The 56,476-nt window shown below is 43.8% G+C and carries 60 protein-coding genes and 1 tRNA gene (2 of these 61 only partly in view); 24 read left to right on the forward strand and 37 right to left on the reverse strand.

Features of this window, described 5'->3' with window-relative positions; translation table 11 throughout:
* On the forward strand, positions 1-430 hold the 3' end of the coding sequence (gene gltA / locus MKHDV_RS07130; RefSeq protein ID WP_160713709.1) for an NADPH-dependent glutamate synthase. 956 nt of this gene lie to the left of the window's left edge; the window shows 430 of its 1,386 coding nt (coding positions 957-1,386); its start codon lies beyond the left edge, outside the window; its stop codon occupies positions 428-430.
* A 237-nt stretch (positions 431-667) separates the two neighbouring features.
* Entirely contained in the window at positions 668-2,704 is a 2,037-nt protein-coding gene (locus MKHDV_RS07135) for a methyl-accepting chemotaxis protein (RefSeq protein WP_160713711.1), read from the forward strand.
* 300 nt (positions 2,705-3,004) lie between these two features.
* Here MKHDV_RS07135 and MKHDV_RS07140 read toward each other — a convergent pair whose 3' ends face one another.
* Positions 3,005-3,196 (reverse strand): hypothetical protein, encoded by a 192-nt coding sequence (locus MKHDV_RS07140; protein ID WP_160713713.1) that lies wholly within the window; start codon positions 3,194-3,196, stop codon positions 3,005-3,007.
* 74 nt (positions 3,197-3,270) lie between these two features.
* Positions 3,271-4,866 carry an SDR family oxidoreductase gene (locus MKHDV_RS07145; protein WP_160713715.1) on the reverse strand — a complete coding sequence of 532 codons (1,596 nt, stop codon included), beginning with the start codon at positions 4,864-4,866 and terminating at the stop codon, positions 3,271-3,273.
* A gap of 171 nt (positions 4,867-5,037) precedes the next feature.
* On the opposite strand from MKHDV_RS07145, the gene MKHDV_RS07150 reads away from it, so the two are divergent.
* The gene (locus MKHDV_RS07150; protein ID WP_160713717.1) at positions 5,038-6,741 is read left to right on the forward strand and encodes an FAD-dependent oxidoreductase; all 1,704 of its coding nucleotides are present in this window, start codon (positions 5,038-5,040) and stop codon (positions 6,739-6,741) included.
* 209 nt (positions 6,742-6,950) lie between these two features.
* On the opposite strand, the gene MKHDV_RS07155 is transcribed toward MKHDV_RS07150, so the two are convergent.
* Positions 6,951-7,574, reverse strand: coding sequence for a Lar family restriction alleviation protein (locus tag MKHDV_RS07155; protein ID WP_160713719.1), 624 nt, complete (start codon positions 7,572-7,574; stop codon positions 6,951-6,953).
* A gap of 196 nt (positions 7,575-7,770) precedes the next feature.
* Between MKHDV_RS07155 and mutY the strand changes: the two genes are divergently transcribed.
* The 6 genes from mutY to MKHDV_RS07185 all read left to right on the forward strand — a co-directional run bounded on the left by mutY (position 7,771) and on the right by MKHDV_RS07185 (position 13,082).
* On the forward strand, positions 7,771-8,883 hold the full coding sequence (mutY, locus tag MKHDV_RS07160; protein WP_160713721.1) for an A/G-specific adenine glycosylase: 1,113 nt from the start codon (positions 7,771-7,773) through the stop codon (positions 8,881-8,883).
* A gap of 73 nt (positions 8,884-8,956) precedes the next feature.
* Positions 8,957-9,631, forward strand: a complete 675-nt coding sequence (locus tag MKHDV_RS07165) for a site-2 protease family protein (protein WP_162859843.1) — start codon at positions 8,957-8,959, stop codon at positions 9,629-9,631.
* Positions 9,632-9,658: 27 nt separating this feature from the next.
* Positions 9,659-10,651 carry a tryptophan--tRNA ligase gene (trpS, locus tag MKHDV_RS07170; RefSeq protein ID WP_160713725.1) on the forward strand — a complete coding sequence of 331 codons (993 nt, stop codon included), beginning with the start codon at positions 9,659-9,661 and terminating at the stop codon, positions 10,649-10,651.
* Positions 10,652-10,896: 245 nt separating this feature from the next.
* Positions 10,897-11,703 (forward strand): YkgJ family cysteine cluster protein, encoded by an 807-nt coding sequence (locus MKHDV_RS07175; protein ID WP_160713727.1) that lies wholly within the window; start codon positions 10,897-10,899, stop codon positions 11,701-11,703.
* Positions 11,704-11,721: 18 nt separating this feature from the next.
* Positions 11,722-12,222: a D-glycero-beta-D-manno-heptose 1-phosphate adenylyltransferase gene (gene rfaE2, locus MKHDV_RS07180; RefSeq protein WP_160713953.1), complete on the forward strand. Its 501-nt coding sequence runs from the start codon at positions 11,722-11,724 to the stop codon at positions 12,220-12,222.
* A gap of 659 nt (positions 12,223-12,881) precedes the next feature.
* On the forward strand, positions 12,882-13,082 hold the full coding sequence (locus MKHDV_RS07185; protein WP_160713729.1) for a hypothetical protein: 201 nt from the start codon (positions 12,882-12,884) through the stop codon (positions 13,080-13,082).
* A gap of 501 nt (positions 13,083-13,583) precedes the next feature.
* On the opposite strand, the gene MKHDV_RS07190 is transcribed toward MKHDV_RS07185, so the two are convergent.
* The gene (locus MKHDV_RS07190) at positions 13,584-15,962 is read right to left on the reverse strand and encodes a multiheme c-type cytochrome (RefSeq protein WP_160713731.1); all 2,379 of its coding nucleotides are present in this window, start codon (positions 15,960-15,962) and stop codon (positions 13,584-13,586) included.
* Between the two features lie 285 nt (positions 15,963-16,247).
* Here MKHDV_RS07190 and MKHDV_RS07195 point away from each other — a divergent pair, with 285 nt between their 5' ends.
* Together MKHDV_RS07195 and MKHDV_RS07200 are read left to right on the forward strand one after the other, a co-directional pair.
* On the forward strand, positions 16,248-18,206 hold the full coding sequence (locus MKHDV_RS07195; RefSeq protein ID WP_160713733.1) for a heavy metal translocating P-type ATPase: 1,959 nt from the start codon (positions 16,248-16,250) through the stop codon (positions 18,204-18,206).
* A gap of 476 nt (positions 18,207-18,682) precedes the next feature.
* The gene (locus MKHDV_RS07200; protein WP_160713735.1) at positions 18,683-19,744 is read left to right on the forward strand and encodes a hypothetical protein; all 1,062 of its coding nucleotides are present in this window, start codon (positions 18,683-18,685) and stop codon (positions 19,742-19,744) included.
* An 85-nt stretch (positions 19,745-19,829) separates the two neighbouring features.
* Here MKHDV_RS07200 and flgM read toward each other — a convergent pair whose 3' ends face one another.
* Complete coding sequence (gene flgM, locus MKHDV_RS07205) at positions 19,830-20,147, reverse strand: flagellar biosynthesis anti-sigma factor FlgM (protein ID WP_160713737.1); 318 nt, start codon at positions 20,145-20,147, stop codon at positions 19,830-19,832.
* Between the two features lie 26 nt (positions 20,148-20,173).
* Positions 20,174-20,617 (reverse strand): DVU0524 family FlgM-associated protein, encoded by a 444-nt coding sequence (locus MKHDV_RS07210; RefSeq protein ID WP_160713739.1) that lies wholly within the window; start codon positions 20,615-20,617, stop codon positions 20,174-20,176.
* 266 nt (positions 20,618-20,883) lie between these two features.
* Between MKHDV_RS07210 and MKHDV_RS07215 the strand changes: the two genes are divergently transcribed.
* Complete coding sequence (locus tag MKHDV_RS07215; protein ID WP_160713741.1) at positions 20,884-21,498, forward strand: nucleoside triphosphate pyrophosphatase; 615 nt, start codon at positions 20,884-20,886, stop codon at positions 21,496-21,498.
* Positions 21,499-21,534: 36 nt separating this feature from the next.
* Complete coding sequence (locus MKHDV_RS07220; RefSeq protein WP_160713743.1) at positions 21,535-22,014, forward strand: phosphatidylglycerophosphatase A; 480 nt, start codon at positions 21,535-21,537, stop codon at positions 22,012-22,014.
* A 194-nt stretch (positions 22,015-22,208) separates the two neighbouring features.
* Here MKHDV_RS07220 and MKHDV_RS07225 read toward each other — a convergent pair whose 3' ends face one another.
* On the reverse strand, positions 22,209-23,216 hold the full coding sequence (locus MKHDV_RS07225; protein ID WP_216846880.1) for a universal stress protein: 1,008 nt from the start codon (positions 23,214-23,216) through the stop codon (positions 22,209-22,211).
* Positions 23,217-23,870: 654 nt separating this feature from the next.
* Here MKHDV_RS07225 and MKHDV_RS07230 point away from each other — a divergent pair.
* Positions 23,871-24,677 carry a hypothetical protein gene (locus MKHDV_RS07230; protein WP_160713747.1) on the forward strand — a complete coding sequence of 269 codons (807 nt, stop codon included), beginning with the start codon at positions 23,871-23,873 and terminating at the stop codon, positions 24,675-24,677.
* Positions 24,678-24,739: 62 nt separating this feature from the next.
* Here MKHDV_RS07230 and MKHDV_RS07235 read toward each other — a convergent pair whose 3' ends face one another.
* Positions 24,740-25,033 carry a putative quinol monooxygenase gene (locus MKHDV_RS07235; RefSeq protein WP_160713955.1) on the reverse strand — a complete coding sequence of 98 codons (294 nt, stop codon included), beginning with the start codon at positions 25,031-25,033 and terminating at the stop codon, positions 24,740-24,742.
* A gap of 45 nt (positions 25,034-25,078) precedes the next feature.
* The gene (locus MKHDV_RS07240; protein ID WP_160713749.1) at positions 25,079-25,624 is read right to left on the reverse strand and encodes a nitroreductase family protein; all 546 of its coding nucleotides are present in this window, start codon (positions 25,622-25,624) and stop codon (positions 25,079-25,081) included.
* 131 nt (positions 25,625-25,755) lie between these two features.
* Between MKHDV_RS07240 and MKHDV_RS07245 the strand changes: the two genes are divergently transcribed.
* Complete coding sequence (locus MKHDV_RS07245; protein ID WP_160713751.1) at positions 25,756-26,622, forward strand: LysR family transcriptional regulator; 867 nt, start codon at positions 25,756-25,758, stop codon at positions 26,620-26,622.
* 530 nt (positions 26,623-27,152) lie between these two features.
* On the opposite strand, the gene MKHDV_RS07250 is transcribed toward MKHDV_RS07245, so the two are convergent.
* A complete protein-coding gene (locus MKHDV_RS07250; RefSeq protein WP_160713753.1) occupies positions 27,153-27,416 on the reverse strand; it encodes an RNA-binding protein in 264 nt (87 codons plus the stop codon).
* An 815-nt stretch (positions 27,417-28,231) separates the two neighbouring features.
* Between MKHDV_RS07250 and MKHDV_RS18695 the strand changes: the two genes are divergently transcribed.
* The 3 genes from MKHDV_RS18695 to MKHDV_RS07265 all read left to right on the forward strand — a co-directional run bounded on the left by MKHDV_RS18695 (position 28,232) and on the right by MKHDV_RS07265 (position 29,667).
* Complete coding sequence (locus tag MKHDV_RS18695) at positions 28,232-28,486, forward strand: hypothetical protein (RefSeq protein WP_216846881.1); 255 nt, start codon at positions 28,232-28,234, stop codon at positions 28,484-28,486.
* 3 nt (positions 28,487-28,489) lie between these two features.
* A complete protein-coding gene (locus tag MKHDV_RS07260; RefSeq protein WP_160713757.1) occupies positions 28,490-28,990 on the forward strand; it encodes a hypothetical protein in 501 nt (166 codons plus the stop codon).
* 188 nt (positions 28,991-29,178) lie between these two features.
* Positions 29,179-29,667, forward strand: a complete 489-nt coding sequence (locus MKHDV_RS07265) for a hypothetical protein (RefSeq protein ID WP_160713759.1) — start codon at positions 29,179-29,181, stop codon at positions 29,665-29,667.
* Between the two features lie 264 nt (positions 29,668-29,931).
* Here the strand turns inward: MKHDV_RS07265 and MKHDV_RS07270 are convergent, their stop codons facing one another.
* Both MKHDV_RS07270 and MKHDV_RS07275 read right to left on the reverse strand, forming a co-directional pair.
* Positions 29,932-30,084, reverse strand: coding sequence for a hypothetical protein (locus MKHDV_RS07270; protein WP_160713761.1), 153 nt, complete (start codon positions 30,082-30,084; stop codon positions 29,932-29,934).
* A gap of 5 nt (positions 30,085-30,089) precedes the next feature.
* The gene (locus tag MKHDV_RS07275; protein WP_160713763.1) at positions 30,090-30,410 is read right to left on the reverse strand and encodes a helix-turn-helix domain-containing protein; all 321 of its coding nucleotides are present in this window, start codon (positions 30,408-30,410) and stop codon (positions 30,090-30,092) included.
* 633 nt (positions 30,411-31,043) lie between these two features.
* Here MKHDV_RS07275 and MKHDV_RS07280 point away from each other — a divergent pair.
* Positions 31,044-31,481, forward strand: a complete 438-nt coding sequence (locus MKHDV_RS07280) for a hypothetical protein (RefSeq protein WP_160713765.1) — start codon at positions 31,044-31,046, stop codon at positions 31,479-31,481.
* An 891-nt stretch (positions 31,482-32,372) separates the two neighbouring features.
* Here the strand turns inward: MKHDV_RS07280 and MKHDV_RS07285 are convergent.
* A complete protein-coding gene (locus MKHDV_RS07285) occupies positions 32,373-33,650 on the reverse strand; it encodes a serine dehydratase subunit alpha family protein (RefSeq protein ID WP_160713767.1) in 1,278 nt (425 codons plus the stop codon).
* 449 nt (positions 33,651-34,099) lie between these two features.
* On the opposite strand from MKHDV_RS07285, the gene MKHDV_RS07290 reads away from it, so the two are divergent.
* Entirely contained in the window at positions 34,100-34,555 is a 456-nt protein-coding gene (locus tag MKHDV_RS07290) for a type III secretion system chaperone (protein WP_160713769.1), read from the forward strand.
* A gap of 40 nt (positions 34,556-34,595) precedes the next feature.
* Here MKHDV_RS07290 and MKHDV_RS07295 read toward each other — a convergent pair whose 3' ends face one another.
* On the reverse strand, positions 34,596-35,195 hold the full coding sequence (locus tag MKHDV_RS07295) for a hypothetical protein (RefSeq protein ID WP_160713771.1): 600 nt from the start codon (positions 35,193-35,195) through the stop codon (positions 34,596-34,598).
* A 338-nt stretch (positions 35,196-35,533) separates the two neighbouring features.
* Between MKHDV_RS07295 and MKHDV_RS07300 the strand changes: the two genes are divergently transcribed.
* Both MKHDV_RS07300 and MKHDV_RS07305 read left to right on the forward strand, forming a co-directional pair.
* A complete protein-coding gene (locus MKHDV_RS07300; protein ID WP_160713773.1) occupies positions 35,534-35,686 on the forward strand; it encodes a hypothetical protein in 153 nt (50 codons plus the stop codon).
* 114 nt (positions 35,687-35,800) lie between these two features.
* The gene (locus MKHDV_RS07305; RefSeq protein ID WP_160713775.1) at positions 35,801-36,454 is read left to right on the forward strand and encodes a cyclase family protein; all 654 of its coding nucleotides are present in this window, start codon (positions 35,801-35,803) and stop codon (positions 36,452-36,454) included.
* A 119-nt stretch (positions 36,455-36,573) separates the two neighbouring features.
* Here MKHDV_RS07305 and MKHDV_RS07310 read toward each other — a convergent pair whose 3' ends face one another.
* Entirely contained in the window at positions 36,574-37,155 is a 582-nt protein-coding gene (locus tag MKHDV_RS07310) for a dienelactone hydrolase family protein (protein ID WP_160713777.1), read from the reverse strand.
* A gap of 233 nt (positions 37,156-37,388) precedes the next feature.
* The gene (locus MKHDV_RS07315) at positions 37,389-37,949 is read right to left on the reverse strand and encodes a helix-turn-helix domain-containing protein (RefSeq protein ID WP_160713779.1); all 561 of its coding nucleotides are present in this window, start codon (positions 37,947-37,949) and stop codon (positions 37,389-37,391) included.
* Positions 37,950-38,056: 107 nt separating this feature from the next.
* Between MKHDV_RS07315 and MKHDV_RS07320 the strand changes: the two genes are divergently transcribed.
* Positions 38,057-39,214 (forward strand): benzoate/H(+) symporter BenE family transporter, encoded by a 1,158-nt coding sequence (locus tag MKHDV_RS07320; protein WP_160713781.1) that lies wholly within the window; start codon positions 38,057-38,059, stop codon positions 39,212-39,214.
* 221 nt (positions 39,215-39,435) lie between these two features.
* On the opposite strand, the gene MKHDV_RS19175 is transcribed toward MKHDV_RS07320, so the two are convergent.
* The 21 genes from MKHDV_RS19175 to MKHDV_RS07420 all read right to left on the reverse strand — a co-directional run bounded on the left by MKHDV_RS19175 (position 39,436) and on the right by MKHDV_RS07420 (position 55,854).
* Positions 39,436-39,585 (reverse strand): PAAR domain-containing protein, encoded by a 150-nt coding sequence (locus MKHDV_RS19175; protein ID WP_371416019.1) that lies wholly within the window; start codon positions 39,583-39,585, stop codon positions 39,436-39,438.
* The gene (locus tag MKHDV_RS07325) at positions 39,518-39,721 is read right to left on the reverse strand and encodes a PAAR domain-containing protein (protein WP_216846883.1); all 204 of its coding nucleotides are present in this window, start codon (positions 39,719-39,721) and stop codon (positions 39,518-39,520) included. The genes MKHDV_RS19175 and MKHDV_RS07325 overlap by 68 nt, the downstream gene beginning before the upstream one ends.
* A 14-nt stretch (positions 39,722-39,735) precedes the next feature.
* Positions 39,736-40,677, reverse strand: a complete 942-nt coding sequence (locus MKHDV_RS07330; RefSeq protein WP_160713783.1) for a hypothetical protein — start codon at positions 40,675-40,677, stop codon at positions 39,736-39,738.
* Positions 40,678-41,048: 371 nt separating this feature from the next.
* Positions 41,049-41,333 (reverse strand): type VI secretion system PAAR protein, encoded by a 285-nt coding sequence (locus MKHDV_RS07335; protein ID WP_160713785.1) that lies wholly within the window; start codon positions 41,331-41,333, stop codon positions 41,049-41,051.
* 15 nt (positions 41,334-41,348) lie between these two features.
* Positions 41,349-41,789: a hypothetical protein gene (locus MKHDV_RS07340; RefSeq protein ID WP_160713787.1), complete on the reverse strand. Its 441-nt coding sequence runs from the start codon at positions 41,787-41,789 to the stop codon at positions 41,349-41,351.
* Positions 41,790-41,835: 46 nt separating this feature from the next.
* Positions 41,836-42,291, reverse strand: a complete 456-nt coding sequence (locus MKHDV_RS07345) for a hypothetical protein (RefSeq protein WP_160713789.1) — start codon at positions 42,289-42,291, stop codon at positions 41,836-41,838.
* Between the two features lie 69 nt (positions 42,292-42,360).
* Positions 42,361-42,528, reverse strand: a complete 168-nt coding sequence (locus MKHDV_RS07350; RefSeq protein WP_160713791.1) for a hypothetical protein — start codon at positions 42,526-42,528, stop codon at positions 42,361-42,363.
* Positions 42,529-42,664: 136 nt separating this feature from the next.
* Positions 42,665-42,949, reverse strand: coding sequence for a type VI secretion system PAAR protein (locus tag MKHDV_RS07355; protein WP_160713793.1), 285 nt, complete (start codon positions 42,947-42,949; stop codon positions 42,665-42,667).
* A gap of 14 nt (positions 42,950-42,963) precedes the next feature.
* Entirely contained in the window at positions 42,964-43,905 is a 942-nt protein-coding gene (locus tag MKHDV_RS07360) for a hypothetical protein (RefSeq protein WP_160713795.1), read from the reverse strand.
* Between the two features lie 19 nt (positions 43,906-43,924).
* On the reverse strand, positions 43,925-44,143 hold the full coding sequence (locus tag MKHDV_RS07365) for a hypothetical protein (protein WP_160713797.1): 219 nt from the start codon (positions 44,141-44,143) through the stop codon (positions 43,925-43,927).
* A 133-nt stretch (positions 44,144-44,276) separates the two neighbouring features.
* On the reverse strand, positions 44,277-44,561 hold the full coding sequence (locus MKHDV_RS07370) for a type VI secretion system PAAR protein (RefSeq protein WP_160713799.1): 285 nt from the start codon (positions 44,559-44,561) through the stop codon (positions 44,277-44,279).
* Positions 44,562-44,579: 18 nt separating this feature from the next.
* Positions 44,580-44,906 (reverse strand): hypothetical protein, encoded by a 327-nt coding sequence (locus tag MKHDV_RS07375; protein WP_160713801.1) that lies wholly within the window; start codon positions 44,904-44,906, stop codon positions 44,580-44,582.
* A complete protein-coding gene (locus MKHDV_RS07380) occupies positions 44,857-45,582 on the reverse strand; it encodes a hypothetical protein (protein WP_160713803.1) in 726 nt (241 codons plus the stop codon). The genes MKHDV_RS07375 and MKHDV_RS07380 overlap by 50 nt, the downstream gene beginning before the upstream one ends.
* 43 nt (positions 45,583-45,625) lie before the next feature.
* Positions 45,626-46,516, reverse strand: a complete 891-nt coding sequence (locus tag MKHDV_RS07385; protein ID WP_216846884.1) for a hypothetical protein — start codon at positions 46,514-46,516, stop codon at positions 45,626-45,628.
* A 13-nt stretch (positions 46,517-46,529) separates the two neighbouring features.
* Complete coding sequence (locus MKHDV_RS07390; protein WP_160713807.1) at positions 46,530-48,065, reverse strand: hypothetical protein; 1,536 nt, start codon at positions 48,063-48,065, stop codon at positions 46,530-46,532.
* 9 nt (positions 48,066-48,074) lie between these two features.
* Complete coding sequence (locus MKHDV_RS07395; protein ID WP_160713809.1) at positions 48,075-48,890, reverse strand: DUF4123 domain-containing protein; 816 nt, start codon at positions 48,888-48,890, stop codon at positions 48,075-48,077.
* Positions 48,883-50,853, reverse strand: a complete 1,971-nt coding sequence (tssI, locus tag MKHDV_RS07400; protein WP_160713811.1) for a type VI secretion system tip protein VgrG — start codon at positions 50,851-50,853, stop codon at positions 48,883-48,885. Before tssI ends, MKHDV_RS07395 begins: the two co-directional genes overlap by 8 nt.
* A gap of 120 nt (positions 50,854-50,973) precedes the next feature.
* Positions 50,974-51,489, reverse strand: coding sequence for an Hcp family type VI secretion system effector (locus MKHDV_RS07405; RefSeq protein ID WP_160713813.1), 516 nt, complete (start codon positions 51,487-51,489; stop codon positions 50,974-50,976).
* A 382-nt stretch (positions 51,490-51,871) separates the two neighbouring features.
* Positions 51,872-51,958, reverse strand: a tRNA-Leu gene (locus MKHDV_RS07410).
* 83 nt (positions 51,959-52,041) lie between these two features.
* Positions 52,042-52,407 carry a hypothetical protein gene (locus MKHDV_RS07415; protein WP_160713815.1) on the reverse strand — a complete coding sequence of 122 codons (366 nt, stop codon included), beginning with the start codon at positions 52,405-52,407 and terminating at the stop codon, positions 52,042-52,044.
* Positions 52,408-52,587: 180 nt separating this feature from the next.
* On the reverse strand, positions 52,588-55,854 hold the full coding sequence (locus tag MKHDV_RS07420; protein ID WP_160713817.1) for a methyl-accepting chemotaxis protein: 3,267 nt from the start codon (positions 55,852-55,854) through the stop codon (positions 52,588-52,590).
* Between the two features lie 302 nt (positions 55,855-56,156).
* Between MKHDV_RS07420 and MKHDV_RS07425 the strand changes: the two genes are divergently transcribed.
* Positions 56,157-56,476: the beginning of an alkaline phosphatase family protein gene (locus MKHDV_RS07425; RefSeq protein WP_160713819.1), read on the forward strand. Its footprint extends 994 nt past the window's final position; 320 of the gene's 1,314 nt are visible here — the first part of the coding sequence; its start codon is at positions 56,157-56,159; the stop codon falls past the right edge of the window.

A 56,476-nucleotide genomic window follows, 5' to 3' on the forward strand; every position in this document is an offset into this window, starting at 1 on the left:
TGAAGAACTTGAACATGCTGTAGAAGAAGGCATTATCCTTGAAGTGCTTGCGAACCCTATTGAGTTCAAAAGCGACGGAAGTGGTAACCTTGCTTCTGTAACATTGCAGAAAATGAAGATGGGTGAACCGGATGATTCCGGTCGTTGCCGTCCTCTCCCTATCGAAGGCGAAACATACGAGCTGGAAACAGACCTCGCTGTTATCGCTGTAGGTACCCGTCCTAACCCGGTTCTGCTCGAAAACGAGCCTGATCTGAAGTTAAACAAATGGGGCTACATCGAAGCTGACGAAGAGACTAACGAAACCTCCATTCCTGATGTATATGCAGGTGGTGACATCGTTACCGGTGCAGCAACAGTTATTCTTGCAATGGGTGCAGGCCGTAAGGCAGCACAGGAAATTGCTCGTCGCTTCGGCATAGAAGACTAACTACTCGTCATTTTACGATAAATAGAAGGGCAGCCTCTCAGGCTGCCCTTTTTTATTATTAGACTATCAAATTAATAGTATCAAATTACCGATTTATCAGAATTTTCACTAAAAGAAACATAACTTTTTTCCGCATCCATCCGATACTAATAGAACGGGGACACAAAAATCATAGCTAGCATTTACTTATGATTTGCAACTTGCTGCCACACAATACCATCACGCGGGAGGGATGCGATGAAGTTCAACCTAAAAGCACAGTTACTAGTACCGACATTGTTGATCATCATTGTCGGAATGGGCACAGCTTCTTTTTTATCATTCAGAGAAGCAGAGTCCGTCTTGAAAAAAACAATGATCGACCAATCAGAACAGGTCGCTCAAGGTCTGCAAACTCAGATCTCAGCATGGGTAGAAGACATCCGGCAGGATTTGACTATTGCAGCGGGTAATGGCTCCATCAAGCGTGCCCTTCTTAGCGACGGGTTGAATCAGACAGCATACATTCGTGCCACCTCCTACCTTCAGAATATGGAAAAAGAGTATTCGTATTACGAAGGTGTGGGAATCATAAATAAAGAAGGCATCGCTTCAGCCTACTCGAACATTGATATGGTTGGTAAGCTAGATATCAGTAGCCGAAAATACTTCAAAGAAGTAATGCAGGGTGCACCTGCAATTTCTGATGCCATAATGAGTAAAGTTTCAGGGCAACCAGTTTTAGTCGTTGCTACTCCGATTATAGAGAGAGGCAGCACTGTCGGTGCTGTCATCGGGGTTGTCAAATTAAGCGTGTTCTCTGAAAAATATATTAAGCCCATCAAAATGGGTAAATCCGGCTATGCCTTCCTTTTAGCAAAATCCGGTTATCTTTGTGCGCATCCAGACGATTCTACAATTTTAAAAACAAAACTTACTGACTATGACTGGGGCAAAACGATAGCTTCCCAAGATTCCGGTACCATTACCTACGAATGGCGTGGTGTAGAGAAAGTCGTTACCTACCGCAAAGAACCGGTCACAGGTTGGTCTATTGGTATTGCCACCAGCGTTGACGACATTTTTTCATCAATCGCCTCAATCCGTAGCTCCAATCTTATTACAGCAACTATTGTTGTACTTCTCACCGGTATTGTAATCTTCCTGATTGTTCATAAAATTGTCGCAGCAATCACCAAAAGCGTTAACTTTGCAGAAAATGTTGCTCAGGGCGTTTTAGATAAAGAACTCGACATCGACCGCACAGACGAAATTGGAACTCTAGCAACTGCGCTTAAAGAAATGACTCTCAACCTGCGCAAAATGATCAAAACTGCCGAACAGAAAACTGAAGAAGCAGAACAGGAATCACAGCGCGCGCATGTTGCAATGCAGGAAGCTGACGAAGCTCGAAGCGAAGCTGAAAAAGCAAAACGCCAAGGCATGCTTCAGGCTGCTGCACAGCTGGAAACGATTGTTGAACATATTACAACAACCGCAACCGAGCTTGCTGCGCAGATTGATGAATCCAGTCGCGGTGCAGAGCTTCAGCTCGAACGCACCGGCGAAACAGCAACAGCCATTGAAGAAATGAATGCTACGGTGCTCGAAGTTGCCCGTAATGCAACATCCGCAGCGTCTCATGCTGAAGATACCAAGCAGAAAGCAGAAGAAGGACAGCATGTTGTTTCCTCCGTTGTTCAGTCCATCGATGAAGTAAGCGAACGTTCCACCAACCTGACAGAAAGCCTCGGTGCACTTGGAAGCCGTGCTGAAGACATTGGTAGTGTTATGACGGTTATTACTGACATCGCAGACCAGACAAACTTGCTGGCATTGAACGCCGCTATTGAAGCAGCACGCGCAGGTGAAGCAGGACGAGGATTCGCTGTTGTTGCGGATGAAGTTCGTAAACTTGCAGAAAAAACAATGCAGGCAACCCGCGAAGTTGATGAAGCTATTCAGGCTATTCAGGTAGCCTCAAAAGAAAATATTCAGGGAATGCAGGCAACATCCAACGTAGTTGTGCATTCAACAGGGCTTGCAAGCGAAGCTGGTGACTCTCTCAAATCCATTGTTGAAGTTGCCATTGCAAACGCCGATCAGGTTCGCTCTATTGCATCCGCGAGTGAACAACAGTCAGCGACTTCAGAACAAATTGGGCGAAGCTCAGAAGAGATCAACCGAATTGCAATGGATACAGCTTCAGGCATGCGTGAGTCCGCAGTAGCTGTAAACGAACTTGCTGAAATGACTCAGAAGCTTCAGCACCTTGTTATTGAGTTGAAGTCCTAAACAATTCAGAATCGGTTGATTAAAGAGAATTCAAACGCTCTCACAACCACCCAAAAAATAGAAAAAAGGCTGCTCCGTTTTCACGGGGTAGCCTTTCTTTGTATTCGTATTTCTCCACATTTGAACGATTACATATCGTTCAAAATTATCCGATGTTAGCCGGTCGGTTACCTAAAAGCTGTAAGTCTACCTTATAGCTCGTTAGTAGGTTAAAATGAGACCTCAACGTCACCACGGATCATCTAAAGATACTATCCGCTCTCGCTATCAGTTAGCCATCTGACTATCTATGCTTTGACTCTATTCATCGTCGTCATTGTGTTTTGCTTTATGTGCTCGGGCAAGGGTTATTCCGGCAACAAAGCCAGGAACCATGCCTAGAGCAATAGCGCGCGGAAGGTTTGGCAAAAAACCAACAAGGTACCCAAGGACACCGACCGACGCCCCGATCAAAATTCCGCGAACAACAAAGTTAGGTGCTTCTTTAGACATGTTTACTCCTTACATTAGCGCCGCATGGTACGGTGTGCCATGTGTGAGTGTCAATTGACATTCTTCGTAGCGCATTACGGCTTTTCAGGCGTATGATCGCTCCGTTTCACGGCTTCCGCCATAGTGATTTTCTGCATGGTATCAAGGGAGCACCGTTGCAGGGCAATATGTTTAATTTGCCACGGTCCTTTTACTATTTCGCCATCTGCCGCTTTAGCAATAGCTTTCAGCATTCCGCCAAAAATAAACAGATGCATTGGGATTAACGAATACCAATACGCCATGCCCCACAGACCCTTAGGATGAAAATAAGCGATCATTCGTAATTCAGTAACATGCTCTGTTCCAGTGGTTACTGGCAATAACGTAAATTCTAGCAAGGCTTCACCGGGTAATTTCATTTCTGCCAGTAATAAAAGCCTTCGATTTTTTTGAATATCTAACACACGCCAAAAATCCAGCGCATCGCCGATAAACAACTCTTCAGGGTCGCGCCGTCCACGCCGTAAGCCCGGCCCACCAACCATCTTGTCGATAAATCCGCGAATGCGCCACAGGTAGTCATCTTTATACCACCCGTTCGTGCCGCCAATGCGCTTAACTACGCCCCACACGTTCTCCATTGTGTCCCGTATATGCACGGCATTTGCAGAATACAACGTCGTGCCGCCTGCATAGGTGCTGTCTCCGCAGGTTACCCATTCTGGAATTTCCGGCTCACCTGCGTCTGTCCAGCTTGTATCCACAGTATGTTGCCGCACCCTCGCCAACGCCCGTGTTACAGACTCTTTTACGGTAATTAGCTCTTGCGGAATTATCTCACGAATGGAGTTTTCTGCACACACCACATTGTTTCGCAGTCCTTCAACCAATGGACGTGCAAGGCTTGTTGGCACAGGCGTAACAAGATTAATCCACAATGAGCTCAAACGTGGAGTAAGAACAGGCACAGGGAAGATAAGCCGCTTCCGCAGCCCTGCCTCTTTTCGATAAATTTCAAACAACTCGCGATACGTAACAATATCCGGCCCGCCAATGTCGTATGTTTTACCCGCAGTTTCCGGAGCATCCAACACACCTGTCAGATACGTAAGCACGTTAGACACGGCAATTGGCTGGCACTTACTGTTTACCCAGCGCGGCGTAACCATCACCGGCAAGCGATCCACCAGATATCGAAGCAATTCAAACGAAGCACTGCCTGCACCGATTATCTGCGCAGCACGCAGCACCGTAACTGGCACTTCTGATAACGACAAGATTTGTGCGACCTCAGCTCGGGATACAAGGTGCTTACTGAGCTTTGGATCATCGGGTACTACGCCTGAAAGATATATAATCCGGTTCACTTTGTTGATACGGCACGCCTGAACCATATTGTACGCAGCCTTACGGTCCGCATCACGGAAATCTTTTTGGGATGGATTCATGGAATGAATAAGGTAATAGGCAATCCCGCAGCCACGCGCAGCATCCATGGTGCCCTTTCCTGAAACCATGTCCCCTTCAACGACTTCAAGATTTTCATCTGAAGCCCAAGGTCTGCTATCCAGCTTACGTTTGGAACGCACAAGCACACGAACCTTCTTCCCTTGCGCCAATAACAAAGGAACAAGCCTTCCGCCTATGTAGCCTGTGGCTCCGGTAACTAGAATGGGTTTATCATGCATATATTTCTCCGGTACAGTATGCCTAAATTTTCTTAAAACAAAACATATCGCACTTTGCCTTCTCCCGCGTCTATTTTTTCACCTATCCCCATATTGCAGAACTTCCCAAGCGTGGTATTCTGAACCATTCCCTAATCCTGTCATATCGAAACGATTGTTCGTGGAGGACGTATGGTACCGCCGACCAAACCCAAAGACTCTTCAACCACACACGAAACTTCAAACGCGTCATCACAAAATGATGAAGAACTCTGGATTCTGCCGGAAGAAGCGCGTGCAACACTCTCCGAAGTGTTTAAACAGCTCCAAAAAACCGTTGAGCTGCACATCGTAACGGACAATGACCCGCAGAACATGTTCAACGGTGTTACTCTGCAATTTGCGTATGACATGTCTAGACTCTCCGAACATATCACTCTTGTGAAGCACACTCTCGGTGACAAATTTTCAAAAAAGCACGAAGTGGAGTTCTCCCCATCTCTACTGTTCAATCCTGATGAATACGACATCCGCTTCACTGGCGCTCCATTAGGAGAAGAAGGAAAAGCCTTTGTGGAAACCGTCCTCCACGTTTCTTTCGGCGCAAGCTCACTCTCTGAAACATCAAAAGCTATTCTTGCAGAGCTTATAGAACCACGCCATGTCCGAATATTTTCCTCCCCCGGATGTCCATATTGTCCGGGACAGTTCATGAACGCAGTTAAAAGTGCTATTGAAAGACCAAAACTGATTCGCGCTGACTGCGTTGATTCTGACGAATTTCCCGAACTGTCAAAACAGTTCAGAGTCGGCTCAGTACCGCACACAGCGTTCAGTGAAACATATCACCGCATCGGACTGCTGCCGGAAGAACGCTTTTGTCTTGAATTACTCATGCTGCGCGATGCAGAAGCCGTACTTCGGGAACAGATGCAGGAAGCGGAACCTGAGGAAGAAGGAAAAATATACGATTTGCTCATTCTCGGTGCCGGTCCAGCCGGACTTACCGCAGCAATTTATGCAAAACGCTCCGGTCTCGATTCCATAGTGCTCGATAATTCAGTCATTGGCGGGCAGGTGATTGCAACGCCTACTGTTGAAAACTACCCGGGGTTCCAAAGTGTAGGCGGCACAGCACTTGTGGAGATACTCACCGCGCACACTCGAGAATATTCAAATATCCGCGAGAACCAGCTTATAGATGATGTCACAATAGGAGATGTTATCGAGGTGCATACCGCAGGGCGCACGTATGCCTCAAAAGCACTCATTTTTGCCACTGGTACAGAATGGCGGTCACTTGATGTGGAAGGCGAAAAGAAATATTTCGGCACTGGGGTTACCCATTGTGCTTCCTGCGATGGCTATATGTTCCGCGGTAAGCATGTCCTCATGGTCGGCGGCGGCAACAGCGCCCTCACAGACGCACTACATCTTAAAAATTTAGGCATCGACGTCACTGTTGTTCACCGGCGTGAGACCCTACGCGCGGAAAAAGCATTGCAGGACGCACTTAAACGCGAAGAAATTCCTGTCATCTACAATACCGTCATTGAAAAGATATATGGCAATGACACAGAGGTTGAAGGGGTAACTTTCAAGAATATTAAATCTGGAGAAATTTCAGAACATCACTGCAACGGCGTATTCATTGCCATTGGCATGAACCCAAATTCTGCACTTGCAGAAAAGATTGGTGCACAGTTGAATCCGGACAAAACGATTCATGTGGATACTTCCATGCGTACCAACCTCCCCCGAATTTATGCTGCAGGTGACGTTAACGGCGGTGTCCGGCAAATTGTTACCGCTGTAAGTGACGGGGCAGTTGCTGCCATGTCTGCCTTTGAAGATTTGCAGCACCCATACTGGGCTTCTGAAAAAAATAAACAGTAACAAGATATCTTGAAATTTTATAAAAAGAGCAGCATCTAAATGCTAAATGACGCTAGAGTCCTAACATAGCCTCAAATGATTCTATGGGCGCAAGCCGAGTCGGAATAATCGCGGTATTCATAGGTACAAAAAATATAAGGTCGATACATCCAACGATGTATCGACCTTACTTCTTTTTTTAATCAACCGAGCTAAATTATCTATGAGTTCTATTGTTCGCGGGCAAACTCCACCAAATGTTGAACAGATTTGAGCTGGTCAGCATTCGGGCTCCTAAAACTGCCGCCAACGCCAACAACCTGACTCGTCTGCAATAGGTGTTTAGGGATAAGCTCAATTTGTTGAATCGGGTTAGATTGAGGTGGCGCAACAGCTTCCTCATTCTCATCCGTAGGCTTAGGAACAGGATTTTTGTAATACAAATACATCCTCTGTTCTGCCAATTCTTCAGCAGAGCTTGGAATTGCGCTCAAATTTCCCCCTTTGAGCTGCAAAAAAGCACCATAATGAGAAACATTGCGCATTACGCCCGTAATCTTTTTTCCATTAGGTTGAGACAGCGTAAGCACGACAGGCAAATTGATCGGATACCGTGTGCTTATGCGCTGCGTATCACACGACATAACGCGCACAAGTTTATTGCTGTCCTGCACAATTTCATAAGTAAAAGTTGTGTTTCCACGTTCATTCCACAAAACCAAGGCTTCATCTTCGCTCAAGGCTCGCGCACCGGTCATACCGCACTGATCACAAACTACGTAATAGTAGATGGCGTCAAAATAGAGAAGCGTCCTGCTCCCATTGCAGTTTGGACAAATTTTAGGAATCAGCATCCTCAGTCCCCCCAACACGATTTACGTACTTAACTTAGTGATAGTGCTATTATTATACAATGTACGATATCTAATGTCTAAAAGAAGTTACACCTTCTCATAGGTTTTTTCTTGTAACTCTACTCTTTACTCTATGTAGAGCAAACGCTACCACAAATGCATCCCCGACACCAAGTAAGCAGATAACGAGTAAAAAATGATTTCACCAGACCAATACCCCGCATTCTCTAAAAACCTTCTATCGTGGTTTTCCAGCAACAAGCGTGCCCTGCCATGGCGCGAGGATTATGCACCATACCGCGTATGGGTGTCCGAAATCATGTTGCAGCAAACTCAAATGGAACGCGGTGTTGCCTATTTCCATCGCTGGATGCAGGCATTACCCGACGTCACAGCTGTTGCAGAAGCACATGAAGATACTCTGCTAAAATTATGGGAAGGTCTGGGCTATTATTCCCGAGTTCGCAATCTGCATAAAGCTGCAAAAATTATTGCGGCAGAACATGACGGTGTTTTTCCAGAAGCTCATGCGGACATCCGCGCTCTCCCCGGTATTGGAGATTACACAGCCGGTGCCATTGCTTCCATTGCATTTAATCAGGATGTTATCTGCGTTGATGCAAATGTTGAGCGGGTTTTCTCTCGAATTTTTGATATTGATACGCCCGTTAAACAAAAACACAACATGGCGTTCATTCGCGAAACTGTCGCAGCCATGCTCCCTTCCGGCCATGCACGAGAATTTAATCAGGCCATTATGGAATTGGGTGCATTAGTTTGCAGCAAAAAGCCCCACTGCCACCGCTGTCCGCTTCAAACGTACTGTGAAGCTTACCACCTTGGGATTCCGCAAGAACGCCCTGTTCCGACAGCAAAAAAGGGCATTCAACACATTGATGTTGCGACTGGCTTTTTGATGCATAAAGGAAAAATTTATATCCAGAAACGTCCGAATTTCGGCGTATGGGCTGGTTTCTGGGAACTCCCCGGTGGCTCCGTTGAAGAAGGTGAAGCACCGGAAGAAGCAGTTGTTCGTGAATTCATGGAAGAAACAGAATTCCCTGTAAAAATTGAAGATAAAATTATTGTAGTAAAACATGGCTACACAACCTACCGTGTGACCATGCACTGCTACTTTCTTACCTTTACGGGGGAGCATACTCCAGAGCCTGTGCTCCATGCCGCCACAGCATACCAATGGGTAAACATGGACGAGCTGGACACTGTCACCCTACCGGCAGGACACCGTAAACTTCTTGATCATCTGCAGAACGACATGCGTTTAAAACCACTTTTAGAAAACAGCTAGTTCACTAGCGTAAGACCTTCGGAACCGCGAATTTACTTGCTTCACAAAGGGGTTCGTGGTAGCCGCAAAAGTTATGCCTACTATCGATATAGCAACAAGTGTGACAAAGATCGCCATTGCGTTTATTCCCATTCTTCTTGGCATGGTATGCCACGAAGTTGCGCATGGCTGGGTAGCGTACAAACTTGGTGACCCTACTGCAAAAGCACAGGGCCGTCTTACGCTAAATCCTCTTCCGCATATTGACCCTATGGGTACAGCAATGTTTGTACTCACAGCGCTCACCGCCCCTTTTGTTATTGGCTGGGCGAAACCTGTGCCTGTAGATAGCCGCTGGTTCAAAAACCCAAGAAAGGGTATGATCCTTGTTTCAATAGCGGGACCTCTTACTAACTTTCTTCTTGCGGTTCTCTTTGGTGTCTTCCTTGTCATTGTGGCACAGAACCAACCAGTACCCGGCTCCATTTACGCATCTGTGTACGAATTCTTACGCAGTATGCTGAGCGCAGGCGTCATCATTAACCTAGCTCTCGGCTGGTTCAACCTGATGCCGTTCCCACCGCTGGATGGTAGTCATATAGTGGCAGGATTACTCCCGCCGCGTCTTGCATATAAATTTCAGGGAATTTCCCGTTATGGCTTTATTCTTATAGTTTTATTGTTGGCAACAGGCTTTCTGGGAAAAGTCATCGGCCCCCTCATCTTTGGGTCTGCTGACTTAATCATTCAAATGATTACCTTTTTTTAAGCCTGATATTATATCCGGAGGAATGAAATGACTCGTATACGTACCGTTTCCGGTATGCGTCCTACTGGCGCTCTACACCTTGGCCACTACTTTGGCGTTCTTAAGAACTGGGTTGAAATGCAGCATGAAATGGATTGCTACTTCTTCGTAGCAGACTGGCACGCGCTCACCAGTGATTTTGCAAACACAAGTGGCATAAAAACTCACGTTACGGAAATGGTTAAAGATTGGCTTGCCTCCGGTCTTGATCCTGAAAAATGTACAATCTTCCAGCAGTCCGCAGTGAAAGAACATGCAGAACTGCACCTGCTGCTGTCCATGATCACCCCACTTGGCTGGCTCGAACGTTGCCCTACATACAAAGAGCAGCGTGACCAGATCAGCAATAAGGACCTCGGCAACTACGGTTTCCTTGGCTACCCTGTGCTCATGGCTACTGATATTCTTATGTACCGCCCAACGTATGTACCTGTTGGTCAGGATCAGCTGCCGCATATCGAAATGACACGCGAAATCGCACGTCGTTTCAACCATATGTACGACTGTAACATCTTCCCTGAACCTGAAGGTAAGCTGACTCCTGAAGCAAAACTTCCGGGTCTTGATGGCCGTAAGATGTCAAAAAGCTACAACAACGGCATCTTCCTTCGCGAAGGTATGGACGACATCCAGCCTAAAGTTCGCGGTATGCTTACTGATAAAAACCGCGTGCGTCGTAAAGATCCAGGCGATCCTGATATCTGTAACCTCTTCCCGTACCATGTACTCATGACTTCTGAAGAGAAACAGGCTGAAGTCCGCAAGGGATGTACCACTGCTGCGATTGGCTGTACTGACTGTAAGAAAATTCTCCTTGAATCCATGGAAGAATTCCTTGCTCCTCTTCAGGAACGTCGCAGAGTTATTGATGCAAATCCAAAGCTCGTTCAGGAAGTACTGGCACACGGTAACGAACGCGCCACTAAAATGGCTCGCGAAACCATGGAAAAGGTTCGTAGCGCTATTAACTTTGATTTTTAGCATCTAAAACTTTTGATGACTTTATGCCTCCGGCGGGCGGGTTTTGCCTCTGCTTCTGGCAAGAAGGGCAAACTCAGCCTTCCAGAGGAATTTGATGTCGTCACGTACAGGACGAACACATATTCGTTCTATGACGACTTCGCATTGCGTAAATTACGACTAATTTGTGGGGTGTTAGAGCCTACACTAGTCGTTCAGTTTTTTAGCAACAATGTGCGGGTCTGTCACAATTCAAGGGAAGTTTTATGTTTGTAGATCCACATGATGCAGGTCCTGATGATGACTCCGCGGTGCAAGACACTTTAGAATATCTTGAATCCTTGCCGCAGTTGGCAGACAGCGACACCTTTTCTTTTGCATGTCATCCCAAAGTATCCTGCTTTAACGCCTGCTGTCGCGACTTAAGCATGCCCCTCTCCCCATACGACGTATTGCGCTTGCGTCAGGGACTTGGCTTGGACAGCACAACTTTTATTAAAGAATACGCAGTCATTGAGCAGTACCCTAACTCCGGTTTTCCCGTACTGTTTCTTAAAATGACTGATAATATCGAACAGGAATGCCCGTTTCTTTGCGAAAAAGGCTGTACTGTTTATGAAGATCGCTCCGCAGCATGCCGCGCTTATCCATTAGGCCGCGCAACACATCTTGATGAAAACGGCGAAATTGTAGAACAGTTCGTTGTTGTTCAGGAAGATCACTGTAAAGGCTTTGCCGAGTCCAAAGAATGGACAGCAAAGGAATGGCTCAAAGATCAGGGACTGGAAGAGTACAACTACTTTGCAGACCGCTACATGAGCATTATCTCCCGCTTTATCGACACAGATCTTGAACTGACGCAAAAACGTGTTCAGATGGCACTGCTCGCTTTCTACCAGCTTGATCACTTCAAAGGATTTATGGAAGACATGAATCTTATGGATAGAGTGAACGTGCCGGAAGGACGCCGCGAAAAAATTATGACTGACGAGAAGGAACGCCTTCTTTTTGCCATGGAATGGATGGAACTCATCCTTTTTGGCACCAGCACAACCCTTTCACACCCTGCGTAATAACGTACTGATATGAGCATGAACAACGGTATTCCAGCCCATCCGGCAATTTTCCGTGCAGACCAGTGGGACGACCTGCTTACCGCACTTGCAGACAAACGCGACAAGCGCATTGTTTTCACTAACGGCTGTTACGACATCCTGCACCCTGGACACGTGGATATCCTTGCCCGCTGCAAAGCAGAGGGTGATATTCTTGTGCTTGGATTAAACAGTGATGCTTCTGTACGCTCGTTAGGCAAGGGTGATGACAGACCAGTAAATACATTTGCAGTTCGTGCATATGTGCTGGCTCACCTTACAAGTGTGGATTATGTTGTAGAATTCGATGAACCTACACCATTTGAGCTTATCGACGCAGTACGTCCAAACGTGCTCATCAAGGGTGGAGACTGGGGGATTGATTCTATTGTAGGGAAAGATATTGTAGAAAACGATGGCGGCGAAGTGCTTAGCCTTCCGCTGTTGCAGGGCTTTTCTACCACTTCACTCATAGAAAAGATTCGATCAGATTGCTAAAGGCGCAAGTCCCTAGCTACTAAAAAATATAAGTCCGCCCTTGTCGTTCCTCAGACAGGGGCGGACTCCTTTTTGCGACATGCGTGTTCGGGCTAGAAACGCGGATTGTTGCGTAGCACGCCGCAAAAGAAAAGATCCCCTTAGCGCCAACAGAGGGGATCTTAGCCAAAAACTATCTTTCCGCACACCGCTTCCGGCACTGAAGCGGCTTACTCTGGACAGTCTGTCCTGCAAAAAAAAGCAGAACTCCTAAAAAACGTACATAGCATTAATCTGTTCACCAAAAACAGGTAGCAACCATGCAATAGTTCGCAAAGCGAACCTTGATGTTTAAGCATTCTATGCGGTGCGCCATATTCACGTCCGATACATGGGGGCATCAGGAACCGTGACCTAAAAAATTCTCTTTGCCTTGTCTGGAAGGCTGCAACTACTGCCCAAGAGCGGTTGCATCATAAGGAGCTCGAAGTATTTTTGGGTATGGCTAGCATTGGGAATGTCTTAAAAACAAGCAACGCAATTCATATAAGCGAAAGTATTGCCTGTGTCCTAAAAAAAGTTCTCCCGCACGTTTCGACACCAACTTATTGTCAAACACCATCTTTTCTGTAAAGCTTTCGTAATCCACTGCTTTTACAATTCAAACGTCGGAGAGCCTTATGTCATCATCAGAAATTCAAATCCCGCCGGAGATCCTTTCAGAGCTTCAAACCCTTGCTCATGAAAAAGACCCGAACACCAAAGCAACCACGCCAGAGGAGCTGCTGCACTTACTTCTGCCGCAAAATCCAAATGTACTTGTTGATACTCCTTCTGCTCTTTTGGCGATTAAGGAAGCTATTTCATATCTCGGAAAATAATTTTTTTTTATCGAGCCGCTTTTTTAATCAAAATGCTGGAGTGATAACCGGACACAGTTTCATAGAAAACTCCTACCCACATTTTGCCACTGACCCACGACACTTATTTCATAAGCCTCGAAGACTTTTTCATACCCAAAAAATACTGCGAACAAGTCATCTCCCTACACCTGCTACCTTTCGACTATTGATACTCCCGTTTGAACATCCCATGCTGGTTTCTCCGCACTCCATTACTTCGCTTTTCCCATCCTCTTGCCCAAAAATAAGGGCTACCCAACAATATTGCTGAACAGCCCTTTTTCGTTCACGAAAAGTAATGATACATAAGCCGCAACGATGCTCAAGCAACGTGCTGGCCTCGCTACTAATAATTTCGAGAGATTCCTCTGAACCCCCTGTAAATTTTAGCCAGTAACAAGTTTTCATACTCTACAGTCTGCGATAGCAGTGTGAAATACCACTGTAATCGCCATTGAAGAAACACAAAGTATTAACTCGCTAGCATTTAGGTCCTTCTTTACGCTTACACTTGCGGGTATGCATAAACGCTGCGACGATTACAAAAAAGATAATCGCCAAAATGACTGCCGAGGCTGTAATAGCATCAATTTCATATTTACCAATAACCATAATCATGCCCTCCGTAACGCTGTATTCGGTTCGCATGCGGGCAAATGGATTCTGTTTTTCCATTATATCCCGCTGTGCATCCGAAAGCGGTGAACTCAACGCCCAATGAAATCCTACCTGTTGTAATGCCTTTCCACTTCTGGTCACAACCTGTGTATACGGAACCTGCTGTGCGGAGATATTGCTATTTCTTCGCGAAGGCATACGCCTTGCCCTGTCCCGTTCCAATATCTCCGTCTGGCTCCCGCTGCGTAGCGCGGCCTGTAACCACGATTCTTTTAACGGTGCAGCTGCAACGCCAAAACCGGAATCATCACCATAGCCCAAAGCCTTCGGGTTAGCATGGCATGACTCGCATGGCCTTGCGTTCCGCGTTACCGTATGCGGTGCAAGCGGTGCCATAGTGAACGAGGCGGAGAGTAGATCATTCAATGGAACGTTTTGCGCCGCATATGCACCTGCTGAATCGTACACGGAAAGCACTGTTTCTTCTCTACTAGTATCCACACGATTGACGAGTAGGTCTTCGATAGTTTTGTGCAGAGCATTATAGATTGTTGAGGAATTCTTTTGAGCGGTATGAGCGGTGAAAATATGTCTTCGCAGGAGAATAGCATCATCCGGTGTAACGAGAGTTACGTCTTGCTGTACTAACGGGGTCAACGGACTTATGCGTCCTTCTCCATTTACACCAAGGATAGGACTACGCCATTGCAGTTGCTCTGTACGCTGCGCTGTATAGAAGGTATCCGGTGTGTTGAAGTCTACCAGTAAATGCGTGCCGTACTCTTGCGGTACCCATGCACTATGACAACTGTAGCATTCAAGGGATTCGAAATGTTTGGGGTGCTGTAGCTTTGCAGCCATTGCCCGCGCTGGATTCTTCCAAGCACGCCGTTGTGCAATTTTTTTAAGCACAGGTACCTCGTATGAAATGCCTGACGCAGAATGTACGACAACAGCCTGACCTCTCCGGACGACATTGCCGAAAGGATTCCCGCGAGCTGTCAGAAGATACCCATCCTCCGGAACATACACGGTGCCGACCTGTTGCTCGAACGGGAGAATCTCCGCAGTGCCACGTGGGTCACCTTGTGCTGGCGTTGACTCAAACTCATCCTGCCAGCCCAAAGGAAGCTCCCACGGGAAAAATTCTGTTGTGCCGTGGCAATCTGCGCATTCGACTTCAACATTTACCCGACCGGAAACAGCTATATTCCCTGTTCCATGCATTGCCCGCGTGGAATGGCAATCTTGACAAAGCAAGCCCCCCGTAGGGTTCCCGTACCGATTCATCCCGTTATGATGCACATCGTCGCGCATGGCGCGATACGTCTGTGCTCCTGCCACACGCAAAAGCCCAGCGTAGGAGGTTGCTATCTTTTTACCTTCTGAATGACACTGCGCACAGTTCTCAAAAGCAATACCACTTGTGGCTTTCCCGTTAACTACGATCTTACTTTTAGCTGTTCCCTGAAGGGAATGCGTCAGCAATTTATTATCTTTTCCGTATCGTAAATGGCAGACGGCACAGCCGGAATCTTTGCCACCGCTGTGTATGGTGCCAATATGACATGACGTACATTTTGAACGAACATATTTATATCCTGCAAGCTCTGGACGCGCTTCTATCTCACTCCATTTTTTTTCAGGAACAGCGACAACGCGTTCCGCAAAAATACCATCCTGCTTACGATTCAAACGAACCATGTATGCTTGATATTCCGGCGTCCCGACAGAAGGAAGAACACCGTCTAAATCTGTGATGGTTTTGATACCGACAGGCTGTTTCGGCTTGATACCCCATGCCTGCAAGGCAGCGGACATATGACCTGTTCCAGTAGCCATACCGGAACGCCGCAGGCTGTACACACGACCTGTATGGCATTGACCGCAGGTTTTATCGACAACCGACATGGCAGCCGGACTTGTGGTAAATTCAGTAAGCAGACTCTCTTTTGGTGCTCCATGATGCAGACGACGTTCCCATAGTGCAACAGGATCACCACCATGACAGACCACGCAGCCATTCGGATCACCCTGCGATGCGCCGAGCAAATAAATCTGCTTTGCCATGTCTGAATTATGCGAACGAATAGGCGCAATGTCGCTGTGACAGTGACCGGCAAGACATCCCGAACCTATTGCCGGATACCCTTCCGGAGACATGTCTGCCGGAACCGCACTCCAAACCGCTCCAGTCCATAGCAGAAGACTGCACCATGTAATAAAAAGTCTGCGTAACATACTTAACTCCTGTGCAATTCCATCTGGCACATGGGAATACACAACAGTACAACAAACACAAACCTCATGCGACAATTGTTTGGAATATATCACTAAGTTAACTATACATCTTATCCCTACTCCACCGCACCACACGGAATACAACGCACTGGGGCAACGTCTTAATACAACGCAGCATGATATTATCAAAGTTTAGCATCGTAACATGTCCATAGGTTTGCTACAGGTGGAGAGGTAACTCTAGTTGGATGCCCTCTTTCGCCATATTCTAAACAGGACAACGCCATGGAACCCATCACGCATCGCCACTCTACATTTGAAGACGCAGCAAACTGCGAGGTCTGCTCTGCACGCGCACGCCAACAACGCAACAGCTTGTTTCTTAATGCTGATGCAATCATGCTCTATGTCGCAATTGTGCTTTTTATATGTGAGTTGTTTTTCGAAAATCTCTTCCATGAACACAACTTGCAATCGTGGGAGTTTGCCTTTGTCCTCGTTGCGTACCTGCTTGCGGGCGGCACAGTCCTGACCAATGCGCTCAAAACGGTTCTGCGTGGTGACTTTTTTGATGAAAATGTCCTTATGGTCATTGCCACTGCGGGTGCTCTTGCTATCCATGCGTATTCTGAAGCCATCGGCATTATGATTTTCTTTAAGATAGGCGAATTGATGCAGTCGTTAGCGGTTGCCCGATCACGCCATTCAATAACAGCGCTGTTGGCATCAAAACCGGAAATGGCAAGGGTTCACACAAGCTCAGGAGTGGTTGAACGAGTACCGGAAGAGGTCGTAATTGGAGAAAAAGTAACAGTACGTCCCGGGGAAAAAATCCCTCTGGATGGTGTTGTGCTGGAAGGTAACTCACAAATAAACACAGCTGCGATCACTGGCGAATCTGTGCCGATTTCTGCGCATAAAGGTGATGAGGTGATGGCAGGGCAAATCTGCATAGACGGCGCAATTACACTTCGTGTTACCCGCCTGTTCAAAGAATCATCCATCGCCAAAATCATGGATCTGGTCGAAAACGCAACAGCGCGTAAGGCGAAAACAGAAAAGTTCATTACGACATTTGCTAAATACTATACCCCGTATGTGGTGCTGATCGCCTTGGCTGTAGCATTCATCCCGTCACTTGTTATGGGGGGAGATTTGACCAAGTGGGTCTACAGAGCCCTTGTCCTGCTGGTTATCTCTTGCCCGTGTGCGTTGGTAATCAGTATCCCGTTAGGCTATTTTGGAGGCATAGGACGCGCTTCAAGCTCAGGAATCCTAATTAAGGGATCTAACTTCATCGATGCTCTTGCAGACGTTACAGCCGTTGCATTCGACAAAACAGGGACACTCACCCACGGCATATTTGTTGTTAACCATATCGATCCGGTAAACGGATTTACAAAAGAACAACTTATTGAAAGCGCAGCGGCAGCTGAGTTCAACTCCACCCACCCCATAGCGCGCTCAATTCTCGAATACTACAAAGCGCACGATGGAAAACTGGATGAAACCGGACTGGAAGAAGCCAAAACTATTTCCGGCAGAGGTACCAGCGCTCATTATTTCGGGAAATATATTCTGGCAGGAAACGCCTCACTACTTACACAGCAGCGCATTAACTTCTCACAATCACGGCTGGAAGGAACAATCGTTTATGTTGCGGTTGATCGTGTTTTCGCCGGTGCTATCAGCATAGGTGACGCCTTGCGTGATGATTCGGTTGAAGCCATCCGTCAACTTAATGAGCAAGGTATAGAAACAACCATGCTCACGGGTGACAATGAAAAAGCTGCCAGCGCCTTTGCAGAAGAACTCAATCTGGACACATTCCACGCAGGATTGTTGCCGGAAGAAAAAGTAGCGTTCTTTGAAGAACTACAAGCAAAGCAAGATAGAAAAGGCCGCATCGCGTTTGTAGGCGACGGCATTAATGATGCGCCAGTTATCGCTCGCGCAGATGTGGGAATTGCAATGGGTGGATTAGGAAGCGATGCCGCCATTGAAACCGCGGATGTAGTGCTTATGACAGATGCACCGTCCAAAGTGCCGCAAGCCATAGCCATCGCACGGCAAACCCGAACAATCGTCTGGCAGAATATTGTTTTCGCCTTTGTCGTTAAAGGTATTTTCATAACCCTCGGCATATTCGGCATCGCAACCATGTGGGAAGCCGTTTTCGCAGATGTAGGTACATCCTTGCTCGCACTTGCAAACTCAACTCGTATTTTTACGTTCAAACGATGAACAAAACGCATCCGAACGCATGATTGCTTTGAAGGCACTCTGCCAATTGTATCGGCATGACGTATGAGTGCCTTCATCCAAACAACCTGCGCGGCAACGCAAGACAACACTGTGTCTATAAGGAGTTATGGTACAAACAGACACAGAAAAACTACCTTACAGCGTTTTTCAAGCCGCTTCTATGCATCAAAGTATGTATCATCGCACAATTACACTATAACAAACTATTACGTAATAATTTGAGAGCGTTGTTCAATATATACAAAAAAGATGCATAATATCATGAAACACTTTTTGCGATTTTAGAGCGAAACGTTGTAGAATGGTACATGCCAAAGATTTTCTAAGACGGACAAAAGAAGAACTACTTCTTTTATTTTTATCTATTCTGTAGCTGGTATAGTCCGTTATTTTGCTCAATACACAAATGACAACACTATCCATTAGTTGAATAGTTGAGACTCACGGGGGAAAGTATGCGAATAGTAAGCAAAAATGTAACTACCACCGGAATCAAGGGATTTGAGAACATCGGCCGTAGTCCGAAAAAGGTAGGTCTTACAAAAGACGGAACACTTAAAGCGGGGAACACATGGAAGGGACGCCTTGTTTCTATGCTGGAGCCGTTTGGTCTTTTCAAAGAATACTGTGAAAAAACAAAACTGGAAATGGTAGAGGAAAATCGCCTTGCTGCGTGGACGCTCTGGAGCAGTCTTGTCAAAAAATACGGAATTGATAACGCTCGGGAAGCGCTCTCTACCACTAATCCTTCCATGCACGGCATGGACGGCATAAAAGTACGGCAAGGTCTACTTGGCCGTGCGACTGTGGGGAATTCCGGCACACTTACTTGCGGCGAAATTTCTTCGCTAATGAACAAGACAAAAAATGTTTCCCGTATGCGTGAGCAGCAGATACAGCAACTGCATCATCATGTTCCAATGTCAGAACACGAAGCCTTGCTCTATGAACCAGAGCATCCACATACAGCCGAGCTGAGCAACGCAATCCAAAACCACCAGCGTGTCATCGATTTTGTCGGTAACAAAGCCAACCTGCAATTTTTATTAACTGAAATGAACGAAGACTCTGCGCGCCTTAAACGGTCACGCATTGAATACATCACTGTTCGCCTGCTTAACGAAGTCGGCTCAGCAAAGCGCGAGGGAGTATTCTCCCGCAATCAGATTGTGCGCATGGCAGAACGGGCTCTGTATGAGTCTTTGCAACACAATGCCTCATGGTGCCGGATGCAAGTCATAAAAATGGAAGCAAGCAAACGGATGGATAAGCCGAGTAAATTTGTTCTGGATTTTGCAGTGCTCAAAGATTCCGTTACAGCGAATGCCAACGCGACTCTCAACCCTGAATACGTGCAGGATGTAGGACGAGAGCTTGGCATACCAGTACGCAAACTCCGCGCACGAATGATCGCCACCAAAGTTCGCAGACAAGTGGAACGACGGGTCACAAATGAACGCATCGCGCTTAACACTGACGACTTCAAAAAAATGACGATGGAAGCTCTTCGTAGCTGATCCTGCGATCAAACCACACGTTACAACAACGCATAAAAGCCGCTCTCACATGAGAGCGGCTTATTACTTGTAACTGTTACAAAGATTAGATGAAGAGATCGAGATCGTCGCGAAGAAGCCCTTCGGCAATCTTTTTGCTGTCGATCTCATATTCTCCGGAAGCAATCTGAGCTTTAATCTCAGCTACTTTGTCTTTACGAACTTCCGGTGCGTTCATCGCTTCTTTATACGCTTCAGTGCGCAAGCGTCCTTCATCGGAGAAACTGACCCTATCGCCTTGGGGTTCAACATCTACAGAAGTTTGCTCGCGACCAACCTTTTCACGTCCAGCCTGATCGGCACGCTTCCCTTTGTTCAGCGTCGAACCGTAATCCAGCTTTGCGTTGTAATCATATACTTTCATTCCCTACCTCCCGGTCAACGGCACGCTTATAACATGGTCGCATTGACTTTGTCTAAAGAGATTGCCCAGAGCTTGTTCATAATGTCTTCTTTTTCATCCCTTGTAACCTTTATCGGCCCCAAATCAGTTTCTTTATATATTTGTAGAGAAAGATTTGGAAAAGGATTTCGAAAAAGCACGGCAAACCCTATATCAACTTCAAGTTGCGCCTTTATTTCTTCCACTATTGGGTTAGTGCTGCCGGAGAAAAGTAAGTTTTCGTAGACTTCTCTGGCAACTCGCTCCACAAGTCCCTGCCGCCGTGAATCCACAACGCGCTGGTCCATGTCAGATAATTGAGCGTCATCGTCCTGATAATTGAGATGCAGATTACGTGCCGAATCAGCCGCCCGGGCAATATGCTGGGCAGATGTAATTTGCTTCTTATATTTACGAAGCATATTTTGTACATAAAATGATTTCATTGTCATGACGCTATACTCTTAATAGTCGGTATCGACCTCCTAAAGATAAACTTTAGACTGATACTCATTAGAATCTGAGTAAACGCTATTTAACTGCAAAAAAATTTGTATTTGATAGACAAATGACACGTTACAGTTACTCTGATGTCTGTAATTATAACGTCACAACTCTGTTGCACCACAACTCAATTCAATTTATTGACAAATACTCGACACATACAGCACAGTGCGGCAAACAATCACTACATTATAACCGGAACTACTATTAGTATATGAATAACCCCGTTTACTCTACAATGAAGCCAATTGTTCTAGCTTCCGGATCTCCGCGTCGCAGCCAGTTTCTTTCCGAACTCGGCATAGCCTTCACAGTTGAAACTCACGCCGGAGACGAACCACTGCCAGAGGCAGGAGAAGTACCGGCTGCCTTTGCCTGTCGTTGTGCCCTTGCCAAAACAATGTCTGTACGTGGAGTCTCTAATCAGAGCGGCACTGCCTGCTTTATCGGCGCAGATACCATTGTAGTGCTCGGTGACGAAATTATGGGAAAACCTGCCAATGATGCCCACGCGCTGGACATGCTAAGCAGACTTTCCGGCAATACCCACAAAGTAATCACTGCAACTGCCCTTGTATACCCTGACGGCACTACAGACACCTATGCCGTTGAAACTGCAGTGACTATGAAGCAGTATGCAGAAGATGCGTTAAAAGCATATATCCGCACCGGAGAACCGGCAGACAAAGCAGGAGCCTATGCGATTCAAGGAATTGGGTCGTTTCTTGTGGAATTGATCTGCGGCTCGTGGTCTAATGTTGTAGGGCTGCCAGTAACCGAGTTGCTGGAAAAATTACACACTGCCGGAGTCGTCACTCCATCAGTATAATAGTAGTCTCAGGGCTACCAATCTAGGGGCTGTTTTATGAACACAGAACTTTCATTATGCGACAAAATTGCAGTTCACGCTTCACGTCTAGGACCTTCCGGTCTTTCGCCGTATGCTCCGGGCACAGTAGGCTCTGCTGTCGCCATCCTACTTGCGCCAATCTTTTTTATGCCGCTTCCAATGTGGATGCGTATTGTTGTTATTGTCGCCCTTTTTTGCTGGGGAAGCTTACAAATCACACGGGCAGAAGAAATTTTAGGCAGTAAAGATCCGGGAGAAATTGTTCTGGATGAACTGGTGGGCCAGTGGATAACAATCCTGCCGTTCGCAGCATTATCATTCTGGTGGATGGTGATCGCATTCGTCTTGTTCCGGATTTTTGACATTGCAAAACCCTTCCCTGTTAAGGATTCCGAAACATGGTTTGAAGGCGGCTGGGGCGTTATGATTGATGATGTTCTGGCAGGACTCTACGCAATGGTATGCCTTGGTGTACTGAGATTTTTATTTGCATAACAATCTATCGAGATACGCTGCCAGCTAAACGGCAGCGGAAAATACATACAAAAAAAGGCTTCGTAAAAAATTACGAAGCCTTTTTTTTGTATGGAGCCCGACCATGCAGGAAGATGGGCCTTCACTGCACGGCCGGGGGTGTCTAAGACTGAGGAGTTACCTTGAGGTGTTGCGAAGTTACCACTAACGGGTTCCTAACACGATAACCACAAGCAAGCGTTATCAAGCTTTTTCCACACGTGAGCTACAGAAGAGCCCATAAGCATGTGGCGCATAAAACTGTTTCCTGTACCGGAACGTCCCATAGCTACTACTGCAAAGTTACCTTGATCGGAGGTTTCCATGATCACAGAAGCTGGGTCGTTAGAATGCATCAACTGGGTTCTGATGACACTTTCTTCCACACCGTTTGCAACGAGCAGGGCAACTGCATCGGCTACAACCTGGTGGCTGGTTTTTGAAATGAAACACTGCGCTTTGCGCTGATTGCGAGACTGTTTATTCAGAAACGCAACACTCGGAGAAGCGGTAGTATATTTTTTACCGGGAGCCACATGTAGTACAGTAATTGTGTGCATTGGGTTGCTCGCAACCACCTGCGCTACATGTTCAGTGATGTTTCTGGAGGAACGAGAACCGTCCACACACAACAGCACATTCCTGCGGCCATGAATCGATGAAGGGGCAAGCCAAATCGGTCTTGCACAGGACTGCTCGATAACTTCTTTTGTAATATCGGTGGAGCCGTTAATCATGCTCTCAAACCATGACTTACCACGTTTGCCTAGAACGAGAGCGTCATGGTTACCGTTAGCTGCTTCATCCATCAGATCCCAAGCCTTAGAATGGGTCTGCAGTCTAGAAAGAAGTGCTAAGCGGTTGCTTGAAATCCCTACCTGTTTCAGGCTAGCCTGAGCAGTGACCAAGCATGACAGCTGTTCACCTGTTCGTGCTAAGAACTCTTCAGCAACGGTCTCTTTGGCGCTGGCAGACCGTTCATCCGTGCCGGGTAACTGAAGTGTTTTAGCGTTTTGCAGATGAAAAAGTGTAAATTTTGCTAGTTCATCCTGGCAGAAAAAATCACGTACAAAACGAATGCCGTATTGTTTGGTATGGTCGTTTCCGACCCCAATGAGCACGCTAGGTTGTGTTCTATTTTGGGACCAAACAGATGATTTCATCAGTGTTGCTTGCTGCATCATACTGTTCACTCACTACTATGTTAATTGTTTCTCTGTGTTGGCGCACAGACCTGACTTGTTAATCAGTTGAGTTATTGATAACCGAACGTACTTTTTTTCACAAGCCTTTTATTCCAACCTTCTGTATTACTTATTTATAACACGAAAGTTAGTCATTACTTTATGTTGATCACAATTTTTTTGTGTTTTTTTGCCATAATTGAGAAAAGAACAACCCAAAATAATTGAACAAATCATCAAGTAAAATTGCGGATTGAATAGTCAATCCGCAATGCCATAGAAGAGGCAGCAAGCAATTTCTAATCTCTTCTCCAGAATGACTAAGCCGTACTAACATATGTGATTGTGTACACAAACAAATTTATGTAAAATTTTATCTCGAGAATGCCACTCTCAGGGGCTTTAGTCGTACTTTTTGTTTGCAATTAACGATTTTCAAATAATGAGCGGCTGACGTTTTCTGCACTTTTTCACCACACCTCATGAGAGTAACGTTTTTAACATTGTCTTTTCAGTTACTTAAGGAAATAGAAAATTGCACCATTCATCAACCTGCTGGAATAATGGTAGTACTATGTGCACTGTAGCAGGCTTACTAAAAAGCTGTTACACATGCACAGCACCTGCGTTTTTCGCACAGTTTCAGGAGATCATATGAGTAGCCCGACATCAAAGAGCCTGTATTACGGAGCCAACCCGCTTAAGCGCCCATCCAAGGATGACCTCACCCGCGTGACGGGACGCCCTATGCCTCATTTGCAGCAAGCGCAGGAATTATTAAAGCCATATCTTGTGTTCTCAAACCTCCGTTCTGTGCAAGCACTCCGTATCTTTGCCAACCTTGTCGGGCGCGATTACGGCATATTCAAAACAACTCAGCTTGCATATCTTCTCGGCATGTCCAGCCGAATCGTTGAATACGATATTATCGACGAATTTCTCGAAATGGCTCTACAGGACATCAATGCAAACAGTGTATTCCACGTTGAGATCACACATGTATTCAACCATTCTGAAGAACGCGACAATGCAAAAGACGATGAAGATGTACTTCCAGACGAAGTAGCATTTCTTGTTGTAGAAAAAGAGCGGTACGAAGACTGCCCGAAGCAACTTGCAGGCAACCTAGTACGCCTTGCAAACTTTAACTCTCTCGAAGCCCTTGAGTATGCCGTCCAAATGGAGACCCGCAATCTCACCAGTGACTTTGTATCCGAACTCCGCGTTGCAGAGCAGCGAGCCGTGCATATGACACGAGGCGGCAAGCGCTTTTATTTGAAGCGTTGGATTAAAGGCAATATCGACAGAATTAACGGCACGACTTCGCAAAAAAATAAAGCCGCAGGTAAAGCCGCTGCTCTGATGCAAGCCGAAGAGTGCTTCAAAGTTCGAGGAGAATACTGCACTCCTCGCGATTCATACGCATGTACAGTTTGTCAGCAGGTATTTAAGACTCAATAGATACAAAAAAACCACCCATAAACATCATGAGTGGTCCTTTTAGTCACTGAACTAGCTACTGACTAATCTACTTGCGTCATTTCATTAAGGGTAAACGTCTTTATTGCACCCTCTGTATTCTTCATGAATGCAGCAAGATTTTCATTCTTCATGTGAACCTGCCACAACTCCCGATTCTCCCAAGTTTCATAAAAAACAAAGAACTCAGGTTTTTCATTGTCCTGATGCAAAGTATATTGCAAGCACCCATTTTCTTTACGGGTGGGCTCAATAAGCTTTATTAATTCTGCTTTCATCAAATCAACACTTTCTGGATTTGCTTCAATCTGAGCAAGAATGGTCAACGGCTTTTGCATACTATTCTCTCCAATTTTCTCCACGTCAGTACTGAGTGGAGTGACTTAAAATGTATCTACGTGCACAAAACTTTCTACGAGTTTGTGCTTAGGAGCTACACCCTTCTGATTGCGATATCCAAGCGGGATTAAAGACACTACTTCCACACCTTCCGGAGCGTTCACAATCCCTTCCGCCTTGTCAGGATCAAACCAGCCAACGACAACAGTACCAAGTCCAAGAGAATGAGCTGCAAGGCACAAGTTCTGAGTGGCAAGACCGAGATCATACATGTACCAGTCACCATGTTTGGTAGCCATTTCAGAAGTTCCAAGTGTTCCGGACTGCCCTCTTCGAGCGCACATAGCCAGAAGAACTGGTGCATTTACAATGGCTGTATACGCAGGGTTTTTAGTAGGAACAGTGCTCTGCAACGCCTTACGCAGTTCTGGATCTCGCACTTCTACGACTTCCCAGCATTGGGAGTTCGCCCATGACTGTGTGCTCTCAATAATTTTGAAAAGCTCCCTAAGAGTCTCTTCTGAAACTTCCTGATCTGTATATTTGCGGATAGTTCTTCTCTCATACATTGCTGTCATTACTTCGTTCATGATTCTCTCCAAATAGTTTTAATTCTCTGATTTCACTTTAAAAAAGTGACAAGAACATTCTATATAGGCACAACCAAATCATTATGCAAATTAATAGTTGTCATACTATCAATTGCAATACACAATAGATCATGAACTCAACCATACTAGAAATTGATCTGCTTCAATGTTTCCTCGCTGTCGTCCAAACAGGAGGATTCACAAAAGCTGGTGACAAAATAGGTCTTACCCAATCTGGCGTAAGCATTAAAATTAAGCGACTTGAGGGACGGCTTGATACAAAATTATTCACTCGTACAAGCAAAAGCCTTGCCCTCACACCTGAAGGGGAACTGTTAAAGGGGTATGCACAACGCATCATCAACCTGCATAACGAAGCGCTGCAACGTTTTGTCACCCCAATGGCATCCGGAACACTGCGAATTGGTATCGAAGATTACTTCGTTCCCAGCTTGCTTTCCCCCCTTCTCAGCCAATTCCGCCAACATCATCCCAATATTCATCTCGAAGTGACTATGGGAAATGGAATAACCCTTATTCCGCTATATAAAGAAGGCGCGCTTGATCTTGTAGTTACTGGAGACTGTAGCACGACCCTCACAAAGCAAACCTTACTGAAAGCCCCGCTTGTCTGGATTTTTGGTCAAGATTACGAGCTACCAGACACGCCCTGCATCCCCTTAGCCGTTTTTTCTGCACCCTGCTGCTTTAGAACCCAAAGCACAGAAGCGTTAAACCGAGCAGGCAAAGAGTGGGTCGTAAAATTTACCGGAAACTCTGTTGTAAGCATACAGGCTGCTGTCGAAGCTGGTTTAGGAATTTCTGCTTTGCCAGTATGGGCGCTAACGGAAAAATTACGGAAAGCTCCTGCATCGTACAACTTACCGGATCTTCCCCAACACAAACTTGTACTTTTTGCTGATGATAACGATATAAATCCCGCAAAAAGCCTGTTTATTGATTTCATTAAAGTTGAAATGGCAAAACTGCTTATGTAGCGTGCGCGTTATAATCTCTATCGAAGCGTACACATTCAACAGCACAAGTCCCGATGATATTTTTTGAAAACCGACGAAGCAAAAATTATAGTTTGAGCACAAAAAAGGGTGGCATTAAGCCACCCTTTTTTTATTTGAAAGATATTTTTATCTCGACGAATTGATACGCCATTTCAATTCCCTATTCGCACCCACAATAGAACAAGATGCTGACTTGAATTAGATTTTGCCCGTTTCACGTTCTTCCATGAAGGCAAGAAAAGAACAGGGCCCGACGAATCGTTATTCAATATACAATGGCTATTCACCATTACCTATCCCTGCCAAGAAGCTTGCAGAGTATAACGCTGTCCTAATAAAATTCAATAAAGGAAGGAGGTATACGCGGAAATGATGATATTTCTAAAACAATATCAAGAGGCTATGCATGGTCAATTTGAACAAGCTGTTTTTTGTAATTCAAAAAAATTGAAATAAAAAAAAGCCCACCTAAAGGCGGGCTTTTAATAATCAAAATAAATTTCGATCGCTTAGTAACGAGGACGAGATTCGCGAGGCTGAGCTTCGTTAACCTTGAGGTTACGACCCTGGAACTCAGAACCATTGAGGGATTCAATAGCCTGTGCAGCACCAGCAGCTTCCATTTCAACAAAGCCGAAGCCACGGGAACGACCGGTTTCACGATCTTCGATTACGCGAGCAGAAGAAACTTCACCGAAGTCAGCAAAAAGAGTACGGAGATCCTGATCGCTACATTCCCAAGACAAGTTACCAACATAAATATTCTTATTCAAAATAAACTCCAAAAAAAAAGATATCCCCAAAAAAAGCAGGGACGCGGCGTGTATCAATTCTAAAAAAAATACACTTTGTTCAAATCAATCTTGGGAAATTACCTTGCATAAATAGATAAGTCAACACCTATTTCAATAAATATTGAAGGATCGACCTATTTCATACATACATATCGCTTTGCGTGTCTGTCTTGATATCTAAATTAATGTAATTAAGAAGGGTTGGCTGATAGCCGCCCTTTTTTTACATCCAAAATCTACGCTTGAAGAGCTATCACCATTCTCAACTAACTATCCAAACAATTTTTCTCTATTGGGTAGGAGTTGATATCTCTTGTTACGATTAACAGCCTCAATGTCGTCAAGAGGTGTAACGCTATCTTTAGATCATCGTTACACCTAGCTAGCACCCTTCTACCATCGATTTAGGAGAATTCGTAATGATAGCATTTCTGGTGCGAAAACGTGTCGTGAGAATAAATTAAACACAAAATAGCAGCCATAGAAGAAAGAACATGACTGTTATAAAGCTAGGAGGGGTAATGCCTAATTCACATCAAGCCATGACCACTAAATAATTTGTGAGTAAAGAAGTTTTCAAATCACATAACTCTCCTCAAAGGGACACCAGAACTCGCAGAAATGATTTGCAAACTGAATTTTGGAAAGTTATTCCAAACATAGGAGCCTGTGAAGCATGCCAAGCTATGGGCGAGGGAGTTCATTGGGAAAAACCAGAGCGTCCGCACCCTAATTGTAAGTGTGAAATCGTACTGGGGTCAATAAAGGTTGGTATAAATGGATATTTGCAAGGCATGAGAGATACTGCGTCAAAAAGCTTCCCTGCTGGCCAGTCCATTAATATTACCATTTACAACCGAGGGCTAGGCTTTGATGGTGTTTGGATTACAGTAGATGGTTCACAAACCAGAGGCACTGGCCATATGATGTGGGGCTCATCCAGAACTCTTAGCTTTTCTAAATTGCATGAAATTCCTGTACCGTGGAAAGTTCATTTAATGGCTGATGGTGCTGCAGAATGTTGCTTCGAATTCATAATCAGGAACTAAAAAATGAAAAGTATCACTCTATTGTTACTATTAGCACTGTCGGCTTCTCTGGCATATGCGGAAAGCATCATCCCCATTTCATGCGATGATGTTGCCAGAACTTCTGTAAATCAAACTCTGTCATCAGACGCACCAATCCATGTGAAAGAATACCCATATATATATCTCACCGGTGTATCTTTAACACCCGAAGCTTATGACAAATTTCACCAGTTTTATAATCCAAACATAATTGAAATTACCCACCCTGACGGAACAAAAAGCGAACTAAACCCCATTCGCTTATCCACATCCACAGGAATCGTTGCTGTAGACAGTCCGTACAGAATGCACGTAAGTGGCAAAAGCCTTCTTCTTATTTTTAAAACAAGAGAAAAAGCTTTGGAAGCAGCACAGAAGATATGCCCGCAGATAAAACCGGAAGTTTTCTTTCTGTATGATTATCTAGAAAAACAGCGCTTAAGAGAAAAAGCAGAATTAAGTTGGTTAGATAACGAGAACTAACACCGGACTTGGCACTGATGGTGTAATGATTACAACTGATGATTCTAACCACCACCCCACCAATCACCTACTGCGATGTTATCCCAATACGTTACACAATCTGTTAAAATGCCTCTTACATTATGAGTAGAATCAATGCTTGCTGGTGCTGATGAATGTACTTCTGTTATCAAATCTGGAATTAAAAAATGAAACTTTTCATCCCATTGCTGCTATTAACGCTATCAGCTTCTCTGACATATGCAGAAAGTATCATTCCTGTTTCATGCGATGAGATTGCTAGAATTACTATTGTCCAAGCTAGGACATCAGACCCACCTGTCCTCACAGAAGAATATCCATACGTGTACCCCACCGTATTCTGGCTTAAGCCCGAAGACGCCTCAAAATATCAAGAATTTACTGACCCAAACAAAATCGCAACTATCTATCCTGACGGGACAAGAGTTGAGTACAGGCCCTTCCTTTTATCAACACCTGAAGGAATTATTGTTAGCAACACCCCATACCGAATACACGTCAACGAAAAACAAATTCTTATTTATTTAAAAACCAAAGAAGAAGCATTTGATGCAGCACGGAAGGTGTGTCCAAAGATAAAACCAAAAGCATTTTTTGTGTATCACTACCTCCTAAAGCAACACTTAAGAGAAAAAGCTGAATTAATGGACAGATAAGCTTTCCATCTATCGGTTATTCAAAGAATGCGGAAAGTGGGAATAATTATGCGAAAGTCTTTTCTATACTCATAGCCTGAACAGTTAGCGGACATAAAAACAAAAAAGGATGGTCTAGAGCCACCCTTTTTCCATTTCTTAGAATAGATACATCGTACACACGTTTTCAGCGCCATAAGCACTGCGCATACATAATTCGCAGTCAAGAGGGCGTCCCTCTTGCTCCCGCTGAGAAGCGCCCTCGGAGAGCCGCCGGAGGCAGCTTTACTTACTCACCATAATATCCAAGACAATCTTGTTAGTCTCACACATGCCTGCGCTTCCGAGGCGACCAAGGTTCTTGATGCAAATTTCAATATCATCATCCACGATGTAAGAATCAACACGATCAGACCATAAGACACTAAAGCATCTCATTTCAGCTATTGAACAACAGCTTTCATGACCCTGTATAGCAATCTTATTTTCTCATCATCTGCTTCGCTGATCATCCGGCTAACTTCTTTTCGTAATTCCAGACAATCTGCTTCGTGAGCATTCTCAAAAAGTTCGCTTGTTGCCACCCCAAGTCCCTCGGCTAGTTTACTGACTAAAGTAATAGTCACGTTTGCTTCACCACGCTCAAGCTCGCTAATATACTTTGCCCCAGAGTCAGCTGCAGTCGCTAGCTGTTCTTGAGTCATTTTCTTAGCTTTACGTAATGTACGTACTCTTTTTCCTAATCGTTCCAGTTCTGTAGACATGGAGTCCTCCTATAAGGGCATCATGTCCTTTGAACGAGGACATCAAAACACTTTATAACAAGAATTTTACCAGAAAAAGTTCGTTATAGGTTCAATAGCTATTGACTTTTTCCTTTTATCAAAAGAATAATATTAAAAAAGTTTGTTATAAGATGAAAAGCGAATTTTATTACTCTCATTCTTTTTCATAGAACTTTTTACGCCTCAACTCCCTACCTAGAGACTGCAACAGCCCGTATCAAACACTCAATACGGGCTGTTGCTACATCAATAAGCTGCTCATGTTAATCACCTATGGCATTCTATAAAATTCAATTTTATATTCATATCAACTAAAAAAGATGGCACATGTGCCACCTTTTTTACACCCAATCTCTAATTTCAAAGAAGGATACCAAGGCTCAACGAGCTACCCGAAATCTCATTATTGAATAGAAGTTGATATTTCTTAGTACGACCAACAGCCCCAATGTCGCCAAGTGGTCTAACGCGACCTTAATACCATAGCGACACCTAGCTAACGCCTACCTCCCATCGATTTAGCATAATTATTAATGGTAGTATTTCTAGTGCGGGGAAACACTGTCAGATTAAATTGAAGAAAATATAGCAGCGAATAACGCAGGAGAATCCATGCCCAAGTCCCATCAAGCCATGACCACTGAAGAATTTGTCAGCAAAGAAGTTTTCAAATCACATGATTCCTCTGGGGCAGACACCAGAACACGCAAAGATGATTCACAAACTGAATATTGGAAAGTGCTGCCCAAAGCAGGATCTTGTGACTTATGCCAAGCCATGGGCGAGGGAATTCACTGGGAAAAACCAGAACGTCCGCACCCTAATTGTAAGTGTGAGATTGAAAAAAGATCGACAAAAGTCGATATAGAACCTGCAATAGAGAATGCTAGAAGATTTGGAAAAGAATTTAGCGATGTTACCTTACAGTTTTGGAAGTTGCTTGGGATAATTCCAGACCCTAGGCAGAAAGCTGCAGAAGGATTAGCTGATATAATTAACGAGATAAATAAAGGGGCTAATGACAATTCCTCTTCAAATAAGAAAAAATAGTACCCTAGAGAGGGCAAACAGCCTTTGCATTGTGTAGCAACCTGAAAAGCAATGTTGACAACACTCTGTCATTAAACAATAAATATCGGGATTAAGTTTGAACAACAATAACAAGATGTGTTGTTCATAAAGGGGGAATGGTGCAGTTTCTTATAGATTGTTTCCGAATTTATCCAGTTTACTTAGCGTTCGTTCTTTTACTTGCAAATATAGCGTGTTTGATTTTCTGTTTTGATTTACGACGTGCTGTTCCTTATTATTTTTTCCGCAAGGCTGGATTTCAAGGCCGTAAAAATGACATAAGCATTGTAACAAACAGAACAAGGTTTCCGTTTCTTCTCATGGGGCTTTTTTTTGCCTACCCAGCGTATTGGTTCTTGCAGCTTCCCCTCCAACTATATGGCATGATGAGTATTGTGATAATTTCCATCACATGTTTTTTGTACATCACACCGCTGCTTATATTTATCAGTAGTTTTTTCCATGCAGTGGCAATAGAAGATGATATAGTGTACTTCATAGGTATTGTTCCACATTTTTTTACATGCAGGCAGAACGAAATAAACATTATTGGGGATCAACATGGTTCATGGGGAATCCCAATTTCTACGCTAACGTGTGGGCCAACTAGATACTCTGTAGCTATTTCTAATGTCCGATCTGTTGTTTTGGACGATCTCGGGAAAGACAAAGAATAACTTAGAGTAGTTACCCCAATCAATACCAACTAAAAAGGGTGGCCATTAGCCACCCTTTTTCTATTTCTCATATTATATAGACCAAGTATACGTTCTCTACGCCAGAAGCACTGCGTATGCATAATTCGCAGTCAAGAGGGCGTCCCTCTTGCTCCCGCTGAGAAGCGCCCTCGGAGAGCCGCCGGAGGCAGCTTTACTTATTCACCATAATATCCAAGATAATCTTGTCAGTCTCGCACATGCCTGCGCTTCCGAGACGACCGAGGTTCTTAATGCAAATTTCAATGTCGTCATCCACAATACCGTCACCGCCCGGTACTGAAGTACCTTTCATAGCAAGTAACGCAGAGTTAATTGCAGCTTCTACGCTGGAAGCAACTTTTAGTGCGCATGATGTTTTTGCTCCATCGCAGATCATGCCGGCAATAGTGCCAACCATGTTCTTAATGGTTCGTTCAATTTCAATAAGCCCACCACCAAGCAGCATAACGATACCGCAACCGGAACCGGTAGCAGCGAGAATTGCACCGCATAATGCTGAAAGTCTACCGAGATGATGCTTCAAATGAATTGCCAGCAGGTGACTTAAAATAAGCGCACGAGTCATCTCTTCTTCGGACTTGCCCAATCTGCGAGCAAAAGCAGTTACTGGAATGGTCGCAGTAATACCTTGGTTTCCGCTACCTGAGTTACTCATTACAGGCTGCATAATGCCGTCCATGCGGGCATCTGACGCAGCTGCTGCGAGACGGGTTGCAAATGATGTGATGTCATCAGAACGCAAGCCTAATGCAATGTCTTCATCCATGGAGCGGCCGACTTTGAGACCGAAGTCATGCTCGAGACCTTCCGCAGCAATGGAATCATTAAGACGAGCTGCTTCAAGGATAAATGAAATATCTTCAAACTCTGCTCCGAGAGCAAAGTCATAAATAGCTGACACAGAAAGTGGCCAAGAATCATCTGAAACTTCTTCATTCTCTAACGGAGTACTTTCGATGACTGCATCATCTTTAGTCACTTCGATGATTCCGGTATGTGTGCGGGCGATGGTACAGGTTGCGGTATGGCCTTCTGCTGCAACAGTAGCTTTAGCGAACAGCACTTCTTCTGTTTCTGCTAAATCTACTCGTACCTTTCCATCCACAATAAGCTGTTTGGCTGCTTCAACAACCTCTGGGGTCAAATCGCGCAGCACTTCAAGCTGTAATTCAGATTTACCGCCGAGAGCACCAACAGCTACAGCAATATGAAGTCCTGTCATTCCGGTGCCCGGAACTCCTACTCCCATACCATTTTTAAGCAGGTTGCCACTTACCTGAACAAGAATACTCTCCGGCTCAACACCCAACGCTTCTACCGCACGCGCTGCTGCCAAAGCCGCAGTTATTGGCTCAGTACAACCTAATGCCGGAACTACTTCCCGGTTCAAAATAGTTATAAATTCAACCCATTCTTTCTTAATTGTCATTGTGTCTCACCTAAATCTATTTAATTGGAATAACATTCATTATGTATAGTAAGCTGAAAGATCACTTCAAGCAATTTATGTAACGCTCAATAAAATTGTAGCGACTCAGTAGGAAGAAATCCGCACGTCCGTCAAGAAGGTTTCACAAGCCCTCATTCTGGACACAAAGCGATCTTGTATCACCCCATTCTACACCACTGCCATTGCATGCAGGATGCTTTTAGTTCTGTCGAGACTGTAAGGTACAGACAGACACCAACATCCTATCGAAGTCTTTATGGCGTTCAAGCAATTCGCAACTAACATTCTACTATATAAGAAAGTTAAAGCCTGAAAAAAAGACTGCACACACATATTGTTCATGACTGGTACAGCACTTGTGCTGATGGTACAATAGGTACAGACATCAGATTTCTTAATTTAAGTGTTTTTACAAAATGGTGAAATCTATGAATAATCACAAAAAGATACAGCAGATTCTAAAACAGTTCGGAGAACGCATTGCTCTTGAAACGCTGGAACTGAATGAAGACGGAAGCTGTAGGATAATTTTCGATAATCATCTCGAAGTAAATCTGGAAGTGGATGATGTGACTGACAGCCTATTACTCATCAGTCCTGTGGTGAAAGCAGATGAAGAACTTTTTGCAGACGCATTGGAGCTGAACCTATTTTGGGGACAACTTCACGGTTGCAGATTCATCCTGCTCCGCAGTGCCGGTGTGCTGGCATTAATGCGCAGGCTTTCCATTAAAAAGCTCGATATGGCTACATTTGAAGAGACACTAGAAATGTTTCTAGAGACTGTCACTGTGTGGAGAACAGCATTTGAAGACAGTCCGCGTGAAAAAGAAAAAGCTGCGGCCTGTGGATGGAATGTACAGAGTTTTGTAGGCAGAGCCTAAAAAAGCCTCCGGAGAATCTAATCCGCCGGAGGCAAAATTTTTATTGCGCTTTGATCTCGCACACGTCATCCAGAAGGACATTCGGCTCGTAGACCATTTCAGCGCCCTTAAAGATAACACCGCCGCATCCTGCACGTTTTGTCCAAGCCTTAATCCAGCGATCATACGCTTTTTGTGTTGAAAAAGAGCGAGAATGAAAATACTGAACTGGGCGCATATACATTGTCTGCTTATCCAAAAGCATAAATGCATCTGCCAATATGTTTATCTGCATCCACAGTGTGAACGGGTTTTCAGCCTCCGGTGCGTACATATCGTAAATACGAAAATGCGGATTCCCTTTCTGCACCGGGATGAGAACACCATCTGCGTAAAAAGGGCCCTGCATTTTTTCGCCAAGCAGCTCACTAAGTTTTTCAAACTCTTCAACAAGATACTCCATTCCAGAGAGCACTACGCCTTCAGAATCAATAACTTCTTTTGTTACGCCATCAATAAACACACGGCTACCAAGGTAACGGGCACAATGCATGGTACCCGCAAGGGAGCCATTGTGTGCTGCTGTAAATGCTTCAATATCCGCCCCGTACGTTGCACAACGGAACGAGCTTTTAGCCATTTTTGCGATTGAAAGGTCCATAGTCTCTCCAAAATATTATAAACCAGCTCGAAATGTCCGGTACTGTTCTGGTTGGTGAAGACACAGTACACACAATCGCCATGCTCTATCAACAGGCAGAATTGCTCTTCGCAAACACGTTTTTCACTGTGAGTAAGCACTTAAAAAAGGTGTTACCGTTATTTTTTAGTGCGTTATCAATTCGGTTGCCAAAAAATATATTTTGGCAGTACAGTGACTCGTTTTGATTTAATTGTATGCTCAAACAGTTATTCCATTTCATGAAGCTATGGTGGTGCACTTTTGTGCAAGCTTCTAATGAGTATAACGGAAGCGCTGTTTGAAAATTGAGGAGTCTTATGCTGACAACAACTCAAGCACCAGATGGTAAGCCGATTTACCAGTGCGACAAATGCGGAAGAGACGTTATGGCGCAGGATATTGTAGTTACCTTCAGTGGTGACTTCTGTCCTGACTGCTACGCCAAACAGCAACAGGATAAATCTTCCTAATGGTTGAGGCAGAAGATATTTGTATCTTCTGCCTCTTTTTTTATCTTTCCTTCAGCTGTGCGTAACGCTACAAAACGCTTCAGACGTATATTTAACCTATATATTGGAGCACACATGAGCACTCCGCACTCTCATGCCAACGTAGTTGATCTTACACACACAATTACCGAAGACATGCCAGTATACCCCGGCACAGATGCTCCGATAATTGAACAGGGCACCACCGTCGCAAAAGAAGGATTTGCTGAAAAAAAACTGACCTTCTTTTCCCATGTGGGGACACACATGGATGCCCCTGCACATATTTTTGAAGGCAAAAAAACATTGGATGCCCTGCCTGCATCTACATTCACCGGCCCAGCTTGTATTGTAGATGTCGCCAGTCTTACGCTCATTACATTAGATGTACTCAAGCAGTACGAAGATCAAATTGCGCAATGTGATTTTGTTATCTTCTCCTCAGGCCACGAAAAGCTCTGGGGAACCGAAGCGTACTTCTCTCCATTCCCGACATTGAATGAAGAAGCCGCCAAGTGGCTTACAACTCAAGATCTTAAAGGTCTGGGAATTGATGCCATCTCTTTCGATACCATGGACGTAACAAGACTTTTCATCCACGAAATCCTTCTAGGAAGTGGACTTGTGCTTATCGAAAACTTGAAGAATTTGGACACAATTACTCATCCAATATTCACATTTGTGGCGTTACCACTCAAAATTTTAGAAAGTGACGGCTCTCCTATTCGCGCAATTGCTATGGTGCCTTAGGAAATCGTTCAGCAAAAGTACCAATAGATATCGCCATAAAAAAACGCCCAGCAAGAAAATTTGCTGGGCATTTTTTTTCAACTAAATATTTTCATTCCTAACAGGGTAGAAATTCCATTCTATTTTTGAGGAGCACAATGGGATACAACCTGATCTTTAATCCATTGCAGCCAGAAATGGTAAGCTTCTTCATGATAATTTTTCGATAATGGATTCATAAAGCCATGCTCAAAAGGCGTTATGTAACTCTGGGCTAACGGAATATCTTGAAGAGTGCGGGCAACTGATTCTACATCAAAAAGAGGTTCATTCTCTGAAAAAACCAGATCCACAGGAACCTTAGGAGAGTAATCCATCATATTGCGGATAGGCGATCCGTAGAAACAAACCGCGCCCTTAGCCGCACCCACATTTTCTGCACAAACAGCAGACCATACAGCACCGGCACCAGCACTAAAGCCCACAAGACATGTCGGCTCAGTCGTCAACTGCAATGCATCCAAAACACGTTGCCCATACTGACTATGCCCACAGTCCGCAGTATATCGAGCATACGCGTCTTCTTCACTGCCAAAAGCAAGATCAGTTCCATTGTACGGATCAACGATTGTAATATCGCTCGCGATATCTTCAAACTTTGATGCCATCAAATCCACATGAGGCGTTTTTCCCCATATTTCTGTTGCGAAAATAATATGCATTATTATAGACCCCTTATAATAAAACCAATGCGAATATCACATGACTAATATGTTGCAAATACTACGCAGTTAGTTCCTGTATTATACGAATATTGTTTTGATTATTACAGCACACGGCACATTTCCAATCGTACCAACACTTCAGAGGTATTGAGGTGCATAGTTGGAGTTAAAAATCCGTCAGCATCTAGCAAGCATGACAACAAAAAATATGCACTTCGTACAGTAGTAGCCTATAGCTCGGTGCTGCTGTCAGTATGTGGATAGTTAATAATATTATGGAAAACACCTCTATCGCCTACAACTCGATATGCGTGAGGTTGATCTGCATAGAAACGTGTTTTTTCACCAACCACTAACGTATGCCATGTTCCATCAAAATAAAATTCCAACGTTCCTTCAACCACAATTACATGCTCAATAACTCCCAATTGATGAGGAGAAGATTGTTGCTCGTGGTTGTCGCATAACGTTATCTCAAAAACTTCCATTCTCGTATCTGACGAATAAGGAAAAATTGTATGAATCTGCATTGCTGGATCATTGGGAAATGTCACTGACGGTTCTTTTTTTTCGGATTGTTCTGAGAAAAAAGAAGAAAACGAACTTTCAAACCCGCTGGCTATTTTCCACAAGGTTCCAATCGTAGGACTGGATTCTCCACGTTCTACCTGGCCAAGCATTGCCTTGGAAACGCCTGTCTTTTTTGCTGCCGCATCAAGACTCCAGCCACGCGCTATTCGTAATTCTCTTAACCGTTGAGAAATCTGTGCAACAAACGCCTTGGAATTCATTATTTCTCCCAAAAAAAGTGTTGTGCGCTATAGCGCACAGTAGTACATCAAAACAACCATGTACGTTATAACGCACAAAACATGTACATCAAACGAAAGGAAAACGCATGCTAAATAAATTGTCAATTAGCCACGTATCATCAGGATTAGCCGCTATCCTTGTAGGATATACCTGTTCAGTTGTACTTGTAATTGAGGCGGCCATGGGAGCAGGAGCAACACCTGTTCAGGTTGGTAGCTGGCTTTTTGCAATCGGTATTGCCTCTGGGCTTACCACCATCATATTTTCACTCCGCTACAAAGTGCCTGTGCTCACGGCGTGGTCTACCCCCGGCGCAGCATTGCTTGCAAGTAGTGTTGCCGGATTTTCACTATCTGAAACTATTGGCGCATGTATTGTCACAGCCCTGCTCATCATTCTTACAGGTGCCACAAAGTCCATCTCCACATTTATTCAAAAAATTCCTACATCGCTTACGACTGCCATGCTTGCAGGAATTCTTATCCCGTTCGGCATCAAAACGTTCACCCCTTGGCAGAGCACACCTGTACTCTTTGGCTGCATGCTTGCGGCATACCTTATAGGCAAACGATTCTATCCTCGATACACAATGCTGCTTCTCATTCTCGTAGGCGGCTTTGTAGCGTACGTCCAAGGATCTCTTCCATTGGGAGACAGTCCACTTTCCATCACCGGCCCTGTATTCATGAGTCCGACGTGGAGCGTTGCTTCGGTTGTAAGTTTAAGTCTTCCACTTTTTCTCGTAACCATGGTATCTCAGAATATTCCAGGGATCGTCATGATTCAAAGTCATAACTATTCCGTTCCGTTTCCAAAAATTTTGCTAGGCACAGGATTTATGAACCTGCTGACAGCGCCGTTCGGTGGATTTACTTGTAACCTTGCGGCTATTTCTGCTGGAATTTGCATGGGTGAGGAAGCTGATCCAGATCCAAAAAAAAGATATCTGGCATCAACAAGTGCGGGGGTTTTCTATATTCTTGCGGGTCTCTTCAGCACCAGCCTTGTCGCACTCTTTGTTGCTATGCCTAAAGAGCTTACTCAAATGCTGGCAGGATTCGCCCTACTGGGGATTATCCAGAGAAGCCTTTACCTTGCCATGGATGACGAAAAAACACGTGAAGGAGCGCTTATTACGTTGCTAATAACTGCCTCAGGAATCACATTCATCGGCATCAACGCACCAGTATGGGGTCTGCTCGCAGGGTACATCACCAACCGCTTCTTTAATCCAACCACGTAACAACTAAATTTCATCAGCTACGATTTGCTACGTAGCCCCATAATGCCCCTGTACGACACTGCGATAGTCCCATCCTGCGTACAGGGGCTTTTTTGTTCTTAGCATATGGAAAACCTTTTTCAAAAAAAGCACTATGAATCGTCGCGAATTCACTGCGTATAAAAAAAAGCAGCTAACAAAGCTGCTTTTTAAACACAAAATTTTACTTAACCCAAATATGTTTACCCAATAGTTACCGTACCACCGCCAACGAGGGCTCCTCCACAATTGACAGAGTCGCTAGAGCGTGCTGCGGGTTTTCCATCAAAGAAGACTGTACCGGACACCTGCCGCAATGGAACGTCCGTGTTTGGGTGAATTAGGCTTGTCATGTGGCTCCAGAGGGTCTCCAACTCGCGCTGCTGGCTTTCCATCAATCGTTACCGTTGGAGAAGCGGCAATAATGGGTGTTGGCGGATAGCCATTATGATCTGTTCCTATGTCATTCAGTTTTGCTGCGTTGCCCATGGGTGTCTCCTTTTCTATCTGGCCACAACGAGTTTGCCGTCTATGAGTGAAAAATAGCAGTTGTAGTAGTATACCTCTCCATCTGGTCGCCTGTAATTAAGTGGAGGCAATTTATCTTGATCGGCAAGCCTTGCCAACCTGCCGCCTTTATAGAGCTTTAGTTTATAGTCGCTCCAATTTGTTGTGGGCACACTAGAGACACCCTTGGAAAATTCATCTGGAAAATCTGTGGTTTCAAAATAAAATTCAGGATCTAGGAGATCTGCCACTGCTAGTTCTTGCATGGCTAGCCAGACTGTTTTTTTAAAAGAGTCGTAGTCATTGTTTTTGAACATTAAACCCAGCTTTATATAGGCGTCCTGCAATTTCGCATAAGTTTTAGGAGAGTCTTGCAGAGAGGTTGCCTTCGTCCAAGCCCATTCTGGAAGATTCTGTAGTGTGATTTCGCGAGTCATCAGGAAGTCTAAACCTTCTTTGGTTTGATACCCGCCTTCTGTAATATGGGTAGTTCTATGTTTTTTGGGATATTCTTTAGATGTTTTGCTAGTGGGATAGCCTTTTGGATCAACAGTAGCTGAAATACTTGTCAATTCAAGTTGTTCATCTGGAAAGTTTGCTGTGAGTTTAATGTCACAAGAGGTTTTTTTATCATATTTAAACGGTGAGAAAAAAAGACCAATTTCGTTTTTGCCATTTTCTAAAAGTGCTGAGGCTAGGATGCTTGTTTTGACTGTTCCGGACTCATGAGCAAAGTTGTTAAAGACAGGAATTCCATTAACAGTAGCTTCACAAAAGGCTGAGTAACTTTGTATTTCTAAGAGATATTTGACTGTAACCATCTCCGGTGTGACTTTGCTGGCTACTGTTTCCATCTGATACTCTTTTGGATCTGTCTTACAGCTTACAAGAAAAAACAATGTAACTAGCAATAATACAATCTTCCCAGTTTTTTTCATTCTACGTGCCTCCTAAACACTATAAAGCCAGCAGGCGATTCGGGTCATTCCAATACTCTTTATCAAAAGTTACTGGAGTTGAGTTAGGTAAAAAATGTACTCGACACTGTGGAAATACTTTATAGATTTGCCATCGCACATTTTTTGTGGTGCTAAATTCCGATATTTTTTTTGCCCACCTACATTTCGTTTTCTTCCTAACTTTTTAGGCTTGGCAACTTTTTTTATTACCCGCCATGGCTCCATCCACCTTTAAATTTACCTCAGCCCTCATCTCTTTATAGAATAAAACTAATCCTAACAGCCTATTTTATAGGGCTAATAAAAAAAGCAGCCTTTGCTAGCTGCTCTTTTAAGACATAAAATTTTACTTATCCAATGGTCACCGTCCCACCGCCGACTAGGACACCGCCGCAATTGACAGGGTCTCCGGACCGTGTGGCGGGTTTTCCATCAAAGAAAACCGTGCCGGAACCTGCCGCAATGGCACGCCCGTGCTTGGGTGAATTAGGCTTATCATGAGGCTCCAAAGGATCTCCCACTCGAGCTGCTGGCTTTCCATCAATAGTTATCGTTGGAGAAGCCGCAATAATGGGTGTAGGTGGATAGCCATCATGGTCTGTTCCTATGTCATTCAGCTTTGCTGCATTTCCCATGGGAGTCTCCTTTTACTATCTGGTCACAACGAGTTTGCCGTCTATAAGTGAAAAATAGCAGTTGTAGAAATACACCTCTCCATCTCGCCGTCTGTAATCAAGAGGGGGTGCTCCATATTTATCGACAAGTCGTGCCAGTTTACCGTCTTTATAAAGTTTCAGCTTATAGTCGCTCCAGTTAGGTAGAGGTGCTCCAGAAACTCCTTTTGAAAACTCGTCTGGAAAGTCTGTCGTTTTAAAATAAAATTCAGGACCTAGAAGATCTGCAACAGCACGTTCTTGCATGGCTAACCATACTGTTTTTTTAAATGATTCATAATCATTGTTCTTAAACATTAAGCCCATTTTTATGTAGGCGTCTTGCAGTCTGCTATATGTTCTAGCAGAATCAGGTAGTGGGGTTGCTTTTGTCCATGTCCATTCCGGAAGATTTTGTAATGTTATTTCACGAGTCATAAGAAAATCTAGCTCATCCTCCGTTTGATACCCACCCTCCTCTACATTAAGAGTTTTTATATCTTTGAGGATATTCTTTAGATGTTATACTAGTTGGATATCCTTTTTGGTCGACAGTGGCAGTAATACTTGTCAATTCAATTGAGTCATCTGGAAAGTTGGCTGTAAGTGTAATGTCGCAAGATGTTTTTTTATCATATGTAAAAGGAGAAAAGAGAAGACCAATTTCATTTTTACCATTTTCTAAAAATGCTGAAACCAAGATACTTGTTTTGACTGTGCCGGAATCAAATGAAAAATTGTCAAATACGGGAATTCCATTGACAGTTGCTTCGCAATAACCAGCATGTGTTTGAATCGACAATATATATTTGGCAGTCACCATATCCGGGGTAATAGTCGGAGCTATTGTTTCCATCTGATACTCTTTTGAATCTGTCTTACAGCTTACAAGAAAAAACAAAGTAACTAGCAATAATATAAGCATCCCAGTTTGTTTCATTCTACGTATCTCCTAAACACTATAAAGCCAGCAGGCGATTCGGGTCATTCCAATACTCTTTATCAAAAGTTACTGGAGTTGAGTTAGGTAAAAAATGTACTCGACACTGTGGAAATACTTTATAGATTTGCCATCGCTCATTTTTTGTAGTGCTAAATTCCGATATTTTTTTTGCCCACCTGCATTTCGTTTTCTTCCTAACTTTTTAGGCTTGGCAACTTTTTTATTACCCGCCATGGCTCCATCCACCTTTAAAGTTACCTCAGCCTCCATCTCTTTATGGAATAAAACTAATTCTAACTCGCCTGCTTTATACAGGGCTAATAAAAAAAGCAGCCTTTGCTAGCTGCTTTTTTAAGACATAAAATTTTACTTATCCAATGGTCACCGTCCCACCGCCGACTAGGACACCGCCGCAATTGACAGGGTCTCCGGATCGTGTGGCGGGTTTTCCATCAAAAAAAACTGTACCGGAACCTGCCGCAATGGCACGCCCATGCTTAGGGGAGTTAGGCTTGTCATGTGGCTCCAAAGGGTCGCCTACTCGCGCTGCTGGCTTTCCATCAATGGTTATTGTTGGAGAAGCGGCAATAATGGGTGTTGGCGGATAACCATCATGGCCTGTACCTATGTCATTCAACTTTGCTGCGTTGCCCATGGGTGTCTCCTTTTCTATCTGGCCACAACGAGTTTGCCGTCTATGAGTGAAAAATAGCAGTTGTAGTAGTATACCTCTCCATCTGGTCGTCTGTAATTAAGCGGAGGGAGATCATATTGATCGACAAGTCTTGCCAGCCTACCACCTTTATAGAGCTTTAATTTATAGTCGCTCCAATTTGTTGTGGGCACACTAGAGACACCTTTGGAGAATTCATCTGGGAAATCTGTGGTTTCAAAATAAAATTCAGGGTCTAGGAGATCTGCCACTGCTCGTTCTTGCATGGCTAGCCAGATTGCTTTTTTAAAAGAGTCGTAGTCATTGTTTTTGAACATTAACCCCAGCTTTATGTAGGCGTCCTGCAATTTCGCATAAGTTTTAGAAGAGTCTTGCAAAGAGGTTGCCTTCGTCCAAGCCCATTCTGGAAGACTCTGCAGTGTAATTTCGCGAGTCATAATGAAGTCTACTTCATTTTCTTTTAGGTACTTCCCTTCTCGCACAGGTGAAGTTTTATATTTTTGGGGGTATTCCTCAGAGGTTCTGCTGGTTGGATACCCATTTTTATCCAAACTAGCTGTAATACCAGTTAATTCAATGGATTTATCTGGAAAATTTGCAGAAAGTTGAATTTTACAGGATGCTTCCTTATTGTTTTCAAATGGAGTGAAAAGAATACTAATTTCATTTTTACCATTTTCTAAAAAAGCTGACGCCAAAAGGCTTGTATTAATTGTCCCAAAATCATGAGCCAAGTTATCAATTATGGGGATTCCATTAACTGTAACTTCACAAAAGGCTGAATGGGTTTCAAATGATAAAATATATTTAGCAGTCACCATATCCGGGGTAATAGTTGGAGCTACTGTTTCCATCTGATACTCTTTTGGATCTGTCTTACAGCTAACAAGAAAAAACACCGTAACTAGCAATAATAAAATCTTCCCAGTTTTTTTCATTCTACGTGCCTCCTAAACACTATAAAGCCAGCAGGCGATTCGGGTCATTCCAATACTCTTTATCAAAAGTTACTGGAGTTGAGTTAGGTAAAAAATGTACTCGACCCTGTGGAAATACTTTATAGATTTGCCATCGCTCATTTTTTGTGGTGCTAAATTCCGATATTTTTTTTGCCCATTTGCATTTCGTTTTTCTTTCTAACTTTTTAGGCTTGGCAACTCTTTTATTACCCGCCATGGCTCCATCCACCTTTAAATTTACCTCAGCCCTCATCTCTTTATAGAATAAAACTAATCCTAACAGCCTGCTTTATAGGGCTAATAAAAAAAGCAGCCTTTGCTAGCTGCTCTTTTAAGACATAAAATTTTACTTATCCAATGGTCACCGTCCCACCGCCGACTAGGACACCGCCGCAATTGACAGGGTCTCCGGATCGTGTGGCGGGTTTTCCATCAAAGAAAACTGTACCGGAACCTGCCGCAATGGCACGCCCGTGCTTGGGTGAATTAGGCTTGTCATGTGGTTCCAAAGGATCTCCCACTCGCGCTGCAGGCTTTCCATCAATGGTTACCGTTGGAGAAGCTGCAATAATGGGTGTTGGCGGATAGCCATCATGGCCCGTACCTATGTCATCCAGCTTTGCTGCATTACCCATGAGGTGTCTCCATGCTTTTTATCGAGCTATTACAAATTGTTGACCATCAAATCTGAAACGAGGACGATACCCAATATAATCAGAGTCATCACCATTTTTAATAAAATGAATAAGGGGTACACCATCACTAAAAAGCTCAACAATTTTTCTGTTAAAGGAGTAATAGTATCGAACATTATCAAATGAAAGAGGTGCTAACGATAGTTCTGGATTTTTCAAAAGCTCTTCAAAATCTAATGATTCAAGAATGACCTCTGGAGATGTCCCACCTGCTTCTGCACTTTCAAAGAGAAATTCATGGTGCAATTCTTTCAATTTTTTTAAAATCTTTTCGATTAAATGCATCCCAAAGCTCTTTATATGCGGAAAATAACGGTGTGCTTCGCTGTTCGGAAAGCGAGGAGGAGTACCCATCTTTTTTTGATAAAACAGGAGAGTCGACCCAGTTCCAGCGACTGTAGTCTTGTGTTATATCAAAAAACTGCTCCAAGTGATAAACAATCCGACTTGGGTCTTCTCTAAGTTGCACATTCGTTTCCTTTACAATAGATCCAAAATCTGTGTTAAATTCTGATGTCATCTTTATTGCTTGCATTGATGAATTAAACTTAACATCATCAGTTGGGTAATAGTTAACTCCTCCAAATATTTTTGTTTCATGGGTGACACGGTTTCTCCCTGCAAGGGAAACCTTACAAAAACTATCAGGAACAAATTGGCCGTTACCGTTAAAAGGAGCAACAAAAACGTGTAACTCATTGTTAGTAGGTCTCAAGTACTCTCCTATGGAAAGCTCCATCTGAAAAGAATCATCCGAACTATCGCTTATTATATGAACGCCATTGATTTTGACTGTCATCTTACAGTTGCTTTTTTCAATTATCAGGTCATACGATATCTTTTGTGGAGTAAATTCTTTAGCGCGTCCCATAATTGCTATTCCAATAAAAAAAGAAATAAGTAATAAGAAAACAAAATTATTTCGTGTAAATATTCTTCGTAATGTTAATTTAAATTTCATATCTATGTCTCATTAATTGATAATTGTATGTATTTGGTGGGGATTAGCGAGAGATAATAAATTTTTCATCGACAAGCCTAAAGTGAGGTACATATGATATGTAATCCGTTTCATCGCCATTCCGAATAAAACGGATTAATCCTCCCGCATTAGTTAATGTGACAAGTTTTTTGTCCAATGAATACGAATAGCACAAATCGCTAAAAGACAACGTCCCTAACGAGAGCTCTGGATCGTTAAAAAAAGAAGAAAAACTTAAAGATTCGAAGTAATCGTTAGGTGATATTCCACTTGCTTCTGCGGATTCAACAGAAAACTCTTCATGTAGCTTTTCAAGCCAATCCAAATCTTTTTTATTAAAGGCATTCCACAACTGCTCATAACTATCAAACAATGCTGTCCGTAATTTATACGGAAGGGGGCTACTGTCACCATTTTGCCTAGAAAGTTCCAGAGAATTAGCCCAATTCCAGACTTTGTACTCTGAATTAATATCGAACCCTTGAACCGCGATGTAGTGATTAGAATCATCATTAAAAACAATATCCGTAGCGTTTCTTGGCTTTCCAAGATGCTGATTTATTAATGGCAATTGCTTGATAGCTGTTAATGAAGCGTTACGCTGATGATCTCTAGTTGGGAAATAATGAATTCCAGCAAATGCACTAAGCTGCTCTGTTTCAAAGCGATCTCTGGCAGCAAGTGTTACCTTACAGTAGCAAGAATCATCGACAAATTCAGTCGCTCCTTCGATGGGATACATAACTAATCGTAATACATTATTTGTTGGCTTAAGATATTCACCCACGCCTATAAGACAGTAAATAGGACCATCCTCATCACAGCGAATGACACAAAAACCATTAATATAAATTTCAAACGCAACATTATTTGTATCAACATCAATACGATAATCGAGTTTTTGTAGAGTCATCAGTCTTGAATCCTTAAGCATCAATAATGTAGTGAGGTGGATTATCACTTTTTTCTGCCCAAACAACGTCAGCTGTTAGGAATTCATACCCTACATCACCAGAAACAGTCTCACTCGCGAGCTCTTCTGAAAGATCTTCTTCAGACTTTTTGCTTGTGGTATATTTCCCAGCTTTAACACGAATAGAAAAATGAGAACGTATGCCTTCATGATTGAACACGACACCAACACCTTTTTCATCAAAAACCAAACTACTTTTGACTGCTGTTTTTGTGTTTGCCTCGGCCATCAATTGTCCTTTTACACATAATATTTTCACACCTGCTTCTACCCCAGCTCTTATTTGCAGGCTGAGCTTGCTTCCCATCTCTCCCTTAAACTCTTCTTCATTATTTTTACTGACTAGAGTCCCTTCACCATTAATCACTTCCCCCGTTAATACAACATCAATATAAAATAACCCGTACATGTCATTTTTTCTTGCGCCGCGCTCAACTCTTTCCTTCATCTCTTGTAACTGATCCCTTAATTCTTTCCATGCCTTGCCCCCTGCGGGACTTCCTAAGAGAGTAATTAAGACACCAATAACATCTATAACAATCTCAGCACCGATAAGAGGAGCCATTTTTAACGCATAATTATACTCAAAATAAGGAGCATCATTTTGACATTTTAATTCCTTGAATCCTGACAGCTCAAGCTGAGGTGGAATTATTGTGAGCTTTTTTATTAGCCCGCCCTCATTCTTATTCCCACCCAGTACATGGTTTCCTATTTTTTTAAAGAGTTCAGAAGTCTTATGTGTAAGAGATTTTTTATGTTTAAGCCTTGAATCAGATTGTACCAACGTACAATCACTTTTTTTTGTTTTATCTCCAATGGAAACTGTACTTTCGAATACTACATTAAAATCTTCTGGATAAATCTCTTTCCCAATATCTTTCCATTTCTTCTTATTGGCTTTTTTCTGTAACTTAAGAGCATCTTCTCTACTATATTCATGTCTCTTCTTTATTCTTCCATTTGCCTCTGCATTTACCTTGCTTCCAAGTGTAATTTTTCCATCCAACTTGTACTTAGGGTACATCTTAAGAGTAGTTGTCTGAACAGTGCCAGAACAGTCAGTTGTTGTTGAAATAAATTCTTTTGGTAATATTTTTTCAGGAGATCTCTCTAAGGCTAGCTGTAGCCATTCCCATGGATCTAGCTCTCTTAAAAATTTTTCCCCATCGTATGACAGTTTATATGTCTCAGACAACTTAGCTGGAGTAAGCCGAGCAAGCTCCGTATCCCCCTCTTTATCATTTTTTTCTAAAATAATAGTCTCAGGACAATTCGCTAATACACAAACTCCGTTGGGAATAAGTACTGATGTTATGGAAACTTTTTCATTATCTAGAAAAGTAAGTTCTTTGTTAGCACCAGAGCTGTTCGGATAATCAATATTTGCCCCCTCAGGAAAACCCGACATTGTATACCCAGCTGTACAATGGGGTGGCTGATGACATGCAAAACACATTATTTCATTACTTTTTTCTTTTTCTGCCATAACGGTTGTCTATAATCCTATTAGTGACTGACATGCTTTCCCAGCTCGAACCCATCCGACAGTGCCGTCGTCCTCCGCTAGATCAAAAAAAGAACGAGGGATCTCATCAAAATCATAATATTCTTTTTCAATCAAACAGAGTGAGGTTTCCCTAACGGTCTTAGGCAAAGTGATATCCTGACTTTTAAAGTAGTCGAATAAACGGTGAGCATACTCTAGAAAATTAACATGAGGAACAGCTGCAGATGATGATGCCGCGTCCTCCATCAGTTGTGCCAATTTAATTACAAAATTCCTTTCGAACTCTTGGTTCATTATTTCAACCTGTTCTTCTGTAAGAGTAAGGGTTGAAACCGTTGACTGAGCATCCTGCGGATACTGTGCTCGTCGTTCAGCAAAGGTCTCAGCACGCTCGTTCCCTTCAAAGGAAATACCTATTTTTTCGATAGGTCCCATGAAAGAATGTAGCTCCCAATCGGTAAGGGCAGACGTTAATAGCCAAAGATTCCTTGGATCATAGAATCTAAAAAATACAGGCTTGTCACTGTCTGGCAGTAATACATATAAGTACTTACGTAAGTGACTACGGATGCTCTTCAAATCAGCATCAGTCGTGATATAGATACCCCATGGGGTTTCTCGGGTATTAAGCCATTCTTGAACTTCTTCTGTTACAAGAACAACATAAGGAGCAATATCAACTAAGTTCGGTTGCACTGGCGGGGCATAAAGGCACACAGCTGGTGGATCGAGTTCTGCGAGCATAGGCATCAGCTCTTCTTCCGATGCCCCATCGATTATTGCATATAATTTTTCGTTACTCACAATCCCCCTCCAATGGACAATGTTTTACAAACATGCTGCCTTCTCCTGCTGCGCTTTTCAGGATTTCAGGATTCGCTGGTAATGCAAGACTCCCCGCGCCCCCTCCAGAGTTCAAATTGATTGCTGCACCTTTAATATCAACACCACCCGGATGAATAACCACAAAGCTTCCGCCAACTTTTAACGTGATTTTTGTGTCACTCTGGAAGGTCATTTCACCATCAATTTTAACTCCGAGTGCGCCCTTAATATGCTGGGACTTATCACCCTTAACAGTTAACCCGCTATCACCCTCAATAAGTTCAATATAATTTCCGGTTGTCTTGTGGTCTTGTTTACCATCGACCGTAACTTTCCTATCTTTAGCAACAACCAAATTTTCATTATTCCCCACACTTGTGGATCTATCGAAATCGACACGCTCGTTTTTTGAGTTAAGAACTTTTATATCCATGTTCTTTTGCGCATGAATGAATATTTCTTCTTTATCGGCCTCATCTTCAAAGCGAAGTTCGTTAAATCCTTCGCCCTTATGGGTGTCAGTTCTCAGAACCGTCATAGTTTTATGAGCCGGAAGAGGATACGGTGACTTGTTTCGTGCGTGGTAAGTACGGCCAGTAATAATTGGTTGATCGGGGTCACCTTCTAAGAAACTAACGATAACTTCGTGTCCAATACGAGGGATTGCAACTATACCGTACTGTCCACCTGCCCATCCTTGGGAGACTCGAATCCAACAACTGCATGTTTCGTCGCTATTCGTATTATATCTATCCCATGGAAAATAAACCTTTACGCGGCCATGTTCATCACAAAAAATTTCCTCGCCTTCAGGGCCTACAACAGTGGCTATCTGCGGCCCGTCTACGCGAGGTTTTGGGTTTGGCGTTGGTTTCCACTGACGATGATCTGGAATCACTACAAACTCATTATTATATGTTGTAGAACCCGATGTTCCGGCTTCTTCAAGAGCTTGAGGCTGAGTTCCAAAGTGGGAAACGCCAATAGTAAACCAATCGCGGTTACAAGAGTCGCTGGGGTGTTCTTTTAAGGAAAACTTAAAGCCAGAAATGAGCTCAGGGTAATTGCTTAACCCTTTAGCTGTAAGTGCTTCACTGCGAAGAGACTCAAGCCTGAATTGAGTAAATTTTTGTCCAAGGCTGTCTTCTTTGAATCGGCCTGGATAGTCATAATGTTCGTATGTCGAACGCTGAAAGTCTAACTCGCTCCCAAAAAAGTCGTGTTGAAGACTATTTCTCGGGTTTAAAAAACTGTAGTCTTTCAACTCTGCAGAGGAAGAACAAATTTTAGCTTGCTGCGTGAAACCTCTGACAAATGCACCTGTACTCATACCGCCAGATTGAGTGTTATACTCCAATTCGTTGGGCAACATCGGCGCTTGTTTGGTGTCGTCAGAAAAGATTATGATGTGAGAACTTTCAGAATGCTCAAAGTAGTAATACATTCCTTCTTCTGCTGCTAACCGCTGAACAAATTCGAGGTCAGATTCTCGATATTGCACGCAGTAATCACGGACTTTCGGTTCTTTCGTGAGACCAAAGGCAAGTTCCTGTATTCCCATTTCTTGTAAAATGAGCTGAATAATTTCTTGAGCAGGCTGCTGCTGAAACATTCTTGTATTTTGGCGTAAAGCTAGACGGGCTATAGATGGCACCAACGTGACTTCATACATGGTATGATGATGCCCAGTGTCGCCCTGACGGAATTCGCTGATAATGCCGTGCCGCACCTGCACCATCTTACCGTTAATCCATATTCTCAAGATACCAAATCTATCCACTGTTTGCGTAGGAACAATATCTTCTAGCCGACTGGCAAGTTTAAGATGGAAATGGAACGGAGAAGAAAGAGTTTCCATTCCAGAAAACTCTAAAACACTGAACGTATCGTCCGCCAGCCCATCAACCTGAAAAGTGAATTGCAATCCGGTATTTATCGCCATGTGTGTACTCTTTTCTCTAAGGTTTCTAAATCTATGGGGCGAACAACCACGACCCGTTTACAGTAAGACCCGCACAATCATAGAGAATGTGCGGGTCTGTATAATTCGTATTCGATAAAATTATGCTACAGGAGCACGCCAGTCATCAGAACCAGAAGTTCCAGCAACGGTGTGTTCCCAGTCAATTTTACGGTAAGCGAGAGCTACATTAATAAGCTGTGTAAATTCTTTACTCTGCGCATCCTGACAATGTGGCATGTCGAAGTTAACATCCACGATTGTTGCGTCGGTGAGCGTGGTGGTGAAGAAGTGCTCCTGCTTACCTTCAATGGAAGTGCGGTACCATTTCAGAGTAACAGTCGGAAGCATTTCGCCGGAAGCAAGGGCGTTGTACATAAGCGGAACAGCTTTGTTGAGTGCTACAGTAAAGCGGAAAGGCTTATGCATACGCTGACCGGAAGGCTGACCGGACTGAGGATCGGTAGGAACAGTAACAATGTGTTTGAATTCCTGCACGAGCATTTCATCTTCATGACCTTCTACGTAGATGTTACCTACGGAGTCAGCAGTAAAAGCGCCTGCAGTAATGTTGCCCTGAGTTTTACCTTCGATAGCGATATAACAAGGAGTTGGCATAATATTTCCTTTTAAAAAAAGTTTTAGAATTACGCCTTCTCTATCAAGTTATGTGCCAAAGTATATTTTGGCTCTATTGCTCTCTTTCAAAAGGAAACAAAAAGAGATGAGCAACTTGTTGCCAAAAAAATAGGCAACTTATTGCCACATAAGCAACTTGTTGCCTATTTTAGTAATAACACTACCTTCATTTATTATGTCCTTCCAAAATTATGAGCCTGTAAATCAAGAATATCTGTGCCGTTAGGTACTATTCAGCGAATATTTAAAGAAGATATCTTTTTGCAAAAATGGGGACAAAGTGGAGATGATTTAACTGAAGGCATAAAAAAAAGCGTTCACAACAATTTATAAAAATCGTTGTAAACGCTTAATTTTCTTTTGGTACCCGGGGCCGGAATTGAACCGGCACGGCCGTGAGGCCGAGAGATTTTAAGTCTCTTGTGTCTACCTATTCCACCACCCGGGCACAGAAAAGGTGAGCACTTCTATACCGCTAAAGGCGATATCGTCAACCTCATTCATGCACTTTTTTTATTTTTTTTTCGTAAGCTATGCGCATGTTCCAGATGAAATATCAATTCCAGACTCTTTCCATGTCCCTTTTTCAAACTGGTAGAGATGGGATATTTCAAGATTCTTCTGGATGGCAAACAAACGAGCTAATGTCTGAACAGGAAAAAATGGAACAACAGCATCGCAGATAGTATGCAACACCCCTTCATCATAGTCAGTTAGAACAAATTGAATTCGCAACCCATCATCAAGACCAAAAAAGTCTATATGATCTGCTCCGCATACGTGCAGAGTGTCCGCGAGCTTTTCTTTAAGCTCATCCTCACACTCTATAAGTTCAGCATAACTCAGATCCGGATTGTATTGAACATAACCTAAAACTTCGCAATCAAATGTTGCCATCAATGACTCCTGCTTTATGAAATATCAAAACTATACAAGCCATCACATGAACGTTATGTCAACAGCATATATAACATTTACACAACAACGTACACTTTTTTGAATACTAAGTATTGTTGGCTGCACATAAAAAAGCTCTGTTCTCTCAACGAGAACAGAGCTTTTTCATTCATATACTAATTAACGCATTTCACTAATCAAACTATTCAACCGTTCTGCAAGGCTGGCAAGCTCTGTGACTGCACTTGTTGACTGCACCATTGCCTGAGATGTTTCAAATGAGATTTTATTAATCTCTTCGGTTGCGCGGGAAACCTCTTCAGCCGCAGCGGACTGTTCTTCTGCAGCTGTCGCAATAACTCGAACCTGATCGGCAGAATCATTCGCGTAGGAAAGAATACTGCCAAGCAGTTCACCTGAACGATGAGCCTGCGCGGTGCTTCTTTCAACAGCTTCTACAGTACGCTGCGCCTCTTCCATATTCTGCTGTGTAACCTGCTGGATAGACGTAATCGCCGCACCAACCTGATCCGTTGCATTCATGGTGTTTTCAGCAAGCTTTCTCACTTCATCAGCAACCACGGCAAAGCCACGCCCTGCATCACCTGCACGGGCAGCTTCAATTGCTGCGTTCAGTGCAAGCAGGTTGGTCTGATCCGCAATGTCATTGATGACATTCATTACTTCACCAATAGAAGCAACCTGCCCTGTCAGCTCTTCCATACTTACAGTCAACTGGTGAGAGATTGTATCAACAGCGCCGATAGTCGCTAGAACTTCCTGCACTGCTTCCGCGCCGTCCTGCGCTGTCGCACGGGTCTGTTCAGAGTTTTCCGCAGCATGTGATGCATTTTGAGCCACTTCAAGCACTGTCGCATTCATTTCTTCCATAGAAGTGGCGGTTTCCGATGCGCGTTCACGCTGGATGTCCGCCCCTTTGCTGGATTGTTCAATCTGTGCAGACAGCTCCTCCGCTGCGGAAGAAAGCTGGCTGCTGATATCTACTGCGTTCTCTGCGAGATCACGCATTTTGCGTTGCGCTTTTGTAATATCAGTCTGATCCACAATAATCTTGAGTGCACCGACAACTTCGCTTTCAACACGGATAGGAATAGCAGAGAAGATTGCGTGAGAACCTTCACCGTTGATCAACAGATCCGCCTCTGAAGCCTCTTCAACCCCACTCTCAATGGTTCGGTCACAAACACAGCGATCTGTACGGCAATCTGTGGAATTAAGCGTATCGAAACACTTGTTCCCTGCAACACGTTCTGGGACAACTCCTGCCCCGACATGCGTACCAAACTTGTTCATGAACAATATATTCGAGTTTGTATCAACAGACATCAGTACCATCGGCATAACATCAAGGAACTCCACAAACACATCACACAAGGCGTTAGTGTTATGAATAAGCTCTTCATACCCGCCTTTAAATTGTGTGGCGTCTCCACGCTCCCGTAGATTACCATGACTGATTGCCGCACTCACAGCTTCCACTGTTCCGGTTACTTCACGTAACGTATGAGGGATTGCCTGTGCTGCCGCAGCAAGCTGTCCGAGTTCATCATTTTGATTAATACTCAATGATGCATCAAAATTGCCGCGGGCAATCTGTTTTGAAAATTCAACAACACGTCCTAACGGTCGAGTAATGCTGATCGCAATCAAATATGCAAACACAGCAACAATCAAACCGATTACTAACGAAACAATCCAAACATTTTTCTTCAGTAGTGCAACAGGCGTAGTGACTTCCGCTTGATCAATCTCAGCGATAAGTGCCCATGTAGAAGAACCGAACTCGACAGGAGTATACGCAGAAAGCACCGTTGACCCTTTGTAGCCAACAATCTCTTTCGTACCGCTCTTGCCGGACAAGGCGAGCTTAGTCGCTTCAGTATCCACACCGTTCTTTTTAACAGATCCAGCAAAAGAAGCCGCTACGTTTCGCGTGTCAGGATCAAGAAAAGTTCGGGAGCGCATTTTGTTATCGCTACCCACAATATAACACTGGCCTGTTTTTCCCATGCCAGCGCGTTGCTTCATAATTTTATTGATGGAATCAAGAGACATCTGAAGTCCGACAATGAACTGCACTTCACCATCTTTCACGACAGGCTGCGCAAGGAACGCATACGGCAGTCCATTACTCGGCCCATACGGGGCAAAGTCACTGATGGCTGTCTGACCGGTTTCCAGTACTTTTTTGAACACTTCACCAAATTTACTGTTGGAGAATTCACCGGTTTTAATATTGGTGTGATAATCTGCTTCGCGTAAGACGCTATAAAAAATATAGCCGTCTTTCTGAACAAGGAATAGATCTGCGAAGCCACTCTCAGCTGCAAAATCTTTTAGCAAACTAGAGCCATCAGCACTTTCGTTTGCCAAAACTTCTTCAAGATTTGTTTTGATAACAAGTGCCCATTTCACACCGGTTATTAGCAGCGGCTTTACAAGCACCATGCAAAGAGTACCAACGCTATCCACATACAAGCCTTCTAGGGGTTCGCCTGTTTCTTTTACCGTGTTGAGATAATCTGTAGAAACTTCCTTTCCAATACCAAACTCGCCATCGCCCATGGTAAAAAGCGTACTACGTAAGGTAGGTATCTTACCTTCAAGCGAAATAAAGTATGCTTCACCAGTCTCACCAAGACCGGTTCTGTCCTGTGCGATATGGTTCATTGCAGAATCGGGGATAGCTGCCGCAATATAACCACTCAGGTTACTTCGGGCATCAATAAGGCGGGTAATGACGAACGCCATAGGCGCGCCATCAGCAGGGGCATACGCTTCAAAATCTGCTAATTTGCTGCGATGAGACTGTGTGCTGATATCCTGAAACGCCTTGCCGAGTGCTGTGCTTTTCAGCTTACCTGTTGCAAGGCTTTCACCAAGGTCACTCCCCTTCTTAGAAGAATAGACAATCTCACCAGCTTCACTAATCAGCAGAACATCTTCCCAGCCATTCTTTCTGCACAAGTTGCGTATCCGCCAACCTGATGACATGTCCAGCTTGCTCCAGTCCTGAGAATCTCTGGAACCAGTATTAGAAAGCTGAGTAAACGAGTATGCAATTCTGTTTAAATCAGAATCACGACCAAGCATTGTAATCTTAGAGAACTGTTCTATAAAATATCTTTCTATTTCTTTGGCTCTCTGGCTTTCAATAATATGCATCTTATCAGAAGCAGAATCTTCTAAGTGACTAACAGTGCCTACAAGACCACGTAATGCACTTTTCCAATCTTCTTGAATTTCAAAAACGTTTAGCTTTTTTGATTCTTTAACCGTTTCCAGCTGTGCATAAGCCTGTTGCATTAATGCATCGGATGCGCTGTTACTAGATATCCACCCTATAACAACGAGTGGGAGAAGACCCACTGCGAGGAAATAACCAATTAATTTTGGTTTCATTGAAATGTTAGACAATAGTTTCATGTCACCCCCCGAGGTTCTGTAAAAGAATGTGTCAAAAAGCGTAATAGTTGTATCGGCGCAATAATTGTAAAATTAAACTTTTACTTAGTGTTACATTATTACACGAGTACATTACTTTTTAATTTAAAAGCAACGTGCGATTCTGCACAGCCAATACTGACACCTATATTCATTCTCAAATATTCCACTTCAACTGTGACAACACCTCTCAACACCCTCTTCTCACAAGCAGCTTCTACAAATGCTACTCTGCAATCGTTATCTTCTAGCCCTGTGCATAGCCATCTGGTAAACACCTGCACATGTCATCGATAGAAAAAAATACCAACGCCAACGGAAAGCTTGTTGTTCTCGGGTTAGACGGTCTTCCACTGTCTCTAGCTAAACGCCTCGCTGCTTCAGGCCGATTCCCTGCCCTTGCACGGCTTACTGCAAGCGCAACAGAAATGCAGGCCGAGCTACCGGAACTCTCACCCGTAAACTGGACAAGCTTTTACACAGCAGCAGACCCCGGAGAACACGGAGTCTACGGATTTACCAGAATCCACAGCCGAGACTACACCATGGGGCTCTGCAACTTTGAGCAACCACAGCATCCGACTATCTTTGATAGGCTTGCAGA

The organism is Halodesulfovibrio sp. MK-HDV, from assembly GCF_009914765.1.
Taxonomy (GTDB): Bacteria; Desulfobacterota; Desulfovibrionia; order Desulfovibrionales; family Desulfovibrionaceae; genus Halodesulfovibrio.

Excerpts from the sequence above, each read along its gene's own strand:
- MKHDV_RS07135 (WP_160713711.1), top strand. The coding sequence starts at position 668 with ATGAAGTTCAACCTAAAAGCACAGTTACTAGTACCGACATTGTTGATC.
- MKHDV_RS07140 (WP_160713713.1), bottom strand. The coding sequence starts at position 3,196 with ATGTCTAAAGAAGCACCTAACTTTGTTGTTCGCGGAATTTTGATCGGG.
- MKHDV_RS07145 (WP_160713715.1), bottom strand. The coding sequence starts at position 4,866 with ATGCATGATAAACCCATTCTAGTTACCGGAGCCACAGGCTACATAGGC.
- MKHDV_RS07150 (WP_160713717.1), top strand. The coding sequence starts at position 5,038 with ATGGTACCGCCGACCAAACCCAAAGACTCTTCAACCACACACGAAACT.
- MKHDV_RS07155 (WP_160713719.1), bottom strand. The coding sequence starts at position 7,574 with ATGCTGATTCCTAAAATTTGTCCAAACTGCAATGGGAGCAGGACGCTT.
- mutY (WP_160713721.1), top strand. The coding sequence starts at position 7,771 with ATGATTTCACCAGACCAATACCCCGCATTCTCTAAAAACCTTCTATCG.
- MKHDV_RS07165 (WP_162859843.1), top strand. The coding sequence starts at position 8,957 with ATGCCTACTATCGATATAGCAACAAGTGTGACAAAGATCGCCATTGCG.
- trpS (WP_160713725.1), top strand. The coding sequence starts at position 9,659 with ATGACTCGTATACGTACCGTTTCCGGTATGCGTCCTACTGGCGCTCTA.
- MKHDV_RS07175 (WP_160713727.1), top strand. The coding sequence starts at position 10,897 with ATGTTTGTAGATCCACATGATGCAGGTCCTGATGATGACTCCGCGGTG.
- rfaE2 (WP_160713953.1), top strand. The coding sequence starts at position 11,722 with ATGAACAACGGTATTCCAGCCCATCCGGCAATTTTCCGTGCAGACCAG.
- MKHDV_RS07185 (WP_160713729.1), top strand. The coding sequence starts at position 12,882 with ATGTCATCATCAGAAATTCAAATCCCGCCGGAGATCCTTTCAGAGCTT.
- MKHDV_RS07190 (WP_160713731.1), bottom strand. The coding sequence starts at position 15,962 with ATGTTACGCAGACTTTTTATTACATGGTGCAGTCTTCTGCTATGGACT.
- MKHDV_RS07195 (WP_160713733.1), top strand. The coding sequence starts at position 16,248 with ATGGAACCCATCACGCATCGCCACTCTACATTTGAAGACGCAGCAAAC.
- MKHDV_RS07200 (WP_160713735.1), top strand. The coding sequence starts at position 18,683 with ATGCGAATAGTAAGCAAAAATGTAACTACCACCGGAATCAAGGGATTT.
- flgM (WP_160713737.1), bottom strand. The coding sequence starts at position 20,147 with ATGAAAGTATATGATTACAACGCAAAGCTGGATTACGGTTCGACGCTG.
- MKHDV_RS07210 (WP_160713739.1), bottom strand. The coding sequence starts at position 20,617 with ATGACAATGAAATCATTTTATGTACAAAATATGCTTCGTAAATATAAG.
- MKHDV_RS07215 (WP_160713741.1), top strand. The coding sequence starts at position 20,884 with ATGAATAACCCCGTTTACTCTACAATGAAGCCAATTGTTCTAGCTTCC.
- MKHDV_RS07220 (WP_160713743.1), top strand. The coding sequence starts at position 21,535 with ATGAACACAGAACTTTCATTATGCGACAAAATTGCAGTTCACGCTTCA.
- MKHDV_RS07225 (WP_216846880.1), bottom strand. The coding sequence starts at position 23,216 with ATGATGCAGCAAGCAACACTGATGAAATCATCTGTTTGGTCCCAAAAT.
- MKHDV_RS07230 (WP_160713747.1), top strand. The coding sequence starts at position 23,871 with ATGAGTAGCCCGACATCAAAGAGCCTGTATTACGGAGCCAACCCGCTT.
- MKHDV_RS07235 (WP_160713955.1), bottom strand. The coding sequence starts at position 25,033 with ATGCAAAAGCCGTTGACCATTCTTGCTCAGATTGAAGCAAATCCAGAA.
- MKHDV_RS07240 (WP_160713749.1), bottom strand. The coding sequence starts at position 25,624 with ATGAACGAAGTAATGACAGCAATGTATGAGAGAAGAACTATCCGCAAA.
- MKHDV_RS07245 (WP_160713751.1), top strand. The coding sequence starts at position 25,756 with ATGAACTCAACCATACTAGAAATTGATCTGCTTCAATGTTTCCTCGCT.
- MKHDV_RS18695 (WP_216846881.1), top strand. The coding sequence starts at position 28,232 with ATGAGAGATACTGCGTCAAAAAGCTTCCCTGCTGGCCAGTCCATTAAT.
- MKHDV_RS07260 (WP_160713757.1), top strand. The coding sequence starts at position 28,490 with ATGAAAAGTATCACTCTATTGTTACTATTAGCACTGTCGGCTTCTCTG.
- MKHDV_RS07265 (WP_160713759.1), top strand. The coding sequence starts at position 29,179 with ATGAAACTTTTCATCCCATTGCTGCTATTAACGCTATCAGCTTCTCTG.
- MKHDV_RS07270 (WP_160713761.1), bottom strand. The coding sequence starts at position 30,084 with ATGAGATGCTTTAGTGTCTTATGGTCTGATCGTGTTGATTCTTACATC.
- MKHDV_RS07275 (WP_160713763.1), bottom strand. The coding sequence starts at position 30,410 with ATGTCTACAGAACTGGAACGATTAGGAAAAAGAGTACGTACATTACGT.
- MKHDV_RS07280 (WP_160713765.1), top strand. The coding sequence starts at position 31,044 with ATGCCCAAGTCCCATCAAGCCATGACCACTGAAGAATTTGTCAGCAAA.
- MKHDV_RS07285 (WP_160713767.1), bottom strand. The coding sequence starts at position 33,650 with ATGACAATTAAGAAAGAATGGGTTGAATTTATAACTATTTTGAACCGG.
- MKHDV_RS07290 (WP_160713769.1), top strand. The coding sequence starts at position 34,100 with ATGAATAATCACAAAAAGATACAGCAGATTCTAAAACAGTTCGGAGAA.
- MKHDV_RS07295 (WP_160713771.1), bottom strand. The coding sequence starts at position 35,195 with ATGGACCTTTCAATCGCAAAAATGGCTAAAAGCTCGTTCCGTTGTGCA.
- MKHDV_RS07300 (WP_160713773.1), top strand. The coding sequence starts at position 35,534 with ATGCTGACAACAACTCAAGCACCAGATGGTAAGCCGATTTACCAGTGC.
- MKHDV_RS07305 (WP_160713775.1), top strand. The coding sequence starts at position 35,801 with ATGAGCACTCCGCACTCTCATGCCAACGTAGTTGATCTTACACACACA.
- MKHDV_RS07310 (WP_160713777.1), bottom strand. The coding sequence starts at position 37,155 with ATGCATATTATTTTCGCAACAGAAATATGGGGAAAAACGCCTCATGTG.
- MKHDV_RS07315 (WP_160713779.1), bottom strand. The coding sequence starts at position 37,949 with ATGAATTCCAAGGCGTTTGTTGCACAGATTTCTCAACGGTTAAGAGAA.
- MKHDV_RS07320 (WP_160713781.1), top strand. The coding sequence starts at position 38,057 with ATGCTAAATAAATTGTCAATTAGCCACGTATCATCAGGATTAGCCGCT.
- MKHDV_RS19175 (WP_371416019.1), bottom strand. The coding sequence starts at position 39,585 with ATGACAAGCCTAATTCACCCAAACACGGACGTTCCATTGCGGCAGGTG.
- MKHDV_RS07325 (WP_216846883.1), bottom strand. The coding sequence starts at position 39,721 with ATGGGCAACGCAGCAAAACTGAATGACATAGGAACAGATCATAATGGC.
- MKHDV_RS07330 (WP_160713783.1), bottom strand. The coding sequence starts at position 40,677 with ATGAAAAAAACTGGGAAGATTGTATTATTGCTAGTTACATTGTTTTTT.
- MKHDV_RS07335 (WP_160713785.1), bottom strand. The coding sequence starts at position 41,333 with ATGGGAAATGCAGCAAAGCTGAATGACATAGGAACAGACCATGATGGC.
- MKHDV_RS07340 (WP_160713787.1), bottom strand. The coding sequence starts at position 41,789 with ATGACTCGTGAAATAACATTACAAAATCTTCCGGAATGGACATGGACA.
- MKHDV_RS07345 (WP_160713789.1), bottom strand. The coding sequence starts at position 42,291 with ATGAAACAAACTGGGATGCTTATATTATTGCTAGTTACTTTGTTTTTT.
- MKHDV_RS07350 (WP_160713791.1), bottom strand. The coding sequence starts at position 42,528 with ATGGCGGGTAATAAAAAAGTTGCCAAGCCTAAAAAGTTAGGAAGAAAA.
- MKHDV_RS07355 (WP_160713793.1), bottom strand. The coding sequence starts at position 42,949 with ATGGGCAACGCAGCAAAGTTGAATGACATAGGTACAGGCCATGATGGT.
- MKHDV_RS07360 (WP_160713795.1), bottom strand. The coding sequence starts at position 43,905 with ATGAAAAAAACTGGGAAGATTTTATTATTGCTAGTTACGGTGTTTTTT.
- MKHDV_RS07365 (WP_160713797.1), bottom strand. The coding sequence starts at position 44,143 with ATGGCGGGTAATAAAAGAGTTGCCAAGCCTAAAAAGTTAGAAAGAAAA.
- MKHDV_RS07370 (WP_160713799.1), bottom strand. The coding sequence starts at position 44,561 with ATGGGTAATGCAGCAAAGCTGGATGACATAGGTACGGGCCATGATGGC.
- MKHDV_RS07375 (WP_160713801.1), bottom strand. The coding sequence starts at position 44,906 with ATGCATTTAATCGAAAAGATTTTAAAAAAATTGAAAGAATTGCACCAT.
- MKHDV_RS07380 (WP_160713803.1), bottom strand. The coding sequence starts at position 45,582 with ATGAAATTTAAATTAACATTACGAAGAATATTTACACGAAATAATTTT.
- MKHDV_RS07385 (WP_216846884.1), bottom strand. The coding sequence starts at position 46,516 with ATGACTCTACAAAAACTCGATTATCGTATTGATGTTGATACAAATAAT.
- MKHDV_RS07390 (WP_160713807.1), bottom strand. The coding sequence starts at position 48,065 with ATGGCAGAAAAAGAAAAAAGTAATGAAATAATGTGTTTTGCATGTCAT.
- tssI (WP_160713811.1), bottom strand. The coding sequence starts at position 50,853 with ATGGCGATAAATACCGGATTGCAATTCACTTTTCAGGTTGATGGGCTG.
- MKHDV_RS07405 (WP_160713813.1), bottom strand. The coding sequence starts at position 51,489 with ATGCCAACTCCTTGTTATATCGCTATCGAAGGTAAAACTCAGGGCAAC.
- MKHDV_RS07415 (WP_160713815.1), bottom strand. The coding sequence starts at position 52,407 with ATGGCAACATTTGATTGCGAAGTTTTAGGTTATGTTCAATACAATCCG.
- MKHDV_RS07420 (WP_160713817.1), bottom strand. The coding sequence starts at position 55,854 with ATGAAACTATTGTCTAACATTTCAATGAAACCAAAATTAATTGGTTAT.